We start from the raw sequence: 56,020 nt of genomic DNA, 5'->3' as shown, positions 1-56,020 counted from the left end.
GGAGCTGCAGTGAAAAAGCGTACTGACACTCATAAGATGGCAGAAGCAAATAAAGCATTCTCACACTTCAGATTTTAATAGAAATGGCTAGAGATTTAAGATATACAAGAAATATTGGTATTGCAGCACATATTGATGCTGGTAAAACCACAACAACAGAACGTGTATTGTATTATACAGGTGTTTCTCATAAAATTGGAGAAGTACATGATGGCGCAGCTACAATGGACTGGATGGAGCAAGAGCAAGAAAGAGGTATTACAATTACTTCTGCTGCTACTACTTGTACATGGCAGTTTCCAACGGAGAATAATGCTCCTGTAGATGATACAAAAGACTACCATTTTAATATTATTGATACGCCTGGTCACGTAGATTTTACTGTAGAAGTAAATAGATCTTTACGTGTATTAGATGGTTTAGTTTTCTTATTTAGTGCAGTTGATGGTGTTGAGCCTCAATCTGAAACTAACTGGAGACTTGCTGATAATTATAAAGTGCCAAGAATTGGTTTCGTTAATAAAATGGACCGCCAAGGATCTGATTTTATGATGGTTTGTGACCAAGTAAAAACAATGTTAGGTTCTAATGCAGTGCCAATTGTTTTAAATATTGGTGATGAAGAGAACTTTAAGGGTATTGTAGATCTAGTTAAAAATAGAGCTATTATATGGCATGAAGAAGGAATGGGGGCAACATTTGATATTGTTGATATTCCTGAAGAATTAAAAGAAGAAGCTAAATTATTACGTGCTAACCTTATTGAGGAAGTAGCTAGTTATGATGAGAACTTACTGGAAAAATTCATGGAAGATGAAGATTCTATAACAGAAGAAGAAGTGCACAATGCATTGAGATCTGCTGTAATGGATATGGCTATCATTCCTATGATTTGTGGTTCAGCTTTTAAAAATAAAGGTGTTCAGTTTCTTTTAGATGCTGTATGTCGTTATTTACCTTCTCCTATGGATAAAGAAGGTATTGTTGGAATGAATCCAGATACTGAACAAGAAGAGATTCGTAAGCCAGATGTAAAAGAGCCTTTTGCTGCTTTAGCATTTAAAATTGCTACAGATCCTTTTGTAGGACGTTTAGCATTCTTTAGAGTATATTCTGGACGTTTAGATGCAGGTTCATATGTTTTAAATAACCGTTCTGGTAAAAAAGAACGTATTTCTCGTATTTACCAAATGCATGCTAATAAACAAAACGCTATCGATTATATCGAGGCTGGAGATATTGGTGCGGCAGTAGGTTTTAAATCGATTAAAACAGGAGATACTTTAACAGCAGAGAAATTTCCATTAGTATTGGAATCTATGGATTTTCCAGACCCAGTAATTGGTATCGCTGTTGAACCAAAAACAAAAGCGGATGTAGATAAGTTAGGTATTGGACTTGCTAAGTTAGCAGAGGAAGATCCTACTTTTACAGTGCGTTCAGACGAAGCTTCAGGACAGACTATTATTTCTGGAATGGGTGAGTTGCATTTAGATGTACTTGTAGATCGTTTAAGACGTGAGTTTAATGTTGAAGTAAATCAAGGTCAACCTCAAGTAGAGTATAAAGAAGCGATTACTGCTGAAACAAATCATAGAGAAGTTTACAAAAAACAATCCGGTGGTCGTGGTAAATTTGCAGATATTGCATTTACTATAGGACCTGCTGATGAAGGTGTTCAGGGATTACAGTTCGCATCTGTTATTAAAGGTGGTAATGTTCCTAGAGAATTTGTTCCTTCTGTAGAGAAAGGTTTCAAAGAAGCTATGAAGAACGGTCCTTTAGCAGGTTATGAAATGGATTCAATGAAAGTTACTTTAAGAGATGGGTCTTTCCACGCGGTGGATTCTGATGCATTGTCTTTTGAATTAGCTGCAAGAATGGGGTATAAAGCTTCTGCAAAATCTGCAAAAGCAAAAATCATGGAACCTTTAATGAAGGTAGAAGTGTTAACTCCTGAAGCTAACATGGGTGATATCGTTGGAGATTTAAATAGAAGAAGAGGTCAAGTTAACGACATGAGTGATCGTGCTGGGTCTAAAGTTGTAAAAGCTATTGTTCCATTATCTGAAATGTTCGGATACGTAACAGCTTTAAGAACTATGTCTTCTGGTAGAGCAACTTCTACTATGGAATTTTCACATTATGCAGAAACTCCTTCAAATGTATCTGAAGAAGTAATAGCAAAATCTAAAGGTTAATCTACTTAATAATTAAAAGATGAGTCAAAAAATTAGAATAAAATTAAAGTCTTACGATTACAATTTAGTAGATAAATCTGCTGAAAAAATAGTAAAGACGGTAAAAAGTACTGGTGCTGTAGTTAACGGACCTATACCTTTACCAACACATAAAAAGATTTTTACAGTATTACGTTCACCACACGTAAACAAAAAATCTAGAGAGCAGTTTCAATTAGCTTCTTACAAAAGATTATTAGATATTTATAGTTCTTCTTCGAAAACTATTGATGCTTTAATGAAATTGGAGTTGCCAAGTGGAGTTGAAGTTGAGATTAAAGTTTAGTAAAACTTTAATCAAACATTCTGAACTTGTTTCAGAATCTCAACAATAAAGTGAAAGTGAATATTAACTTTCGGTTTAATTTTGTTAAACCGAAAGTTTTTTATATTTTTGCAACCCGAATTAGAGTAGGGTGATGCTGTTTTTTGATAAAAATTGAATAATAGTAACATGTCCGGAGCGTTTCGCGAAGGAAAAACGGAAAAACAAAATCAGCGTTGAATTTGTTTTGCGCTGTTTTTTTTGGATGAAACTTAAAGGATTGATATGAAACAATAGTTTCAAACAAATAATTATTAATAGACGCGCTGGATAATTAAATCTATCGTCTAAAATTTTAACTAAATGTCTGGGTTAATAGGAAGAAAGATTGGAATGACCAGCTTATTCGACGAAAACGGGAAGAACATTCCTTGTACAGTAATCGAAGCAGGTCCTTGCGTTGTCACTCAGGTCAGAACCGAAGAGGTTGACGGCTATAGTGCGTTGCAGCTTGGTTTCGATGACAAAAAAGCAAAGAGTTCTAACAAAGCGTTAGATGGTCACTTTAAAAAGGCCGGCTCTACAGCTAAAAAGAAAGTCGTTGAATTTCAAGGATTTGAAGGAGAGTTTAAATTAGGAGATTCTATCTCTGTAGATCACTTTGAAGAAGGTGAATTTGTAGATGTATCGGGTGTTTCTAAAGGTAAAGGTTTTCAGGGTGTTGTAAAACGTCATGGATTTGCCGGTGTTGGTCAAGCAACTCACGGTCAACATAACCGTTTAAGAGCTCCAGGGTCAATTGGTGCTGCATCTTACCCTGCTAGAGTATTCAAAGGAATGCGAATGGGAGGCCGTATGGGTGGAGATAAAGTGAAAGTTCAAAACTTAAAAGTATTAAAAGTAGTTGCTGAAAAGAACTTACTTGTTGTTAAAGGAGCAGTTCCTGGACACAAAAATGCTTTTGTAACTATTCAGAAATAATGAAAGTAGCAGTTTTAGATATTACAGGAAAAGATACAGGTAGAAAGGTTGAGCTTTCTAAAGATGTATTCGGTATAGAGCCTAATGACCACGCTATTTATTTAGATGTTAAGCAATACTTGGCAAATCAACGTCACGGAACGCATAAAGCTAAAGAGAGAGCTGAAATAGCGGGATCTACAAGAAAGATAAAAAAACAAAAAGGAACTGGTACTGCAAGAGCAGGTTCTATCAAGTCTGGTGTTTTTAGAGGTGGTGGACGTATGTTCGGACCAAGACCAAGAGATTATTCTTTTAAATTGAATAAAAACTTAAAGCGTTTAGCACGTAAGTCAGCTTTAAGTATTCAAGCAACAGATAATAATTTAGTAGTTGTTGAAGATTTTGACTTTGATAGTCCAAAGACAAAAAACTTTACAAATCTATTAGATGCATTAGCTTTAGACGCTAGGAGATCTTTATTTGTTTTAAATGGATTAAATACTAATGTGTATTTATCTTCTCGAAACTTAAAAGGTTCTACAGTAATAAATGCTTCAGATTTAAATACTTATGGTATTTTAAATGCAAGTAAAATAGTGATTACTGAAGGTTCTTTAGAAGGAATTAATACAAACTTAAGCAAATAGGGAATCAAAATGAGTATTTTAATAAAACCTATTATCACGGAAAAAGCAACAAACGATAGCGAATTATTTAATCGTTTTACATTTGTTGTAGATAAAAAAGCTAACAAATTAGAAATTAAAAATGCTGTTGAAACAGCATATGGAGTTTCTATCTTAAGCGTTAAGACTTTAAATTACCCAATTCAAAGAAATACTAAATTTACTAAAAAAGGTTTAGTAACAGGTATTAAGAGTGGGTACAAAAAAGCTGTCGTTCAAGTAGCGGAAGGAGAAAGCATTGATTTTTATAACAATCTTTAAGAAAGACAAAAATGTCAGTTAGAAAATTAAAACCAATAACACCAGGTCAGCGTTTTAGAGTTGTAAATGGGTTCGACACCATAACAACTGATAAGCCGGAGAAAAGTTTACTTGCTCCGAAAAAACGATCTGGAGGTCGAAACAGTCAGGGTAGAATGACAACACGTAATATAGGTGGTGGTCATAAACAAAGATATCGTATTATCGATTTTAAAAGAGATAAAGCAGGTATTCCCGCAACAGTTAAAACTATAGAGTACGATCCAAATCGTACAGCATTTATTGCACTATTAAGTTATGCTGATGGAGAAAAACGTTATGTAATTGCACAAAACGGTTTACAAGTAGGTCAAACTATTATTAGAGGAGAAGGAGTAGCACCAGAAATTGGTAATGCTATGACTTTAAACGAAATTCCTTTAGGAACTACAATTTCTTGTATAGAATTACGTCCAGGTCAAGGTGCTGTTATGGCTCGTTCTGCTGGTTCTTTTGCTCAATTAATGGCAAGAGACGGTAAGTATGCAACTGTAAAGTTACCTTCTGGTGAAACAAGATTAATCTTGTTAACGTGTTTAGCTACTATTGGAGTGGTTTCAAATTCTGATCATCAATTACTAGTATCTGGTAAAGCAGGTAGAAGAAGATGGTTAGGTAGAAGACCTAGAGTTAACGCTGTAAGAATGAATCCAGTTGATCACCCAATGGGTGGTGGAGAAGGACGTGCTTCAGGTGGACATCCAAGATCTAGAAATGGTATTCCTGCTAAAGGATTTAAGACAAGGTCTAAAACCAAAGCTAGTAATAAGTATATTATAGAACGTAGAAAGAAATAATAAGTTATGGCAAGATCATTAAAAAAAGGACCTTACGTTCACTATAAATTAGAGAAAAAAGTGTTAGCTAATGTAGACGCTGGAAACAAAACTGTAATCAAAACTTGGTCTAGAGCAAGTATGATTACTCCAGATTTTGTTGGACAAACAATTGCTGTTCATAATGGACGTCAGTTTGTACCAGTTTATGTTACAGAAAACATGGTAGGGCATAAGTTAGGCGAATTTTCACCAACTCGTTCTTTTAGAGGACACGCTGGTGCAAAAAATAAAGGAAAAAAATAGTAGGATATGGGAGTTCGTAAAAAAAACATGGCAGATCAGTTAAAAGCAGATAGAAAGCAACGTGCTTTCGCGAAGCTTACTAACTGTCCTACATCACCGAGAAAAATGCGTTTAGTAGCAGATCAGGTAAGAGGAGTAGAAGTTGAAAAAGCTTTACAAATCTTAAAGTTCAGTCCTAAAGAAGCATCTATCAATTTAGAGAAATTGTTATTGTCTGCAATTGCAAACTGGCAAGCTAAAAATGAAGATGCATCTATAGAAGAAGCTGGTTTATTTGTGAAAACTATCTATGTAGATAGCGCAGGAATGTTAAAAAGATTAAGACCAGCTCCACAAGGGCGTGCTCATAGAATTCGTAAGCGTTCTAATCACGTTACTTTAGAGTTAGGTGCTAAAAATTTAAGTAATTAATCAAAGTAGAAATGGGACAAAAAACAAATCCAATAGGAAATCGTTTAGGAATCATCAGAGGTTGGGAATCTAACTGGTACGGTGGTAATGACTACGGAGATAAAATTGCTGAAGATTATAAGATAAGAGAGTATATTCATGCTCGTTTATCTAAAGCAAGTGTTTCTCGTGTAATCATTGAGCGTACTTTAAAACTTGTAACCGTTACTATCACTACTGCTAGACCTGGTATTATTATCGGAAAAGGTGGGCAAGAGGTAGACAAGTTAAAAGAAGAGCTTAAGAAAATTACAGGAAAAGAAGTTCAAATTAATATTTTCGAAATTAAACGTCCAGAATTAGATTCTAGATTAGTAGCAACTAGTGTTGCTCGTCAAATTGAAAATAGAATTTCTTACAAGAGAGCTATTAAAATGGCTATTCAAGCTACAATGCGTATGAATGCAGAAGGGATTAAAATCCAAATTTCTGGTCGTTTAAACGGAGCTGAAATGGCACGTTCAGAGCATTTTAAAGAAGGAAGAATTCCTCTTTCTACTTTTAGAGCAGATATAGATTATTCACTTGTTGAAGCTCATACTACATACGGAAGATTAGGTATTAAAGTATGGATTATGAAAGGTGAGGTTTATGGTAAAAGAGAATTATCTCCATTAGTTGGTTTGTCTAAAAAACAATCTGGTAATAAAGGTGGTGGTGATAGATCTAAACGTCAACAACCTCGTAGAAGAAAATAATTTTTAAAATTAGAAATTAAAAATGTTACAGCCAAAAAGAGTAAAATACCGTAAGGTACAGAAGGCGAAAGGGAATATGACAGGTATTTCTGGTAGAGGAGCCCAACTTTCTAATGGAATGTTTGGTATCAAATCTTTAGACCAGAACTTGTTAACTTCTCGTCAAATAGAAGCAGCTCGTATCGCGGCAACTCGTCATATGAAAAGAGAAGGTCAGTTATGGATTAAGATATTTCCAGACAAGCCTATCACGAAGAAGCCCCTAGAAGTACGTATGGGTAAGGGTAAAGGAGCACCAGATCATTTTGTTGCAGTTATTAAACCAGGTAGAATTTTGTTTGAAATTGGTGGAGTACCAATGGATGTAGCAAAAGAAGCTTTACGTTTAGCAGCTCAGAAACTTCCAGTAAAAACGAAGTTTGTAATAGCAAGAGATTTTGATATTAACGCTTAATTCTAAATAGAATGAAACAATCAGAAATAAAAGAATTATCCATAGCAGATCTTAATGAAAAGCTTGGAGCGTTGCAAAAGAATTATACTGATCTTAAGATGGCACACGCCATAACTCCAATGGAAAATCCATTGCAGTTAAGAAGCTTAAGAAGAACTGTAGCAAGAATTGCAACAGAATTAACAAAAAGAGAATTACAATAATTCTATAGTCAATTTTAAAGATGGAAAAAAGAAATCTTAGAAAAGAGAGAATTGGTGTTGTATCTAGTAACAAAATGGAGAAATCTATTGTAGTTGCAGAAACTAAAAGAGTAAAGCACCCAATGTACGGAAAGTTCGTATTAAAAACGAAAAAGTACGTTGCACACGACGAACAGAATGATTGCAACGAAGGAGATACTGTTAGAATCATGGAAACAAGACCTATGAGTAAATCTAAACGTTGGAGATTAGTAGAAATCCTAGAAAGAGCTAAATAATATGTTACAGACAGAATCAAGATTAAAAGTCGCAGATAACACTGGAGCAAAAGAAGTTTTAGTGATAAGAGTTTTAGGAGGAACAAGAAAACGTTACGCAAGTATTGGAGACAAAATTGTTGTATCTGTTAAATCTGCAACTCCTAACGGAACTGTAAAAAAAGGTCAAGTATCTAGAGCAGTTGTTGTAAGAACGAAAAAAGAAATAAGACGTAAAGACGGATCTTATATAAGATTTGATGATAATGCTTGTGTTCTTTTAAACCCAACAGAGGAAATGAGAGGAACTCGTGTTTTCGGACCTGTTGCCCGTGAGCTTCGTGAGAAACAATTCATGAAAATAGTATCATTAGCACCTGAAGTGCTTTAACATTATAATAAAATGAAGAAGTTTAAATTAAAATCAGGTGATACTGTAAAAGTAATTGCAGGAGATCATAAAGGATCAGAAGGTAAAATTTTACAAATCATCAAAGATAAGGATAGAGTATTAGTTGAAGGTGTGAATTTAGTTTCTAAACACACTAAACCAAGTGCTCAAAACCCTCAAGGTGGAATTGTAAAAAAAGAAGCATCATTACACATTTCTAACGTTTTGTTAGTAGAAGATGGTGTTGCTGTAAGAGTAGGTTATAAAGTTGATGGAGATACTAAAACTAGAGTCTCTAAAAAAACTAAAAAATAAGAATAATCATGAGTTACGTACCAAGATTAAAAGCAGAATACAAAGAAAGAGTTATAAGTGCTCTTACTGAAGAATTCAGTTATAAAAATGTAATGCAGGTGCCTAAATTAGAAAAAATAGTTGTTTCTAAAGGTGTTGGTGCTGCAATTGCAGATAAGAAATTAATAGATTATGCCGTAGAAGAGTTGACTAAAATTACTGGTCAAAAAGCTGTTTCTACATTATCTAAAAAAGATATTGCTGCATTTAAATTACGTAAAGGAATGCCTATTGGTGTTAAAGTTACTTTACGTGGAGATAAAATGTACGAATTTTTAGACAGATTAGTTACTGCTTCTTTACCACGTGTAAGAGACTTTAACGGTATAAAAGCTAATGGTTTTGATGGAAGAGGTAATTACAATTTAGGTATTACTGAACAAATCATCTACCCAGAAATCAATATTGATCAAGTGAAAAAAATCAATGGAATGGATATTACTTTCGTAACATCTGCTGACACTGATAAAGAAGCAAAATCATTATTAGGAGAATTAGGTTTACCATTCAAAAAAAATTAAGAAATGGCTAAAGAATCAATGAAAGCGCGCGAACGTAAGAGAGCCGCAACAGTTGCAAAATACGCAGAAAAGAGAAAAGCTTTAAAAGAAGCTGGAGACTATGAAGGTTTGCAAAAATTACCAAAAAACGCTTCACCAGTTAGAATGCACAATAGATGTAAATTAACAGGTCGTCCAAAAGGATATATGCGTCAATTTGGTTTGTCTCGTGTTACTTTTAGGGAAATGGCAAATCAAGGATTAATACCAGGTGTTAAAAAAGCAAGTTGGTAGTAATCTAAAATAAATCTTAAAATTAAAAATAGAATGTGTATATTTGCGCGCTCTATTTTTTTTGAGTATAAGAATTTTAACTGATTATAGGTTCATTTATCACAGAGAAATCTGTAGTATAAATAGAGGTATTTGAAAACCGTAATCGCAATTTTAAATAAATATGTATACAGATCCAATCGCGGATTTTCTTACTAGAGTAAGAAATGCAATCGCAGCAGGACACAGAGTAGTGGAAATTCCAGCTTCAAACTTGAAGAAGGAAATGACTAAAATTTTGTTTGATCAAGGGTATATTTTAAGCTACCAGTTCAATGACGATAAAGTTCAGGGGACTATTAAGATCGCTTTAAAGTACGAAAGAGATACAAAAGAGTCAGTAATTAGAAAAATTCAACGTATCAGTACACCAGGTTTACGTAAATATGTTGGCTCTACAGAGATGCCAAGAGTATTGAACGGACTTGGAATTGCTATTGTTTCTACATCTAAAGGTGTTATGACAAACAAAAAAGCACGTCAAGAGAATGTTGGAGGAGAAGTTTTATGTTACGTTTATTAATCTAAGGAAATGAGTAGAATAGGAAAAAATCCCGTTAGCATTTCACAAGGTGTAGATGTAAACATAAAAGACAATGTTATTACCGTTAAAGGAAAATTAGGTGAGTTAACTCAAACTATTTCTAATGGTATTACAATAAAAATTGAAGATGGTACTATCACTTTAGATAGAGCATCAGAAAGTAAAGACCATAAAGCACAACATGGTTTAATGAGAGCTTTAATTGCTAACATGATTGAAGGTGTAAGCAAAGGTTATACTAAAGATTTAGAATTGGTTGGTGTCGGTTATAGAGCCTCTAATCAAGGTCAAAAATTAGAATTAGCTTTAGGTTTCTCTCATAATATTATTTTAGAATTAGCTCCTGAAGTTAAAATTGAAACAATATCTGAGAAAGGGAAAAACCCAATCATTAAATTATCTTCGTTTGACAAGCAATTAGTTGGTCAAATAGCTGCAAAGATTCGTTCTTTCAGAGCACCAGAGCCTTACAAAGGTAAAGGAGTTAAGTTTGTAGGTGAAATATTAAGAAGAAAAGCAGGTAAATCTGCATAATATATAGCATTATGGCATTATCAAAGCTACAAAGAAGAACTAGAATTAAGCGTAGAATTAGAAAAATTATTTCTGGAACTGCTACAAAACCAAGATTATCGGTTTATAGAAGTAACAAAGAAATATACGCTCAATTAATAGACGACGTAAACGGAGTAACAATAGCTTCAGTTTCATCTAGAGATAAAGATATAAAAGCAGATACTAAAGTAGAAGCGGCAGCAGCAGTTGGGAAATCAATAGCTGAAAAAGCAACTAAAGCTGGTGTCGAAATAATTGCTTTTGATAGAAACGGATATTTATATCACGGTAGAGTTAAAGTATTAGCTGACGCTGCAAGAGAAGCTGGTTTAAAATTTTAAGAAATTATGCAAGGATATAAAAACGTAGAAAGAGTAAAACCAAGCGGGTTAGAGCTTGTAGATAGATTAGTAGGAGTACAACGTGTTACTAAAGTAACTAAAGGTGGTAGAGCTTTTGGTTTTTCTGCAATCGTAGTGGTTGGAGATAGTAATGGTGTTGTAGGCCATGGGTTAGGGAAATCTAAAGATGTTGCATCTGCAATTGCTAAAGCAATTGAAGACGCAAAGAAAAATTTAGTAAGAATTCCTATTTTAGACGCAACTTTACCTCATGAACAAAAAGGTAAATTTGGTGGAGCAAAAGTGTTTTTAAAGCCTGCATCTCATGGTACAGGAGTTATAGCCGGTGGTGCTGTAAGACACGTACTAGAGTCAGTAGGGATACACGATGTATTATCTAAATCTCAAGGGTCTTCAAATCCTCACAACGTAGTTAAAGCAACTTTTGATGCTTTATTACAATTACGTAGTGCAGCTTCTATAGCTAAACAAAGAGGGGTTTCTTTAGAAAAAGTATTTAACGGTTAAATCTAGAACGATGGCAAGAATTAAAGTAACACAAGTAAAAAGTCAAATCGGGCGTCTTCAGAATCAAAAAAGAACTTTAGAAGCTTTAGGTTTACGTAAAATGAACCAAACTGTAGAACACGAGGCAACTCCATCTATAGTAGGTATGGTAAATACAGTTAAACACTTAGTTTCTTTCGAAGAAATTAAATAAGATATATAGAAAAATGAGTTTACATAATTTAACACCAGCAGAAGGTTCCATTAAAAAAGGAAAGAGAATTGCAAGAGGTGAAGGTTCTGGGAAAGGTGGTACCGCTACAAGAGGTCACAATGGTCAGAAATCTCGTTCAGGTTATTCTAAAAAGATTGGTTTTGAAGGTGGGCAAATGCCACTTCAGAGACGTGTACCTAAATTTGGATTCACTAACATAAACCGTAAGGAATATCAAGGGATCAATTTAGATAAGTTACAATCTTTAGTAGATAGCGGAAAAATAACAGATACAGTTGATTTAGATATTTTAATTGCTAATAGATTAGCAGGTAAAAACGACCTAATAAAAATATTAGGAAACGGAGAATTAAAAGCTAAATTAAATATCACTGTACATAAATACACTGCAACTGCAAAAGCGGCTATTGAAGCTGCTGGTGGAGAAGCTGGTATTTTATAAGAAACGTAAATATGAATTTTATTAATACGCTAAAAGACATTTTTAAGATTGAAGAATTAAAGAACAAAATTCTTCTTACTATCGGTTTGATTGCTGTGTACCGTTTTATGGCATCTGTTCCATTACCAGGAATAGATCCATTACAATTATCAGCGTTAAAAGAAAGTACTTCAGGTGGACTTTTAGGATTATTGAATGCATTTACAGGAGGAGCATTTGCTAGAGCGTCAGTAATGGCACTTGGTATTATGCCTTATATTTCTGCATCTATTGTAGTTCAGTTAATGGGAATTGCGGTTCCTTATTTACAGAAATTACAAAAAGATGGAGAAAGTGGAAGAAAGAAAATTACACAAATAACAAGATGGTTAACTATTGGTATTACTTTGGTACAAGCACCAACGTATATTACAGCTATTAAAACTCAATTTGGTTTAGGACCAGAAGCTTTTTTAGTACCAGGTTTAACTTTTTGGATTTCATCAATCATTATCTTAACTGCAGGAACAATTTTTGCAATGTGGTTAGGAGAGCGTATTACAGACAAAGGAGTTGGTAATGGTATTTCATTATTAATTACTGTTGGTATTATCGCTAATTTTCCAGCTGCATTCTTGCAAGAATTTGTTTCAAAAACAACGAATGCAGGTGCTGGTGGAATTATGATGGTTCTTATTGAAATCATTGTATGGTTTGTTGTAATTTTATTAACTGTTTTATTAGTTACTGCTGTTCGTAAAATTGCAGTACAGTATGCTAGAAGAACGGTTGCAGGTAATATACAGAGTGTTGCAGGTTCTAGGGATTATATTCCTTTAAAATTAAATGCAGCAGGAGTTATGCCAATTATATTTGCACAAGCAATTATGTTTTTACCCGTTGCTTTAGCTCAAAGGTTTCCTTTTATGGCAAGCTTGCAAGATATTAATGGTTTAGGATACAATGTTATTTTTGCATTGTTAATTATCATCTTTAGTTTTTTCTATACAGCAATTACTATTCCTACGAATAAAATGGCTGAAGATTTAAAAAGAAGTGGTGGTTTTATTCCAGGAATCAGACCAGGAAAAGATACAGCAGATAGATTAGATAGTGTATTGTCTAGAATCACTTTCCCAGGATCGTTATTTTTAGCAGCATTATCAATTTTACCAGCAATTGTAGTTCAGTTTGGAGTACAACAAAGTTGGGCGATGTTTTATGGTGGAACATCATTAATAATCATGGTAGGAGTTGCAATTGATACCATGCAGCAAATAAATTCGTATTTATTGAATCGTCATTATGATGGTTTAATGAAAGCGGGTAATAGCAATAGAAAATCGAACAACAAATAATATGGCTAAACAATCAGCAATTCAACAAGACGGAACTATTACAGAAGCATTATCTAATGCTATGTTTCGTGTAGAATTAGAAAACGGACATATTGTTACGGCACACATTTCTGGTAAAATGCGTATGCATTATATCAAACTTTTACCTGGAGACAAGGTGAAATTAGAAATGAGCCCATACGATTTAACAAAGGCAAGAATTACTTACAGGTATTAATGAATTAATAATTAAAAGATTAAAAGATTGTAATTTAAATTTTTAAATCTTTTAGTTTTAAATAAAACTAGAAACGATGAAAGTTAGAGCATCAGTTAAAAAAAGAAGTGCCGACTGCAAGATAGTGCGCAGAAAAGGTAGATTATATGTGATTAATAAACAAAATCCTAGATTTAAACAAAGACAAGGGTAATGGCAAGAATAGCAGGTATTGATATTCCAAAGAATAAAAGAGGTGTTATCGCATTAACTTACATCTTTGGTATAGGAAGCAGCAGATCTAAAAAAGTTTTAGCTGAAGCAAAAGTAGACGAAAGTATTAAAGTTCAAGATTGGACTGATGATCAAATCGCAGCAATTAGAGAACAGGTTGGTTTTTTTACAATTGAAGGAGAATTACGTTCAGAAGTTCAGATAAACATCAAGCGTTTGATGGATATCGGTTGTCAAAGAGGGATCCGTCATAGACTTGGTCTTCCTTTAAGAGGACAAAGAACTAAAAACAACTCTCGTACTAGAAAAGGTAAGAGAAAAACTGTAGCTAACAAGAAAAAATAAGTTAGATAAGTAATAAAGATCTAATAATAGTTCTACTATAAAATTAGAAAACTAAATTACTAAAACTGAATAATTATGGCAAAAGCAAGTTCAAAAAAACGTAAAGTAATAATTGATGCAGTAGGAGAAGCGCATGTAACAGCATCTTTTAATAACATCATTATTTCTTTAACAAATAAAAAAGGTGACGTTATTTCATGGTCATCTGCAGGTAAAATGGGTTTTAGAGGTTCTAAAAAGAATACTCCATATGCAGCTCAATTAGCAGCAGAAGATTGTTCTAATGTAGCAAAAGAAGCAGGTTTACGTAAAGTAAAAGTTTATGTAAAAGGACCAGGTAATGGTAGAGAATCTGCTATTAGATCTATCCACAATTCAGGTATTGAAGTAACGGAAATTATTGATGTTACACCAATTCCTCATAATGGATGTCGTCCACCAAAGAGAAGAAGAGTATAATTAAATATTTTAACTTGATGGGAATCAGATTATCGAAGGAGAAAGCCTTAATTCATAATCCCTATCTATAACAACAAAGAAATGGCAAGATATACAGGACCAAAAACTAAAATTGCTCGTAAATTTGGCGAAGCAATCTTTGGAGAAGACAAAAACTTCGAAAAAAGAAACTACCCACCAGGACAGCATGGAAATGCAAGAAGAAGAGGTAAAAAATCTGAATATGCAACTCAATTAATGGAGAAGCAAAAAGCAAAATACACTTATGGTATTTTAGAGCGTCAATTCAGTAACTTATTCAAGAAAGCACAATCTGCATCTGGAATTACTGGTGAAATTTTATTACAATTATGTGAATCTCGTTTAGATAATGTAGTTTACAGAATGGGTGTTTCTAACTCTAGAAGTGGAGCACGTCAATTAGTTTCTCACAGACATATTACAGTGAATGGAGAAATTGTTAACATACCATCTTATAGTTTACAAGAAGGAGACGTTGTTGCAGTAAGAGAAAAATCTAAATCATTAGTAGCTATTGAAGATGCATTAGCGTCTAATAGTAATGTTTTTGAATGGTTGACTTGGAATAATGATACTAAAACTGGAACTTTTGTGAAAGTACCAGAAAGATTACAGATTCCAGAAAACTTTAAAGAACAATTAATAGTAGAATTATATTCTAAATAATAATTTAATCACATTGAGATTTAGCCAAAGGGTTTGTAAGTATTTCTTCACATTTATAAACCGAGCAACTAATTTTCAATTAAAAAGAAGAAAATGGCAATTTTAAATTTTCAAAAACCTGATAAAGTAATAATGATTGAATCTACAGATTTTTCTGGTAGATTTGAGTTTAGACCTTTAGAACCAGGTTTCGGTTTAACAGTTGGTAATGCTTTAAGAAGAGTTCTTTTATCTTCATTAGAAGGTTTTGCAATTACATCATTAAGAGTAGATGGTGTTGAGCATGAATTCTCTACAGTTCCTGGAGTTGTAGAAGACGTTACAGAAATTATTTTAAACTTAAAACAAGTGCGTTTTAAGAAACAAATAGAAGATACTGATAGAGAAACAGTTTCTATTTCAGTATCTGGTCAAGAGCAGTTTACTGCTGGAGATCTACAGAAATTTATTTCTGGTTTTCAAGTATTGAATCCAGATTTAGTAATCTGTAATATGGAGAAATCTGTTAAGTTAAATGCTGAAATTACTATAGAAAAAGGTAGAGGATTTGTACCTGCTGAAGAAAATAAAAAAGCTTCTGCACCAATAGGAACAATCTTTACAGATTCTATTTACACGCCAATTAAGAATGTAAAGTATGCAATCGAAAATTTTCGTGTTGAGCAAAAAACGGATTATGAAAAATTAGTTTTCGATATCGATACTGATGGATCAATCAATCCTAAAGATGCATTAACTGAAGCTGCAAAAATACTAATTCACCACTTTATGTTATTCTCTGATGAGCGTATCACTTTAGAGGCAGATGAAATTGCACAAACAGAAACGTATGATGAAGAATCATTACACATGCGTCAGTTATTAAAAACTAGATTAATCGATATGGATTTATCTGTAAGAGCTTTAAATTGTTTAAAAGCTGCAGAAGTAGATACATTAGGAGATTTAGTTTCTTTTAATAAAAGCGATTTAATGAAGTTCCGTAACTTCGGTAAAAAATCATTAACAGAACTAGAAGAACTAGTGATTGTTAAAGGTTTAAATTTCGGAATGGATTTAACAAAATACAAATTAGATAAAGATTAATTTTTTCATATTTTGCTCCTCATAATGAGTTGATGCAAGATGAAAATATAAAACAAGCGTCATGAGACACGGAAAGAAACACAACCATTTAGGAAGAACAACATCGCACAGAAAGGCAATGTTAGCTAATATGACATGTTCATTAATTGAACATAAACGTATTAACACAACAGTGGCAAAAGCAAAAGCATTAAGAGTTTTCGCTGAACCATTAATTACAAAGTCTAAAACTGATACAACTCACAACAGACGTATTGTTTTTTCTTATTTACGTGATAAATTTGCAGTTACAGAATTATTCAAAGAAGTTTCTGTAAAAGTTGCAGACAGACCAGGTGGTTATTTACGTATTATTAAATTAGGAAACCGTCAAGGGGATAATGCTCCTATGGCAATGGTAGAATTAGTTGATTACAACGAAATCTATAATCCTAATAGTAAAAAAGTAAAGAAAACTACTCGTAGAGGAAGAAGCAAAAAGGCTGATTCTGCTCAAGTAGAAGAAACTACAACAGAAGAAAAATCTGAAGAATAAAAAATGAAAATTTTTTAAATTATATAAAAGGGATAAACGTTTACGTTTATCCCTTTTTTTATATTTTTGCAAGAACAACAACAATTACTATTAATGAAATATCAAACACGCAAAAAGGCTTTAGTTTTATTAGCAGATGGAACCATTTTTTACGGTAAGTCTGTTGGTATCGAAGGAACATCAACAGGAGAAATTTGTTTTAATACAGGTATGACAGGTTACCAAGAAATATTTACAGACCCATCTTATTTTGGTCAGTTAATGGTAACAACAAACGCACATATTGGTAATTACGGAATAAATAATGAGGAAGTAGAGTCAGATGGGATTAAAATATCTGGTTTAATTTGTAGAAATTTCAGTTTTACACATTCTCGTGTAGATTCTGATGGAAATTTATTCGACTGGTTTAAAGTACACAATTTAGTTGCAATTTCAGATGTAGATACAAGAGCGTTGGTAGCATACATTAGAGATAACGGAGCTATGAATGCTATTATTTCTACAGATGTTGATAATATTGGTGCACTAAAAAAACAATTAGCAGAAGTGCCTAGTATGGAAGGTTTAGAATTAGCATCTAAAGTTTCTACAAAAGAACCGTATTTTGTTGGTGATGAAAATTCTGAAATTAAAATTTCTGCCCTAGATATTGGTATCAAAAAGAACATTTTAAGACATTTTGTAAAAAGAGGAGCTTATATAAAAGTATTCCCTTATAATGCTTCTTTCGAAGATTTAGCATCTTTTAAACCAGATGGATATTTCATTTCTAATGGACCTGGAGACCCAGAACCATTAGTAGATGCTCAAAAAGTAGCTAAAGAAATTATTGAAAAAGATTTACCTTTATTTGGTATCTGTTTAGGACACCAAGTTATTGCTTTGGCAAACGGAATTTCTACCTATAAAATGCATAATGGACATAGAGGAATTAATCATCCTGTTAAAAATCTTCTTACTGGTAAAGGAGAAATAACTTCTCAAAATCATGGTTTTGCCATTAATAGAGAAGAAACAGAAGCAAATGATAATGTAGAAATTACACATGTTCATTTAAATGATCATACAGTTGCAGGAATAAGAATGAAAAATAAGAATGTATTTTCTGTTCAGTACCATCCAGAAGCAAGTCCTGGACCACATGATGCAGAATACTTATTCGATCAATTTATTGAAAACATTCAAAATAATAAATAATTATCAGTTTGTAAACGTTTTTATGTTTTGCTGAAAACGTTTTCGTAAGTAACTATTTATAACCACTCTCAAAAGAGTGGTTATTTGTAAATTAGCAACTGTAAGTAAAGACATACATAAATTAAAAAATAAATAAAATGAGCATTATAATTAGCGTTCACGCACGTCAAATTTTTGATTCAAGAGGTAATCCAACAGTAGAAGTAGATGTAACTACAGAAAACGGAATTTTAGGAAGAGCAGCAGTGCCTTCTGGAGCTTCAACAGGAGAACATGAAGCAGTAGAATTACGTGATGGTGGTAAAGATTACATGGGTAAAGGTGTTTTAAAGGCCGTTAAAAATGTAAATGAAATTATAGCACAAGAATTATTAGGAGTTCCTGTTTTTGAACAAAATTCTATAGATCAATTAATGATAGATTTAGATGGTACGCTAAATAAATCTAAATTGGGTGCAAACGCAATTTTAGGAGTTTCATTAGCAGTTGCAAAAGCAGCAGCTAATGAATTAGGAATGCCTTTATATAGATATGTAGGTGGTGTTTCTGCTAATACTTTACCATTACCAATGATGAATATCATTAATGGTGGTTCTCATTCAGATGCTCCAATCGCATTTCAAGAATTTATGGTAATGCCAGTTAAAGCTAAAACTTTTTCTGAAGCTATGAAAATGGGTTCTGAAATTTTTCATAACTTAAAGAAGGTATTGCATGATAGAGGTTTATCTACAGCAGTAGGTGATGAAGGTGGATTTGCACCTAATTTAGCTGGTGGAACAGAAGATGCTTTAGAAACAATTGAATTAGCAGTTAAAAATGCTGGTTATTCTTTTGGAGATGAAATTATGATAGCTTTAGATTGTGCTGCTGCAGAATTTTTTGTGGATGGAAAATATGATTATTCTAAATTTGAAGGACCAACAGGGAAAATACGTTCTTCTAGAGAACAAGCAGATTATTTAGCAGAATTAGTAGCTAAATACCCTATTCTTTCTATTGAAGATGGTATGGATGAAAATGATTGGGATGGTTGGAAATATTTGACTGAAAAAATCGGAGATAAAGTTCAATTAGTTGGAGATGATTTATTTGTAACAAATGTAGAACGTTTATCAAGAGGAATTGAAAACGGAATCGCAAATTCTATTTTAATTAAAGTAAACCAAATTGGAAGTTTAACAGAAACTATTGCAGCTGTAAACATGGCTAAAAATGCAGGTTTTACTTCTGTAATGTCTCATAGATCTGGTGAAACAGAAGACAATACAATTGCAGATTTAGCAGTTGCGTTAAATTGCGGACAAATTAAAACTGGTTCTGCATCTCGTTCTGATAGAATGGCGAAATACAATCAATTATTAAGAATTGAAGAAGAATTAGGTTCGGTGGCTTATTTTCCTGGACAGAATGCTTTTAAAATATAGTTTATAAAACTTTAAATTTGAAAGCCTCACAATTTTAATTGTGAGGCTTTTTTTATGGAATAAACTTATAAAAAAATGTTATTTAAAATTTTTAAAAATCTATTATAAGATAATTCAAAATTCTTTTAAAATTGGTATCTTCGTGGCATTAAGAAAATATACAAAAACTATTATAAATGTCAGATATAGCTAAATTACAAATTGGAGAAAATTCTTATGAATTTCCTCTTGTAAAAGGAACAGAAAATGAAGTTGCAATAGATATAAAATCTTTGCGTGGAGCTACTAATGGTGTTATTACAATAGATGCTGGTTTTAAAAATACTGGCTCTTGTGAAAGCGCTATTACATTTTTAGATGGTGAAAAAGGAATTTTAAGATATAGAGGTTATTCTATAGAAGAATTAGCAGACAAAGCAGATTTTTTAGAGGTTGCTTATGCTTTAATTTTTGGAGATTTACCAACAACAGCTCAATTAGAAAAATTTCATACAGATATAAAATTAAAATCTGTTGTAGATGATGATATTAAGAAAATTGTAGATGCATTTCCAAAGACTGCACATCCAATGGGTGTTTTATCTTCTTTAACAAGTGCATTAACAGCATTTAATCCTACTTCTGTAAATGTAGATTCAGAAGAAGAAATGTACAATTCAATCGTTAAAATTATGGGAAAATTCCCAGTTTTAGTTGCTTGGACTTTACGTAAAAAACAAGGCTTACCTTTAAATTATGGTTCAACATCTTTAGGATATGTAGAGAACATCTTACAAATGATGTTTGAGCAACCTAACGAAGAGTATAAGATTAATCCAATTATAAAAGATGCATTAGATAAACTTTTAATCTTACATGCAGATCACGAACAAAACTGTTCTACTTCTACGGTAAGAGTTGTAGGTTCATCTCATGCTGGTTTATTTGCTTCTTTATCTGCAGGGATTTCTGCACTTTGGGGACCACTTCATGGTGGAGCAAACCAAGCAGTTTTAGAAATGCTTGAAGCTATAAAGCAAGATGGTGGAGATACCAAAAAATATATGGCTAAAGCTAAAGATAAAAGCGATCCTTTTAGATTAATGGGCTTCGGACATAGAGTTTATAAAAACTTTGATCCTAGAGCTACAATTATTAAAAAAGCGGCAGATGAAGTATTAAATGAATTAGGTGTAGAAGACCCAATTTTAGATATTGCAAGAGCTTTAGAACAAGAAGCTTTAAGTGATCCTTATTTTGTAGATAGAAAATTATATCCAAACGTAGATTTCTATTCGGGTATTATTTATAGAGCAATGGGTATTCCTGTAGAAATGTTTACTGTTATGTTTGCTTTAGGTCGTTTACCAGGTTGGATTGCACAATGGAAGGAAATGAGATTAAACAAAGAACCAATAGGTAGACCTCGTCAAATCTATACTGGTGAAAATTTAAGACCTTTTCAAGAAATAGAAAAAAGATAAATTTAATTATTACATTTATACAAAATAAAAGCTTCATATATTATGAAGCTTTTTTTATCCCTTTTTTATGTTAGAACTCAATATTAAAAACGAAACTTCTCGATTAAGAGCAGTTGTTTTAGGTACCGCAAAAAGTAATGGAGGAACACCAAAGGTAGAAGATTGCTACGATCCTAAAAGTGTAATACATGTTTTGGCAGGTACATATCCAAAAGAAGAAGATATGATTCTAGAAATGGATGCAGTTGCAACTATTTTAAAGAAATATAATGTTACTGTTTATAGGCCAAATGAAATAGAAAATTACAATCAAATATTCTCTAGAGACATCGCTTTTGTTATTGATGATAAGTTTATAAAAGCAAACATTCTACCAGATAGAGATCAAGAAATTGATGCAGTTTCTGATGTTATTTATAATATAAACCCAGATAATATTATAAAGTTACCAGAAGAATGTCATGTTGAAGGTGGAGATGTAATGCCTTGGAATGATTATATTTTTGTTGGAACTTATTCAGGAGAAGATTATTCTGAATACATAACTGCTCGTACAAATATAGATGCAGTTATAGCATTACAAGAACTGTTTCCAGAGAAGATAGTGAAGTCTTTTGAGTTGAGAAAATCGAATACAGAAGCAAAAGAAAACGCGTTACATTTAGATTGTTGTTTTCAACCGATAGGAAAAAACAAAGCCATATTGCATAAAAAAGGTTTTTTAGTTGAAAAAGAATACGAATGGTTAGTTGATTTCTTCGGAAAAGAAAATATTTTTGAAATTACCAAGGAAGAAATGTATAACATGAATAGTAATATTTTTTCTATTTCAGAGGATGTTATAATTTCTGAAAAAAACTTTACACGTTTAAATACTTGGTTAAGAGAAAATGGTTTTACTGTTGAAGAAGTTCCTTATGCAGAAATTGCAAAACAAGAAGGTTTATTACGTTGTTCTACAATGCCTTTGATTAGAGATTAAATTATACATGGTGTTGTAAAACGTTTTTTATTCCGCTTTCAAATTCCATTTTTAGTTTATTTAATTTTCTTTTACTCGCAAACCAATGAAAAGGTGATGGCATTGAATGTAATCCGAAAGAAATACAATTAACTAAAATATCATTTCCATCAAAAAGTATTGTCAATTGTTTACCCCAATTTGTTCCAAAATCTTGCCAAGAAAAATTAATTATTAATATTTGTTGATTAATATCTGAAATATTCCACTTATTCTTTTCAGCAATCTTTTTTAGCAAACTTGAGTTTTTTCCTCTCGATATTCCTTTAATTCGATTTAATTTATACATATTAAAAATTGAATAAATCATAATTCCGCTTATTATATAAGTGAAAATTAGTAACAAAATTGAAAGTCCAATCGGTTCTTTTTTATTTAAATTTGAAAACAATTTCATTGTAGTCATAAATGGAAATATGCTTACAAGAGTTAAAGGAAGTAGGTATTCAAATAATTTTTCAATAAACCATTGTCTAGTTATTAACTTTTCAGCTTTTTTAGATATATTAAATGGAATTCTGTTCATTCAAATGTTTTATAACTTATTATGATATAAAATCGTTTTAATGTTTTATTTAAAGCGATAACGAAGTTAGTATTTTTTAAATATAGAAACAAACCAAATTAAGTTCACTAAAGTATATTATCATCAAAAAAAGAGCTAATTTTGTAGCTTATTTATATAATAAATGCAACAAACTACTAATACCATATTAATGATTCGTCCTATAAATTTTAGGATGAATGAACAAACTGCAGTAAATAATTACTTTCAAGAAGAAATTGATTTAAAAAATGCAGAAATTAATAAGAAAGCACAAGAAGAATTTGATGCATATGTATTTAAGCTGAAAAGTTTTGGTGTAAATGTTGTTGTAATTTCTGATACGGATAAATTTGATTCTCCGGATTCTATTTTCCCTAACAATTGGGTTTCTTTTCATGCTGATGGTACAGTAGCTTTGTACCCAATGTTTGCAGAAAACAGACGTTTAGAACGTAGAGAAGATATTCTAGAGGAATTAGAAAAGCAAAACTTTGTAATAGAAAATGTTGTAGATTATACTTCTGCTGAAGATGAAGGAGTCTATTTAGAAGGAACCGGAAGTATTCTTTTAGACAGAGTTAACAGAAAAGCTTATTGTGCATTATCAGCTAGAGCAGATGAAGAATTGTTTATAGAATTCTGCGAAGATTTTGAATATACGCCAGTAGTTTTTATTGCAAACCAAACTGTAAATGAAAAAAGAGTTGCTATTTATCACACTAATGTAATGATGTGTGTGGCAGAAACATTTGCTGTAATTTGTTTAGAAACCATAGATGATAAATCCGAAAGAAAAAATGTATTAAAACATTTAAAAGAAGACGGTAAACAAATAATTGATATTACTGAAAAACAAATGCACAGTTTTGCCGGGAATATGTTGCAAGTTCGTGGAGAGAATGATGAATTATTGTTAATAATGAGTAAAGCTGCTCATGACTCTTTAACTCAAAGTCAAGTTTCAAAAATAAGTAACCATTGTAAAATAGTTTCTAGTTCTTTAGAAACAATAGAAACTTGTGGTGGTGGAAGTGCACGTTGTATGATGGCGGAAGTTTTTTTACCAAAATCTTAATTTTCAATTTTTAAAAATAAAAAAGTTCTTTTTTTGATATATTTACAAAATGAACTTACTACTATTAGCTATTGCACCCATAACAATTGTAATTCTTTATATTTATTTTAAGGATAAATTTGAGAAAGAACCAATTCAATTTTTATTCAAAAATTTTTTATTAGGTGCAACTGCAAGTATTTTACTTACTTTTATTTTAGGTTATTTTGCAAGCAGGTTAATTCCGTTAGTTGATACTAAAAGTATTTTTCAGCAATTTCTACAAGCTTTTATTGTAGTAGCTTTGGTAGAAGAATTCTCTAAATACGTAATTGTAAAATATTATGCTCAAAGAAATAAAGAATTCAACGAACCTTTTGATGGTATTGTATATGCTGTAATGGTTTCTATGGGTTTTGCAGCTTTAGAAAACGTATTGTATGTTTTTCAACATGGTGTTGAAACCGGGATATTGAGAGCCTTTACAGCTGTTCCTGCACATGCAACTTTTGCAATTTTAATGGGTTATTTTATGGGGAAAGCAAAGTTTTCTAAAAATAGAGCTGCTTTAAACCTAACAGGGCTTTTATCTGCAACGTTGTTTCATGGAGCTTATGACTTTTTCTTGTTTATTGATTTTATTCCAGGAATTTCTATTGGTGCATTTGTGTCTTTAATTATTGGAATTGTTCTTTCTAACAAGGCGATTAAGAAACACCAAAATAGTTCTGTTTTTAAAGTTTAGTTTACTTTTTTAAAGCTTCTTCAATTACTTTTCCAGAAGTACCATTTGGCGCTTCAATTTGTAATAAATTTGAAATGGTTGGTGCAATATCAATAATTTCATATTTATTTGAAGAACGACCTTTTTTAATTCCGTTTCCATAGAAAATTATTGGAACGTGTGTGTCATAAGAGTATCCAGAACCGTGGCTTGTACCTTTTCTACCAGAAATTAAAGTAGCAGGATATGGCACCATAAAAACATCTCCAGAAAATTTTTGATTGTATCCATTTTGAAGAGAATTCATAATTCCGTCTGTAAAAGTTGTTGTTTGTAATGTTCTTGCTGTAACTGCTTTGTATACTCCATTAAAATTCATTACTTCATCTGCTAATTTTTGGGCAACATTATTAAGATTTAATCCTAAAGATTCTATTTTATCTTTATCAAGAAATATTTGATAGTTAGAAACGTTTTCAATCAATTCAGTAGAATTATAATATTTTTTAGTGGTTTCTAAAATAAAGGCTCTAAACTTTTTTATGTCTAAATAATGTGCCGGAATTTTTAAAGACTGTAAATATGATGGTGCATGAACCGCAGCATGATCTGCAGTTAAAAATAAAGTGTAATTGTCTTTACCTACTTGTGTGTCTAAAAACTGAAAGAAACCTGCTAAATCTTTGTCTAAACGTAAGTAAGTATCTTCAGTTTCTATAGCTGCAACGCCATATCTATGACCTATATAATCTGTAGAAGAAAAACTAACGGTTAATAAATCTGTGTATTCAGATTTACCTAAATTTTCACCAATAATAGTCGCTTTTGCAAAATCTGCTGTAAATGTATTTCCAGCAGGAATTGTTTTTATCAAAGAAAAATTTCCGTTTTTCTCACGTAAATTTTTAATGTCTTTTGGGAATGTTGGTGATTCTTGACCTCTAATTTTTCCTTCAAAAATATTGTTATCAGACCTGCTTTGGGTATAGGTTTTAATATCGTACAAAGTTTCCCAAGGCTGATTTAAATATTCGTCAGCTTTATTATTCTCGTTGAAGTCTTTTACCCATTTCGGAAGATTTTTCATGTAAAAAGTACTAGAAACAAATGTGTTATAATCATCTCCATCATACCAATACGCTGCATTTGCAGTATGACCAACTGGTAATATTGCAGAACGATCTTTTATAGAAATACCAATAGTTTTTCCTTGCATATTTTGCGACAAGTGTAGCTGATCTGCTATAGTCGTTGTGTATAACCTAGAAGGAGATTTTTGTCCGTAAACACCTTTGTTTCCAACAGTTTTATAATTGTTGTCATCTACACAATAAATTGATTTTTTTAAAAGTTTATCATACCAATTGTTAGAAATAATTCCATGATTACTGGGAGTTGTACCTGTAAAAATAGAAGCATGTCCAACTGCGGTATAAGTTGGTATGTAATTATAATGTGCATTTTCTAATGAGAACCCGTTGTTTAAGATTCTATTAAAACCATCTTTTCCATACCTATCTGCATAACGAGTTAAATAATCATACCTCATTTGGTCAATAACAATTCCTACAACCAATTTTGGCTTTTTATTAATTGTTTCTTTTGGTTTACATTCAAAAAGTGTTAGTAAAGTAATTATTGAAAGAAAGAATATTTTTTTCATTTTGAATAGAATGAGTTATTATCTATCAAAAGTAATTATTTTTTATTTTGATACCTATAAGTTTACCTTCAATTAATGATATTTTAATACTTTAGCATAAAATTAGATTGAATGAAATACCTTGAAGATATTGGTAAATATTTTGTGATGCTTGGGCAGGTTTTTAAAAAACCGCAAAAGGGTAAGGTTTTTTATGAAACTTTGGTGAAAGAAATAGAAGAGCTTGGTGTTAAATCTCTAGGTATAGTAATGTTTATTTCTTTTTTTATTGGCGGCGTAATTGCATTACAAACAGCTTTAAATTTAGAAAGCCCTTTTATTCCTAAATCCTTAATTGGTTTTGCAGCAAAACGCTCAATTATTTTGGAGTTTGCGCCAACTTTTTGTTCTATTATTTTAGCAGGAAAAGTTGGTTCTTATATAACTTCTAGTATTGGTACTATGCGAGTTACAGAACAGATAGATGCTTTAGAAGTTATGGGTATAAATTCATTGAATTTTCTTGTGCTTCCTAAAGTAATAGCAACAGTATTTTTCTATCCTTTTTTAATTGCTTTAGCAATGATTTTAGGAATTTTTGGAGGCTGGCTTGCAGGAGTTTTATCAGGTTTATTTACGGCTACTGATTATGTGGTAGGAATTCAAACTACATTTGATCCTTTTTTAATTAAGTATGCTATGATTAAGACATTGGTTTTTGCGTTTTTAATTGCAACGGTTCCTTCTTTTCATGGTTATTATGTAAAAGGTGGTTCTATTGCGGTTGGTAAGGCAAGTACACAAGCAGTAGTTTGGACAACCGTTTTAATAGTTATATTTAATTATATTTTAACAGAAATGCTACTAACATAAATGATAGAAGTTAAAAATTTACATAAAGGTTTTGGAGATGTTAAAGTATTAAAAGGTATTTCAACTTCATTTCATCCTGGAAAAACAAGTTTAATTATTGGACAAAGTGGATCAGGAAAAACAGTTTTTTTAAAATCTCTTATTGGATTACATACTCCAGAGGATGGTACTATTTCTTTTGATGGAAAGGTAAATACTAAATTCACTAATGAAGAAAAAAGACAATGGAGGCAAGAAATTGGTATGGTTTTTCAAGGAAGTGCTTTGTTTGATTCTCAAACAGTAGAAGAAAATGTAATGTTTCCTTTAAAAATGTTTAAAAACCAATCTCAAAAAGAAATGTCAGAACGTGTAAATTTTGTTTTAGATAGAGTTAATTTACAGAATTCGAATAAGAAATTTCCAGCAGAACTATCTGGTGGAATGCAAAAAAGAGTTGCAATAGCTAGAGCAATTGTAATGAAACCAAAATATTTGTTTTGTGATGAGCCAAACTCTGGTTTAGATCCTCAAACAGCAATAGTAATTGATAATTTAATTCAAGAAATAACAGACGAATACAAAATTACAACAGTAATTAATACGCATGATATGAACTCTGTTATGGAAATTGGAGAAAAAATTGTCTTTTTAAAAAACGGCAAAAAAGCATGGGAAGGTAGCAGTAATGAAATATTTAAAACTGATAATGAAGCCGTTGTAGATTTTGTATATTCTTCTAATTTATTTAAGAAAGTTAGAGAAGCATATTTAAATGAAAAAAAATAAAAATAAATTTGTTTTATCTAAAATAAGATATATATTTGCAGCCGCTTAAAACGCAATATTGACCTGGTAGCTCAGTTGGTAGAGCATCTCCCTTTTAAGGAGAGGGTCCTGGGTTCGAGCCCCAGCCCGGTCACAAAAAGCTTCACAATTCTGTGAAGCTTTTTTCTTTTTTAGAGATGTCATTTTTTAGAATTTAATTTTTATAGCCAGTTTTAATTTTTTGTATCTTTCCAACGATTTTTTAGTAATAATATAGAATGGAAGAAAACAAAATAAAGGAAGAAGCTGTAGAGCAATCTAAAATAGAAATGAAAGAGGGTGCTAAAGGCCTATTTGCAAGTATTAAAAGATATTTAAAAGAACTTTTAGATTTTAGACACGATACAGATCACGAGGCAACAATAGAAGCTATAAAGGCAGATATTCCATTTAAAGGAGCAACTGCATGGATTCTTATTTTTGCTGTCTTTGTGGCTTCTATAGGTTTAAATGCAAATTCAACAGCTGTTGTTATTGGAGCCATGTTAATATCTCCACTAATGGGGCCAATTTTAGGTATTGGGAGTGCATTTGCTATTAATGATATAGAAGTTTTTAAAAAGTCTTTAGTAAGTTTAGCAACAATGATTGTTTTAAGTTTGTTAGCTTCTTTTATATTTTTTTATTTTTTTCCATTAAGTGAAGATACTTCAGAGTTACTGGGTAGAACAAAACCAGATATTAGAGATGTGTTAATTGCATTCTTTGGTGGTCTTGCACTTATGGTTGCTAGAACAAAAAAAGGAACTGTGGCTTCGGTAATTTTTGGAGTTGCAATTGCAACAGCTTTAATGCCGCCATTATGTACTGCAGGTTATGGTTTAGCAAAAGGTTTTTCAGGTGAATCTATAGGGTTTACATATGCTATTGGCGCAATGTATCTATTTACTATTAATACTATTTTTATTGCATTAGCAACTTTCTTGGTTTTAAAACTGTTAAGTTTTCCGATGCATAAATATGCTAATGCGGCAAAAAGGAAGCGATATGCTACAGTAGCAACTGTTGTAGGTATTTTGGTTATGATTCCTGCAATGTATACTTTTATTAGTGCTTTAAATGAAAGTAGAATGAGTTCAGAATTAAAAAGATTTGTAAAAATTGAAATTAAAACCAATGATAATTTGCAATTAATAGAACATGAATCTTTGATTTCTAACAAGATATTAAAACTAAATTTCTTTAATGAAGTGCCAGAAAGTACAGTGAATGCTTTGTATAATCAATTAAGAAATGATCTTCAATATAAAAATATAAAAGAATTTAAATTAGATATTAAAGGAAGTGATACAAAGAGTTTTGATTTAATTACTATAGCTTATAATGAAAAAAGACAAGAGTTAACAGAAAGCAAAAACATAATCACTGGTTTGCAAAAACAAATTGAAGGTTTACAGGAAACTATAACTTCTTTAAACCAGCGTATAGAACAAGATGCAAGTAATAAATATAAAAAAGTTATTGCCTTTAGTAGAATTGCAAAAGATGCAAAAATAAGATATAGTGATATTGAAGAAATAGGTTTTGCAAGTGTTTTATCATCCAAAGATTTTATTAAAATTGATACAATTCCAGTAGCAACCATAAAATGGAATTTAAAATTACCCGATAGTATTATTTCACCAAAAGAAAGGGAATTAAGAAGTTGGTTACAAAAAGAGATGGAATTAGATACACTGTTTATAAAACGTGATTAGAAAAAACACATAAAAAAAGCTTCCATTTGGAAGCTTTTTTTATGCGTTTTAATTTATTTATAATTAAATGAACAGAACAACATTGCAAGCCATAATAATTGTGTAATAATTTTACTGTTCGTTATAAATTTTCACTTCTATATTTTGATTGAACAAGTATACTTTTTTTGTGCTCATATTCAAACATTCATACCTTGTTCTTCGTTTGTTTCCTCTTTTATAGATTGTGTTTTTAAAAACAAAAAGATTTCCAAACGGAATGTCAAAGATAAAGTTCTTTCCTGATTCTGCTACACTTCCACGTAAAACTAATGATAAGTTAACATCTGAATCTGTACTAGCTTTTGGGTTCTTTAAATAATTAGCTAAATAAGGAAGCATTTCATTTGGATAAATATCAGGATGCAGAAAAGGAAGCATTAAATGTTGAAAAACAGCTTTCCATTCCATTCCATGAGGTTGTACGCGTCCAAATTTTTGATGCGTAACATGATGTGCAATTTCATGCACTAACGTTAATAAAAATTGAAATTTATTAAGGTTATTATTAACAGTAATCTGAAACCGTCCATTTGGTAAGCTCCTAAAATCACCGTGTTTTGAAGCACGTTGATTCACAATTTTTAAACTGAAATTGTGTTCATTTATTAAGAATTCTACAAACGGAATTGCTTTTTTAGGAACAAATGAAGCCCACCCTAACCCTCCCGAAAGGGAACTTTCACTGTTGCTCGAAAATTTATCTTTACTAGAAATAATATGTTTTTTTATTTGTTTTTATTAAGTCTGTTTTCTCTTCTCTTTTGGAAGAATAAGATGTGCTTAAGGATTTGTTGATGAAACTTGCAATACTTTTCCGTTATAAAACTTATTTCCTGTTAAAGAAAAATCAAAAATATAATTAGCCATTTCTTCTGCACTTGTTGGTGCAATATAACCAGGAAAAGCTTCTTCTAACATTTCTGTTTGCACTGCGCCTAAAGCCAAAATATTAAATGCAATTTGTTGTTCTTTATATTCTTCAGCAAGTAATTCCGATAAAGTAATTACGGCACCTTTTGCTGATGAATAAGCGGCTAACCCAGGGAACTTCAGGCTTCCTTGAATTCCACCCATAGAACTTATAGTAACAACATGGCTTCCTTTTTGTAAAAACGGAATTAAATGTTTTGTCAATTCTGCAACTGCAAAAACATTTACTTTATATACTTCTAAAAAATCATCTGAAGTTAATTCTGTAAAAGGTTTGTTTATTAATTTTCCTGCATTATTTATTAAAACATCTACTTGTTTCCAATTAGAATTTATAAATGAAACTGCTTTCTTAATATCATCTGTTTTTGATAAATCTACAGAAAGTGTAGTGATGTTTTTATGATTAAAATTTTCTAAAGGTTTTGTATTACGAGACAACGCTAAAACTCGGTGCCCTTTTTCTGCAAATTGTTTTGCAAGTTCAAAGCCGATACCTCTGCTTGTACCTGTAATAACAATGTTTTTCATATTCTTATATTTAAAGAAGCAATTTACTCAATTTTTCATACATTTAAAGTCAAAATTCTTACAAATGAAAAAATCACTATTTCTTTTTATTGCCATTCTTTTTATACAACCTTTAATGGCTCAAACAACTTATGTTTTATGTGGAAAATTAGTTGACACTAAAACAGGTAAAGTAGAAACAGAAAAAACAATTATTGTTGAAGGAAACAAAATTAAAAATGTGATGGATGGCTATATAATGCCAAGAAGCAAAACTGCAAAAACCATAGATTTAAGAGACAAAGTTGTAATGCCAGGTTTAATTGATTTTCATGTTCATATAGAAATGGAATTTGATGCAAGAACAAGATTAAATAGATATATAAATAATGAAGCAGATGTTGCTTTTAATTCAGTTGGTTTTGCAAAATCTACGTTGTTAAACGGATTTACAACCGTTAGAGATTTAGGAGGAACTGGTGTAAATATTTCAATTAAAAATGCAATAGATACAGGTAAAATTCCTGGACCAAGAGTTTTTACAGCTGGAAAATCTTTAGCAACAACTGGTGGTCATGCAGATCCAACAAACGGAAGTAGTAGAAAGTTAATTGGTAATCCTGGTCCTAAAGAGGGCGTTGTAAATTCTGTTGAAGATGCAAAAAAAGCAGTGAGACAACGATATAAAAACGGAGCAGATTGTATTAAAATTACTGCAACTGGTGGTGTTTTAAGTGTTGCTAAATCTGGTGATAATCCGCAATTTACAATTGAAGAAATAAAAGCAATTTGCGATACTGCAAAAGATTACGGAATGCATGTTGCCGCGCATGCACATGGAGATGAAGGAATGAGAAGAGCAATTATTGGTGGTGTAAAAACGATTGAACACGGAACTTATATGAGTGGTGCAACCATGGAACTCATGAAAAAATATGATGCCTATTTAGTGCCAACAATTACTGCTGGAAAAGAAGTCGAAGAAAAGGCGAAAATAAAAGGGTTTTATCCTGCAATTGTAGTTCCTAAAGCGTTGGCTGTTGGTCCACAAATTCAGGGAACTTTTGCAAAAGCATACAAAAAAGGAGTTGGAATTGCATTTGGAACTGATGCAGGAGTTTTTAAACACGGAAACAACGGAAAAGAATTTGGTTTTATGGTGGAAGCTGGAATGCCAGCAATGGAAACAATACAGTCTGCAACCATTACAAATGCCATGTTGTTAAAAATGGAAAACGAAATCGGACAAATACAAAAAGGTTTTTTTGCAGATATTATAGCTGTTGATGAAGATCCTACAAAAAATATTTCTACAATGGAAAATGTAGTTTTTGTAATGAAAGATGGTGTTGTTTATAAGAAAAATTAGTTGTTAAATAATGTAACAAAACCTTCTAAATAACTACTAATTGATAGAAGTAATTAAAATAGGTTTACGATGTTAAATAAAATTAATTTACAAAGTAGTTTAGCCGTTTTCGGAGTTCCAATATTAATGATTTTGTCTCTGTTTTTATTAACGAAATCAACTTGGTTTTCTAATTACCCAAAAGAACTTTCAATAGGAATTACTTTAGACTTACTATTTACAATTCCGTTAACTTATTTTTTTATTATTCGCAAAAAAGCAGTACCTAAAATTACTATAGTTTCTTTGTTTGTTATAGGTTTGGTGGTCTCAAGTTTTATCTTACCAGAAAGTCAGCAAACTCTTTTAGCGCAAATTAAAACCTATTTTTTTCCAATTGTAGAACTAGGTATTTTAATTTTTCTAATTATTAAAATTAGAAAAATAGTTAAAGAATTTAAAAAGCAAAAAATAACTAATTTAGATTTTTTTGACGCTGTAAATATCGCTTGTAAAGAAAGTTTTCCTAACAAAATAGCTTCACTTTTAGCTACTGAAATAGCAGTAATCTATTATGGTTTTTTTCTTTGGAAGAGAAGAACTCTAAAAGAAAACGAGTTTACAAATTATAAAGAAAGTGGATTAATTTCCATTTTAGTAGGATTGTTATTAGTCATTTTTATTGAAACTTTTGCAATCCATAAGTTTTTAGAAAGTAAGAGTTTTATTGTTGCATGGCTGTTAACAGTAACAAGCATTTATACAGCTTTACAGATAATTGCATTGATAAAGTCATTAACAAGAAGACCATTTATTGTAGATTCTTTAAACAAGCAAATTCTTCTTCATTTTGGTTTTTTTGGTAAAGCAATTATCCCATTTGAGTTAATAGAAAATTTAGTAGTTAGTGCTAAAGATTTACCAGAAGATAAAAGTATTGTTTCTTTTTCTCCTTTAGGTGATTTAGGTGGTCATAACGTAATTATTCATCTAAATAAGGAGATTGAATTTGAGAGTTTTTACGGATTCAAAAAATATGCAAAGTCATTAGCAATTTCTGTAGATGATAAAAATACTTTTATTGAATTAATTAATCAAAAGTAATATGTTGGTAGGCACCAATATCTGGAGATGCACTTCGAGTAATACCTAAAATATCTTCAGAAAAAGAAGTTGAGGTCGCTTTGTTGTTAGCGTCAGAATCATCACCAATAATGAAGTCTTCTTTTTGAGTATCTCTAAAATCTGCGTTACCATTTCTGATAATATTCTGATAATTAGCACTTGTAAAATCCATTTCAGCGTTACCGTCAAAAGAATTGTTAGAATCTGTAAACTGAATCATAGAATTACTAATGTTGTAGTTGAATAAACTTCCATCCACTTTATCGAGTAAAAACTCAATATTGTTGTTTCCATCAAAAATACAATTGGTAAAGTTTGCCGCTTTTAAATCTCTAGTTTCTGTAACTTCTTGTCCGCTTGCGTTTAAATACGTAAAATGATTATTTACTAAAACTGCAGGCAATTGTCTAATTCCGCTATTCCAATAATTTGCAAAAGTACTGTGTGTAAAATTATAAGTTCCGCCAATAGTTGCTGCCAAAGAAGCCTGACCAGCAGAACCAATTACTACGTTATGCGCTTCAATATTTGTTTCTCTAGCTAAAATTCCATAGTTAGAATTGTTGTAAATTTCTGTGTTTTGAAGTTTTAAAGTTGGAGTAGAAGCAGACCCAATACTATCAATTAAAATTCCGATAATACCGTTTTTAATTTGAGTATGATAAATTTCATTGTCTTTACTTCCTGCTCGCATCCAAATAGTTCCCCATTGTCCAGGAATTGTACTAAAAGAATGTTCTAATCGATCACCTTCAAAAATTACTTTTTCGGTTAAAGTTCCGTTTACTTTTAAAGTAGCTTTGTCATCTACAATTAAACCAGAATTATTATGAAAATGTATTTTCGCGCCAGCTTCAATAGTTAAGGTTTTATTTTCTGGTACTGCTGCATAACCATAAATAACTGTTGGTTTTGCATTTGTAAAAGTCAATTCTGTATCTGTTAAAAAACGACCTTTAATAGTAGTTGGTTTTCCATCCAAAGTCAAGCTATCAATCTTCATTGAAATTGCGTCTTTACCAGGGAAAATAAAATTAGCATCTTGCACTAAAGTAACCAAATCTACATCTTGTTGGTTGGTTCCATTGTCAAATAAAATACGATCTGAATATAAAGGATTAGGTATGTTTGCAGCGTTAATTGTAGTTTCAACAAAAACATACATACTGTCTTTTGCTAAAATATCTATGTCATTAAATTCTTTTCCAGGAATACCGTCAACATTTAATCTATAATTAGAAGAAACTCCGTTTTCTAAAGCAATTTTAGGAATTGTAATGCTATTATTTCCTCTATTATAAACTTTTAAATTATAGGTAGCAGAACCAATATTTGTAAAAATGGTGTCTAAAAAAACAGTGTCTTTAGAAAACTCTAAACTTCCAAAACTCGGAATGGTATCAAAGTTTTTTCTACAAGAACTTATAGAAATTATAAGAACACAAACTAGAAAAGTTAATAAGTAACGCATATATTAATTTTGTATAAAAATAGAACTATAATTTTAGAAGTTTATTACTTTTTAATCAATTCAATTTCAAAAAGTTTCCCCCAATGTTTACCCGTTACAAAAAGCCTTTTGTTTTCAGCATCGTAAGCAATCCCGTTTAAAACTTCATCTTGTGCAACTAACTTTTGTGTTTTGCTCATTTCTTTTTCTAAACCAGATAAATTTGCAACCCCCAAAACAACCCCAGAACTTGGGTCAATAATTACCATTGCATTTTTTTGGTATTTATTAGCGTAAATTTCACCTTCAACTAATTCTAATTCGTTTAGATTATCCAGCGCATATTTATTTGTATATACTTGAATAGAACGTTTCTCTTTTTTAGTTTTTGGATCTAAAAACCAAATTTTATTAGTTCCATCAGATTTTATCAATTCAGTTTCGTTGTGTGTTAAACCCCAACCTTCTTTACTTTTATTGTATGCAAATTCCTTTTCTTGTTTAAAGGTTTCTAAATCGTAGACAAAACCTTTTTTGCCTTGCCAAGTTAACCAAATGATTTTATTGTTTAAAATGGTCATTCCTTCACCAAAATATTTTTTGTCTAAATCTATTTTTTGTAAAACTTTTCCTGTCTTTATTTCTACTTTTCTTAAAGTAGATTGACCTCTATGACCTGTAGTTTCATAAAGAAAACCATCATGATATTCTAAACCTTGCGTATAAGCTTTTGTGTCATGCGGATATTCATTAACAATTTTATAACCATATACAACAGGCGCTTTATCTGCTAAAACTTCAAAAGAATTGTTTTCTTTTTTTGAACTTTCAGGATAAAAGACCAAAGCAGAAACAGCATGTTTACCAATTCCATAATCTACGGTATTTAAAGTTACAGAATTTCCTTCCGAAGAAATTTCTTTTCCGTTTACAAAAAACTGAACCTTATTTATAAGTAAATTATTTTTCTCCTTTAAAGTAATGGTAATCGTTTTGTTTAAAGTTGTCTTTTTAGGAGTTTCTAAAGTGAACTTGTAATCGTCTGAACAAGACGTCATCAAAAACAAAAAAGCGAAAAAGGAAATTAAAATTGTATTATTCTTCATTATCTGTATAAATTTCAGTGTTTTAAAAAGTAAATATTCAAAAAAAAAGTGGCAAAAAACAATTTTTAAAGCCTAAAAGAACCTTAATTCTGCATAAAGTGTGTTTTAGAGTAAATAAAAACAATATATTTATTTGTTAATTAAAAAATATGATTAAATTTGCATCCTCAAAATAGTAAACAACAACTATTTAGAGAACCGAGTAAGCTTTACCAACTTTACTCATGCAAACATAACATTAAAGTATTAAAATATAATAAAATGAGAAAAGGAATTCATCCAGAAAATTACAGAATGGTAGCTTTTAAAGACATGTCTAATGAAGACGTATTTTTAACTCGTTCTACTGTAGACACTAAAGAAACGTTAGAAGTTGATGGTGTTGAGTATCCTTTAGTAAAATTAGAGATTTCAAGAACATCTCACCCATTTTACACTGGTAAATCTAAACTTATCGATGCTGCAGGACGTATTGACAAGTTCAAAAACAAATACGCAAAATTCAAAAAAGAGTAATTTTTTTAGAATTTTAAAGATATTAAAAACTCCAACATTTATTTGTTGGAGTTTTTTTTGTTCAGAACCTACTAGCTTCTGTATCTTTTTTCTTTGGGCGTTTCCTTTCAGGTCGGGTTTTACACTATATCTTTTTGCGAAAAGCAAAAAGGATGTCGTTTCAACCCCTAACGCAAAACTATTTGTAAGACTATTGCAAAATATCGCACTAAATGATTATTTTTAACTTCTATAAAATGATACAGTAATAATGAGAAATACCATACTTACAATTTTTATTGGAATCACCATTGCGTTTGGTGTACTTGTCTATTTTATTCCACAAATAGGTACTATTATTTTGTTATCCATTTCAGGATTATTATCAATAATAGCCATTTATGATAGTATACAAACACAGCACTCCTTATTAAGAGCATTTCCATTAGTAGCTCGTTTGCGTTGGTTGTTTGAAGAAGAAAGAGATAAAATTCAACAATATTTTATAGAAGACAATTTAAACGGTACGCCAATCAATAGAGAAAAAAGAAGTGTGGTGTATCAACGCGCAAAATTAGAAAAAGATACGGTTCCTTTTGGTACACAACATAATGTATATGCTAAAGGATATGAGTTTGTAAAACATTCTTTATTTCCTAAAGATCATCATCATATAGAAGGAGAAAAAGTTGTTTTTGGTTCAGATAAATGTGCACAAAAATACGAAAGCTCTATCATTAATATTTCTGCAATGTCTTTTGGTTCTTTGAGTAAAAATGCAATTATGGCATTAAACCAAGGTGCAAAAATGGATAATTTTGCACACAATACAGGTGAAGGCGGAATTTCTCCATATCATTTACAAGGTGGAGATTTAATTTTTCAAGTAGGAACAGGTTATTTTGGAGCGGGAAAATCTGTAAACGGACAACGTGTTTTTGATGATGCAATTTTTAAAGAAAATGCAATCAGACCAGAAGTAAAAATGATTGAAATTAAGTTTTCTCAAGGAGCAAAACCTGGTCATGGTGGAATTTTACCAGCAAAGAAAAATACCGAAGAAATTGCAAAAATTAGAGCAGTTGAACCTTTTACTCAAGTAGATTCGCCACCAAGTCATTCTGCTTTTTCAGACTTTGAAGGCATGATTACTTTCATTCAAAAAGTGAGAGAATTGTCTGGCGGTAAACCTGTAGGAATTAAGTTTTGTGTAGGTAATAATGAAGAAATTGAGGAAATGTTTAAAGCATTTTCAGACACTAATAACTATCCAGATTTTGTTTCTATAGATGGTGGAGAAGGTGGTACAGGCGCTGCGCCACTAGAATTCACCAATTATATTGGTACACCATTAGTAGAAGGTTTGGTTTTTGTAAATAAGTTATTGGTAAAATATAAGTTGAAAAATCAGATTAAAATTATTGCAAGTGGAAAAGCAGTTGATGCTTTCGATATTATTAGGTATGTTGCTTTGGGTGCAGATGCAATTGGTATGGCAAGAAGCTTTATGTTAAGTTTAGGTTGTATACAAGCAAGAGAATGTAATTTAGATACTTGCCCAGTTGGTGTTGCTACACAAGATAATGATTTGGTAAAAGCATTAGTAGTCGAAAAGAAAAATGTACGAGTAAAAAACTACCATAGCAAAACAATTACTGCGGTAAAAGAAATTACTGCTGCAATGGGTGTTGCATCTATTGCTGATATTAAACCAGATGATGTTTTTAGACGTAGAAAAGATGAAGAAATTGTAAGTCTTAAAGAAGTGTATTATAATTAATCTTCTGTTGTCATTCCTGTGAAAATAGGAATCTAATTTTTTATGAATAACAAAGAAACTAAAGCAATTAAAAAACCATGGCCAACTAAAGCTGCTATGGAGCAGGTTTATGAATTAAAACTTTGGGGAGATAATGCAACTAATTTTTATTCTGGAGCAGGATCTCATCAACAAGAAATTATAGTACCTTATATAAATGCAGTAACAACTTTTTTAACTTCTTTTAAAAACCCGTTGGTAGTTTGCGATTTAGGTTGCGGAGATTTCAACATCGGTAAACAACTTGTAGAACATTCAAAAAAGTACATTGCTGTTGATATTGTAACAAATTTAATAGACTATAACAAAAAGAACTTTCAAGAAGAAAATCTTGAATTCCATTGTTTAGACATTGCAAAAGACCAATTGCCTTCTGCAGATTGTGTATTATTAAGACAGGTTTTACAACATCTTTCAAATGCGGAAGTGCAAAGTATTGTTGGTAAATTAAAAGACTTTAAATATGTTATTTTAACAGAGCATTTACCAGCAGGAAATTTTATACCTAATAAAGATATTATATCCGGACAAGGAATACGGATTAAAAAGAAAAGCGGTATTAATTTATTAGTCGCGCCTTTTAACTTTAAAGTAATTGAAGAAACACAATTGTTTACTGTAGCATTAAATGATAATAAAGGTGTTATTGTAACAACACTATATCAAACTTTTTAAGAAGTTTATTCCCTGCTTTTTGTGACATACATTTCTATTTAACTGACATAGTTACCGATTAATTTACCTTTTACCTTTTGGCTTGGTTTTGGCAATTATAAAAACTGTAAAACGGAAGCAAAATAGGTGCCGCATAAGAATTGTGCAAAGCGTATTTTTAAAAATTAATAATAGAGTATGAGTCAAGTAAAAGAGAACAACACGGTAAAAGTAAATTACACAGGTAAATTATCTAATGGGGAGGTTTTTGATACTTCTGAAGGAAAAGAACCAATTGAATTTAAATTAGGAGAAGGAAGATTAATTCCTGGTTTTGAGAAAGGTTTAATTGATATGAAATTGAATGAAAAGAAAACGATAGAAATTGCCAAAGCAGATGCTTATGGTGATGTAAACCAAGATTTAATTCAAGAAATTAAGAAAGCACAATTGCCACAAGATATGGCACCAGAAGTTGGTATGGGTTTAATTTCTAAAACACCAGACGGGCAAGAAATAAATTTAGTAGTTGTTGAGGTAAAAGAAGATAGTGTTATTATAGATGGTAACCACCCTTTAGCAGGTAGAGATCTTGTTTTTGACCTTGAAGTTGTTGAAATAAAATAAGTAACATACCTTATTTATAATAAAAAACCTGATATCATTTGTTTTACAAATGGTATCAGGTTTTTTTGTTTTTTGGCGTTAAATAAACTTATAAAATATTTATTTTAGGAAATTATTTTTCACATTCGCTAACGTGTTTGTGTATGATTTGTGGCGTGTTCTAGCACCTAATTTAGTAAATAATAACCGAATAGAAAATCCGCGAGGATTTTCGTAAGTAGGCGAGAACTAGCCATTAATTATACACGGTGTTGTGTGCAGTAATTTTAAATGTTTATTTTTAATTCAATTTCATAATCTTTTTCATTCATTGTAAATTTAATTATTTCATTTGAATGTTCGTTGATTTTTAAATCTCCTAAATCAAATTCCTTATGATGATTTGGACAAAGTAGAATTATATTTTCAAGACTTTCATTTCCTTTTTCTCTTTTTGCTTTTATGTGACAAGCTTCAATGTATTTCGTTCCGTCTTTTTTTCTTATAAATTCTCCACATATTTGACATTCATTTTTTCTCAAAATTTTTATTAAAGCGATTGCTTTGTTGTCTCTCTTGTATTTCTTTTGATTAATAATGATTTCCTCTGTTTCAAATTTAGGAAGATTATCTAATTCAATTTTTATTTCTCGTCTTGATTTTTCTTTAAAAGATTCAATAATTTCATTCTGTTCAATTTCATTTCTTTCAAATTCAGAAATATCTTTTTTATAGAGTTCTAAATATTCAGCATAAATTTTCCTTAAAGTCACTTTTGAGTCTTTATTTGCAATTTTTATATAATCAATATGCTGTTTTAAACTATTTAGTGCTTTAAATAAATTTTCATTTCCATAATCCCTTTTTATAAATTCTAAAAAGTTCCTAAAAATTACATTTGATGTAGTTCTTTTAATTACTTCTCCTTCAAAAAGTTTTGGATAAATAGATGTTACTATTATATTCGAATAACTCTCGCTTAAATCTGTTTCTTGTGTAAGTCGTAAAATTCCATCTTTTTTAGTAATTTTCCCTTCATATATTCTTTTTGAAATGGAATAAATTATTTCTTCTCTTTTCATAAATAACTTTCAATTCTGGAATTTCGTTCTTTATTGCACACAACGTTAACACGAATATGACGTCGTTTTAATGACTTATATTCGTAGTTAGCGAAGTTCGGTATTTTTAAATAGAAAATCAAGAGGGAAAACACCTGTTTGTTCAAAAATAAAAACCCCACTAAAAGTGAGGTTTTAAAATACTTAAAAACACTGCGTGTTTACATATAATCTTCTATTGGGTTACAAGAACAAATTAAGTTTCTGTCTCCAAAAGCATCATCTACTCTTCTAACAGAAGGCCAAAATTTGTTATCGGCAATGTATTCTAAAGGAAAAGCAGCTTGCTTACGTGTGTATGGTAAAGTCCAATCATCCGCAGTTAACATTTCTTGTGTATGCGGTGCATTTTTTAAAGGATTGTTTTCGTTTTCTTTTGTAGCTTCAGAAATCTCTTTTCTAATAGAAATCATGGCATCACAAAAACGATCTAATTCCGCAATAGATTCAGATTCTGTTGGTTCTATCATCATGGTTCCACCTACAGGAAAAGAAACGGTTGGAGCATGAAAACCATAATCCATTAAACGTTTTGCAATGTCTACAACTTCAATTCCGTTTTGTTTAAAACCACGGCAATCAATAATCATTTCGTGCGCCGCTCTGTTCTTTTCACCAGTATATAAAGTTGGGTAATGTCCGTTTAAACGCTCTTTAATATAGTTAGCATTCAAGATGGCATTCTTTGTAGAATTTGTCAACCCGTCTGCACCTAACATAGTAATATATCCGTAAGAAATTAAGCAAGCCAAAGCAGAACCCCAAGGCGCTGCAGAAATTGCTGTAATCGCTTTTTCGCCACCAGTTGCTACTAAAGGGTTTGTAGGTAAAAACGGTACTAATTGCGGAGCCACACAAATTGGGCCAACTCCAGGACCACCACCACCATGTGGAATTGCAAATGTTTTGTGCAAGTTTAAGTGACAAACATCTGCACCAATAGTTGCAGGATTTGTTAAACCAACTTGTGCGTTCATGTTTGCGCCATCCATATAAACTTGTCCGCCATTATCATGAATAATCTGTGTAATTTCCATAATTGCTTTTTCATAAACTCCGTGTGTAGAAGGATAGGTAACCATTAAAGCAGATAAGTTGTCTTTGTGTAAAATTGCTTTTGCACGTAAATCTTCAACATCAATATTCCCTTTTTCATCTGTTTTGGTAACTACCACTTTCATACCTGCCATTACAGCAGAAGCAGGGTTTGTACCGTGTGCAGAAGCAGGAATTAAACAAATATTTCTGTTGGTATCTCCATTAGATTCATGATAGGCTCTAATAGTCATTAAACCAGTAAATTCACCTTGTGCACCAGAATTTGGTTGTAAAGATGTACCCGCAAAACCAGTAATAATATTTAATTGATGTTCTAATTTCTTTAAAACTTCTTGATATCCTTCCGCCTGATTTAAAGGCACAAATGGGTGAATGTTTCCCCATTGAGGATTGCTTAAAGGCAACATTTCTGAAGCTGCATTTAATTTCATGGTACAAGATCCTAAAGAGATCATAGAATGATTTAATGCTAAATCTTTACGTTCTAATTTCTTTATATAACGCATCATGTCAGTTTCTGACTGATACGTGTTAAATATTTCGTTCTCTAAAAACGGCGTATTTCTTAAAACGGAATCTATAATTTTTACATCAGAAGTAAATTCAGTAACTGTAATGTCTTTTACGTTGAAAGCTTGCTCAAAACAATCTATAATTGCGTTTAATTCATTTAAACTAACGGTTTCATTTACAGAAATTGAAACATGGTTGTCATCAATATAGTTAAAGTTAATTCCGTTAGCTTCAGCTACAGGTTTTAATATGTTTGCTTCAACTTCAATTAAAAGAGTGTCAAAAAACGAAGTGTTTTTTTGAGTAAAACCTAAATTAGATAAAGAATTTGCTAATGTATTTGTTGCACTGTGAACTCTATTCGCAATATATTTTAAACCATCTTTTCCATGGTAAACAGCATACATACCAGCCATAACTGCTAATAAAACTTGGGCAGTACAAATGTTAGAAGTCGCTTTTTCTCTTTTAATATGTTGCTCTCTGGTTTGCAAAGCCATTCTTAAAGCACGCTTTCCGTTTTTGTCTTTGGTAACACCAATAATACGCCCAGGAATACTTCTTTTATATGCTTCTTTGGTTGCAAAATATCCTGCATGAGGACCACCATAACCTAACGGAATTCCAAAACGTTGTGTAGTTCCTACAACTACATCAACACCAAATTCTGCAGGCGTTTTTAATTTTACCAATGATAAAATATCTGCAGCAACGGCTACTTTTATATTGTTCTCGTTTGCTTTTGCAACGAAGCTTTCATAATCATAAACCTGACCATGTTTTCCTGGATATTGTAAGATTGCACCAAAAAAGTCATCAGCAAAATCGAATTCTTCATGATTACCAATTACTAATTCTATACCAATAGGATTAGAACGTGTTTGTAAAACAGATAAAGTCTGCGGTAAAATTTCTTCGGAAACAAAGAATTTATTCGCTCCTGCTTTTTTCTTTGCTCTTTCTCTAACATTAAATAATAATGCCATTGCTTCTGCAGCAGCAGTACTTTCGTCTAAAAGAGATGCATTTGCAAGTTCCATTCCTGTTAAATCGCAAACCATAGTTTGGTAATTTAACAACGCTTCTAATCTACCTTGTGCAATTTCTGCTTGGTAAGGTGTATAAGCGGTATACCAACCCGGATTTTCTAAAATATTACGTTGAATAACACTTGGCACAATTGCTTCATGATACCCAAGACCAATATAACTTTTAAACACTGAATTTTTTTCAGACAATTCTTTAATATGCGCTAAATACTCATATTCGCTCATTGCTGGCTCTAAATTTAATTCGCCTTTTAAACGAATGTCATCAGGTACAGTTTCGAAAATTAGTTGATCTAAATCATTGGCATTAATAGTTGCCAACATTTTTTCTTGTTCTTTTTGGTTAGGACCAATATGTCTTAATTGAAACGAATTTGTATTCATTTTTTAGTTGTTAATTGTTGCTAATTTCAATCGATTTAGTAATGCTTTTTAATGCGTTTCAAAAGTAGGAATTTTAATAGATTATTTATTGCCCAAAATGAGATAAAAAACAATTAATTATTAACTAAAAACAAAGGTTATGAACAGAAAGTTTATTTTTGTAAAATGAGGTTTTTAAAATTGATATTAGATTTTTACTTAAATGCGAGTATACACGTAGCTTTTTCTGTGTTTGCTTTGGTAAGAATTACCGAATTTTATTTTGATTTGCCTTTTAATGCAAATCGAGATTATTTTATTTTCTTTAGCACAATTACAGGTTACAATTTTGTAAAATTTGCAGGTGTAGCAAAATTGCATCACAGAAGTTTAACAAACGGATTAAAAACTATTCAAATATTTTCTTTTTTATGCTTTTTGGCAATGTGTTATTTTGCTTATCAAATTTCCCTTAAAACATTGTTGTATTGTATCCCTTTAGAAATGTTAACCTTGTTATATGCAATTCCTTTTTTAAGTGGATTTCATAAAAATTTAAGAGAAGTTAGCTTTCTAAAAATAGTAGTTGTAGCTTTAGTTTGGGCTGGTTTTACGGTGTTGATACCTGTTTTAGATTCCGGTGCTAAAATTACTTTAAATGTTGTTTTTTTAGCGATTCAACGTTTTTTAATTGTAGTTGTTTTAATACTTCCTTTTGATATTAGAGATGTAAAGTACGATGCGATTTTTCTACAAACAATTCCTAAAAAAATAGGAGTAGAAAAAACCAAAAAATTAGGTTTAACCTTAATGATTTTTGCACTCGTTTTAGAGTATATATTTTCTCCTTTGACTATTATAAAAACACCTTTTATGATTTTCTTTTTTATAGTAATTATTTTACTAATGAGAGCAAAAATTGAGCAACCTAAATACTATAGTTCTTTCTTGGTTGAAGCATTGCCAATTGTTTGGTTGTTACTTCTTTTAGGATTTCATAATTTTTAAGTAGAAAATATTTTGTTTTGGTAATGTTTTTTAATAATAATACTAAATAAAACAGATATCGTAAAACTATAAAATAGCTTCTTAATTCCCTACTATATTTGTAGATTTACAGTCTATAAATCAACCAATATTTTAAAAAATGATTACCACAAAAAGAAATTATATTTTTGATTTTGATAGCACACTAACTCGCGTAGAAGCATTAGATGTTTTAGCAGAAATTACTTTGCAAGGCAATCCTAAAAAGGATGAAATTATTCAAGAAATAATTGACATTACTAATTTAGGAATTGATGGTGAAATTTCTTTTACAGAGTCTTTAGAGAAAAGAATTAAATTATTAAACGCTAATAAGTCTGATTTAGATGGTTTAATAGCAGCTTTAAAAAAGCAAGTTTCAAAATCCATAGAAAGCAATAAAGAATTTTTTGAAGAATTTGCAGAAAATATTTATGTAATTTCTTGTGGATTTAAAGAGTTTATAGACCCTATTGTTGCAGCATACAACATTCCTTCAGAAAGAGTGTTTGCAAATACTTTTGAGTTTGATAACGTCGGAAAAATTGTTAGCTTTGATGCTAATAACCCGCTTTCTCAACACAACGGAAAAATTCAATGTTTAAAAGACATGAATTTAGAAGGAGAAATACAAGTTATTGGAGATGGTTATAGCGATTATGTAACTCGTGAAGCTGGTGTAGCAGATAAGTTTTTTGCATACACTGAAAATGTTTCAAGAATAAAAACAACAGAAAACGCAGACCATATTGCACCTAATTTAGATGAATTTTTATACGTAAACGATTTGCCAAGAAATATCTCATACCCAAAAAACAGAATTAAAATATTATTATTAGAAAACGTACATGCAGATGCTTTTAAGAAGTTGTCTAAAGACGGTTTTACGGTAGAAACAGTTTCTAAAAGTTTGTCTGAAGACGAATTAATAGAAAAAATAAAAGATGTACATGTTTTAGGAATTCGTTCTAAAACGCGTGTAACTCAAAAAGTTGTTGATGCTGCAGAGAAATTAATGGTAGTTAGTGCTTTTTGTATCGGTACCAAACAAATCGATTTAGAAGCGTGTAAGGAAAACGGAATTGTTGTTTTTAATGCACCATATAGCAACACACGTTCTGTGGTTGAATTAGCCATCGGAGAAATTATTATGTTAATGCGTTCTGTTTTTCAAAGAAGTACAGAAATTCATAACGGTCAATGGAATAAAACAGCTGAAGGTTCTAGAGAAGTTCGTGGTAAAAAACTTGGTATTGTTGGTTATGGAAATATTGGTAAACAATTATCAATTTTAGCAGAAGCTTTAGGAATGGACGTTTATTATTATGATGTTGAAGATAAATTAGCTTTAGGAAACGCAACCAAAGTAGATCAATTATCAGATTTATTAGCGCTTTCAGATGTTGTTACTTTACATGTAGATGATAATGCTGCAAATAAAAATTTCTTTGGAGAAAAAGAAATTTCACAAATGAAAGATGGCACACATTTAGTAAATCTATCACGTGGTTTTGTAGTTGATATTAAAGCGTTAGCAGCTGCTTTAAAAAGCGGTAAATTAGCAGGAGCTGCAGTAGATGTATATCCTGAAGAGCCAAGAAAAAATGGAGAATTCTTAACAGAATTAAAAGGATTGCCAAACGTAATTTTAACGCCACACGTTGGTGGAAGTACAGAAGAAGCGCAAAGAGATATTGCAGATTTTGTGCCAAGTAAAATTATGGCATATATTAATTCTGGTAATACAGTAGATGCAGTAAACTTCCCAAATATTCGTTTGCCTAGACAAACAAAAGCGCACAGATTTTTACACATTCATAAAAATGTACCTGGCGTTATGGCAAAAATCAATAAGGTTTTAGCAGAGTACAATTTGAATATTACTGGTCAATATTTATCAACAGATCCTAAAGTTGGATATGTAATTACAGATTTAGACAAAGAATATAATACAGAAGTTATAGACGAATTAATAAAAATACAAGGAACAATTAAGTTTAGAGTTTTGTATTAATCTAATTTCAATCTTAAAATATAAAATACCCTTCAGTTTTTAAATTGAAAGGTGTTTTTTTTTGAAGCTATTTCCAGCTTTTCACTATATCTTTTTCCTGAAAAAGAAAAAAGGATGTCGTTTCAATCTGGGCTAAACTTGTTTGCTAACGCTATGTCATTGCGAGGAGCGAAGTAATCTTTTTATTAAATATTTTTGTATTTTGTCATTCCTGCGAAAGCAGGAATCTATAAAAAAAGCTAGTTTGGATTCCTGCCTTCGCAGGAATGACAAATTACAATTGTAGAACAAACAGAAACCATCAATTTCCTTCATAAAACTCTGTGAAAATATTCAGTGAATCTCAATGTAATAACTAAAGTTTAATTTTATCTTTCAAGTCAATAATATTCTTGTCCTTAACATTCAAATAACGTTTACTACCTAAATATCTATTTTTATTAAAAGCATCATAATTAGGTTGTTCAGAATCCATTGAACTCAGATGTACATTTCCAGAAGCATGAATAAATTCCATTTTATTATTACCTAGCCAAATACCAACATGAACAACACGCTGTTTCTTTTCTGTTGTAGCTTTTCTTCCGAAGAATAATAAATCTCCTTTTTCTAGATCTTTAAAATTTAAACCTTCATCTACAATCTTACCAGCATTAATTTGTTGCGATGCATCTCTTGGAATTACAAAGCCGTTCATTAAATACACCATTTTTGTAAATCCGCTACAATCGATTCCTTTAGAAGAAGTTCCACCCCATAAATAAGGGAAACCTTCCATTTTTTTTGCAATTGTTTCAATGTTTTCTTGCGATGGATTTAATTTCTGTAACCAATGTTCATAAATAACAGCTTCTTTTTTCTTTATAAAACCAGTTCTATTATCAGGGTATCTTACTTCGTAAAAAGTAGCATCTTCAGACAAATACTTTAAAATTCCACCTAAAGTTATATCGGAAACTAATTGAGTCTTTTCTGATTTATTAACATACACATAACCAAAGGTTTTTGTAAAAATTACTTTTTTAGAAGCATTCCAATTATCAAACTGACTTTTATTCATCCTAGTTATTCCGCCTTTATCAACCCAAGAAATGTAACTGTCTGGAGTCTGAATTCTATAAAAATCTCCTTTTTTATCTAATACTTTTAAAGACATTCCTAACAAACCCTGTGTTCCTAATTCTGCAGAATGTTTTGGTTTAGAGCGAATATTAATAACAGAATTTCTAGCAACTGCAAATTGTTGATTTCCAACAGCAGAATCTGGTAAAATTCGTACATTATTTACGAACTTTAACGCTCTATTATTCAAGCTATCTAAAAGAATGTCAAATTCTTTTTTAGAAGTAGTTTCTCCTTCTAAAATAAGCTGATTGTCAACTTGTTCAAAATTAATATCAAATAACTCAACTCTTTTATCTGGTGCGAAATCTGTTTTTATAGATCTGTGAATGTTCTCTAATTCTGAAGTTATTGTACTGTTATTTTTACAAGAAAATAAAACGACTAGTAATAAAAAAGAAAAGTATTTAATTAATTTCATTAGAACTGTTTTTTGCTAAAATACAAAACTTAATCTTTTTTAATTTATGAACAAGTACTAAAAGAGCATGATTATTCTGTTAAATATGCTTCTTAAAATTGAAATCTAAAAAGGAATGTTTTATATTTGAAGGCAATCATTTTTTATTTAATGAACTACCAAAACACTTTAGCGTACGCGCAACAGCAAGATAAAGAGGATAAGATTTCTTATTTACGAAATCGATTTCATATTCCTAAAGACAAAAATGGGAATAACTGGTTATATTTTACAGGAAACTCTTTGGGTTTACAACCAAAAGCAACCAAAGAATATATCAATCAGGAATTAGAAGATTGGGCGAATCTTGGCGTAGAAGGTCATTTTGAGGCAAAGAATCCTTGGTTAAATTACCATGAATTCTTAACGGATAAAATGGCGAAAACTGTAGGAGCAAAACCAATTGAAGTTGTGGTTATGAATACACTTACAACAAATCTTCATTTGTTAATGGTGTCTTTTTATAGACCTACAAAAATAAAATATAAAATTGTTATTGAGTCGGATGCTTTTCCTTCAGATAGATATGCAGTACAAAGTCAATTAAAATATCATGGTTTTTCGGATGATGATGTAATTGAATGGAAACCAAGAAAAGGAGAAGAGTTATTAAATATTAAAGATTTAGAAACTATTGTTTCTGAACAAGGAGATGAAATTGCACTTCTATTAATTGGCGGCGTAAATTATTATACAGGTCAGTTTTTAGATTTAAAAAGAATTGCAGAAATTGGGCATTCAAAAGAGTGTATTGTTGGAATTGATTTAGCGCACGGAGCAGGAAACATTTCGCCAGAATTGCACAATTCAGGAGTCGATTTTGCAGCTTGGTGTACCTATAAATATTTAAATTCTGGACCAGGAAGCCTAGGTGGATTATTTGTGCACGAAAAACACGCTAAAAATAAAGATTTACCACGTTTTGCTGGTTGGTGGAATCACAACAAAGACACACGTTTTAATATGCGACAACCTTTTGATGTTATGGAAGGTGCAGAAGGTTGGCAATTAAGCAATCCGCCAATATTATCAATGGCAGCAATTAAGGCTTCGTTAGATTTATTTGATGAAGTTGGAATGGAAGCATTACGTGACAAATCAGAAAAATTAACAGGTTATTTCGAGTATTTAATCAATCAAATAGGTTCAAAAGATATTAAGATAATTACACCAAGCAACCCAAAAGAAAGAGGATGTCAATTATCTATTCAAGTAAAAAACGCCGATAAAAGGTTGCATAAAAAGCTAACAGAAAATAATATTATTACAGATTGGCGAGAACCAGATGTTATACGTTGTGCACCAGTACCAATGTATACTTCTTTTGAAGATGTGTATAGAATGGTTTCAATTTTAAAAGGGTTGTTATAATGAGAAAATATTTACTTATTGCTTTTTTAGCCTTAATTATTTGTTGTAAAAAAACATCCGAGAAAAACTATTTAGGGACGGAAGATCATGAGCTTGTAAAGGAAGGAATTAATGTTTTTGAAGATATGCTAAATGCTTACTATCCCGAAAAAACATTAGAATTAAGTTATGAAACTTATTTTAAGAGCTTAGTTGCTTCTTTAAGTAGAGTTTCGAATAATAAATTAGATTCTATACATAAATTTAAGAAAGCTATATTATTTTTAGAAAAATTGAAAAAGAAAGAAAAAATAAATATTTTTTGGAAAATAGATACTATTGAACACCTAAATTTTATTAAAGGTATTGGTTATGAAAATGAATTAAGACCTCACATTTTTATGAATACTAAACAATATTTAGAGTATTTGAAAAGTATTTCTAAAACAGAAGAATTTAGAACTTTCTTAATTGATTATACTGAAAAATTTAAAGATATCAGTTTTGGTGTAATTGTAAATGGGTTTTTAGATTCAGAGAGAAAAAAAGTATTTAAAAAAGATAAAGAAGTTTTTAAAATTTTTGTGGCTTTTCATGTTTATTATGAAACAATCTTAATTCAAAATCTTTAAATGAACAAAAAAGATAACATATTAATAATTGGAGCTGGACTTTGCGGAAGTTTACTAGCGTTAAGATTAGCCCAAAGAGGTTACAAAGTTGAGGTGTATGAAAGTAGACCAGATCTAAGAATTACAGATATTTCTGCAGGAAGATCAATCAATTTAGCATTGTCAGATCGTGGATTTAAAGCGCTACGTTTGTGTGGTGTTGAAGAGAAAACAAAAGAAATTTGCATTCCTATGTATGGTAGATTAATGCACGACAAAGAAGGGGATACATTTGCGTCTAATTATTCTGGAAGAGAAGGAGAGTACATAAACTCAATTTCTCGTGGCGATTTAAATGGATTGTTATTAACGGAAGCTGATAAACATGAAAACGTAAATATTCATTTTAATAAAAAGTGCACTTCTATAGATATAGAAAATACGGTTGCTCATTTTAAAGATTACAAAACCAAAGAGGAAATTTCTATTGATGCTGATGTTGTTTTTGGAACAGATGGAGCAGGTTCAATCTTACGTAAAAGTTATTATTTAGAGCGTAAGTTTTTATTCAGTTATTCACAGAATTATTTATCTCATGGATATAAAGAATTAGAAATACCAGCAGATAAAGCTGGAAATCATCAAATAAGTGATGGTCATTTACACATATGGCCACGTGGAGACTATATGTTAATCGCACTGCCTAATATGGATGGGAGTTTCACCGTAACACTCTTTTTAAGTTATGAAGAAGGTAAATATAATTTCAGTAATTTAACGTCAGAAGAAAAAATAACCACATTTTTTGAGAATGAATTTCCAGATGCATTGGCGTTAATTCCAAATATAAAAGAGGAATTTTTAAACAACCCAACAGGAGCTTTAGGAACCGTAAAGTGCTCGCCTTGGTCTTACCAAAATAAAACAATTCTACTAGGAGATTCCGCACACGCAATTGTTCCGTTTTACGGACAGGGAATGAATGCTTCATTTGAAGATGTTACGGTGTTTGATGAAATTTTAAATCAAAATTTAGGTGATTGGAAAACAGTTTTCAAGACCTATGAAAAAGCAAGAAAAGAAAATACAGATGCTATTGCTGATTTAGCGTTAGATAATTTCCATGAAATGAAAGCTCATGTTGCAAATCCTTTATTTAAAGAGAAAAGAAAGATAGAAATGGATTTAGAAAAAACGTTTCCAACAGAATATTTCTCTAAATACTCTATGGTAACTTTTAATGAAAATATTAGTTATAATGATGCTATGAAACACGGAAGAGCACAAGATAAAGCGTTACTTAATTTAATTGTAGATGATGCCGTTCACACACATTTAAACATGACAAAAGATGAATTAAAAGTTATTTTAGAAAAAGTGAAAATTGAGACGAATGAAATTTTAGCGGCAAATAAAATAGCAGGATTATAATGAAAACGTATATCATTTTATTACGCGGAATTAATGTGTCAGGAAAAAATAAACTTCCAATGGCAGAACTATGTGAATTATTAAAAGAATTACAGTTTCAAAACGTGCAAACGTATATTCAAAGTGGGAATATAATTTTAGATACAGAAGAATCTAAATCAGAAATTTGTAAAATAATAAAAGATGGAATTTTCTCTAAATTTGGATATGATGTTCCAGTAATTGCTAGAACAGTTCCCGAATGGAAAAAAGCAATTGTTAATTATCCATTTCCAATTGAGAATTCAAAAATAGTTGCTTTTGTTTTTTTAAACAAAAAAGTATATGAAACTAAAATAGAAGTAAATGGAGTAAATGACGATGAATATCTAATTGATAATGATATGATTTATATTTATTGCCCATCAACATTTGCTAAAACAAAACTTTCTAATAATTTGTTTGAAAGAAAATTGAATGTGACAGCAACAACTAGAAATTATAATACAACTTTAAAATTATTAGAGTTAGCAACAAAATAATTATGTCAGATAAAAAAGTAACACCAAGAGGCGCATATCCACATGTTAAAGTTGTGGGAGATTTTATTTTTGTATCAGGAACAAGTTCAAGAAGAGCAGATAATACCATTGCAGGAGTAGATATTATTGATGAAATGGGAACTAAATATCTAAATGCAGAAACCCAAACAAGAGAGGTTTTAAAAAACATTGATAAAACGCTACAAACAGTTGGAGCAAGTATAAAAGATGTAGTTGATGTTTCTTCTTTTTTAGTAAATATGAATGATTTTGCAGGTTATAATAAAGCGTACGCAGAGTTTTTTGAGAAAGAAACTGGGCCAACAAGAACAACAGTTGCAGTGCATCAATTACCACATCCAGATTTGGTGGTGGAAATTAGGGTTACTGCTTATAAGAAGCAATAGATGTTTAAATTAATTGGAAGTATCAGTATAGAAAAGTTGATTTTTTATTTTTTAATAATTGGTATATGTTCTTGTAAATCTAAAACGACACTTCCTGATCCTTTTGAAGCTGGCTGGAAAGGAAAAAAGGTTTGTGAAGTATTACAAGATAATACTGAATTAAGAGTTTTAAAATGTACTTTTCCTCCTGGAATTGGCCATGAGAAACATTATCATAACAAGCATTTTGGCTATACACTTGCCGGAAGTAGATTTAAAATTAAAGACACAGCTGGTACTAGAGAAGTTAATGTGCCAACTGGATATAGTTTTTCAAATGATGAAACGACGTCGCATGAAGTATTAAATATTGGTGATGAAACAGCAGTTTTTTTGATTATTGAACCTAAATAGATTTTAAAAAAAAAATATTGAAAATAAAAAACTACATCAACGGAGAATTTGTAAGCCCAATTCAAGATAATTGGATTGAAAACTATAATCCATCAATAGGAGAAGTTTACGGGGAAATTCCTGATTCAACAAAAGAAGATGTAGAAAAAGCAGTTGAAGCTGCTGAAAAAGCTTTTCCAAGTTGGTCGAATTCAACATTAGCAACAAGAAGTAAAATTTTGTCTAAAATTGCCGATTTAATAAAAGAGAAATTAACTTTTTTAGCAGAAGCAGAATCTAAAGACAACGGAAAACCGGTAAGTTTAGCAACACAAATTGATATTCCAAGAGCAGCAGCAAACTTTCAATTTTTTGCAAATGCAATTACACAGTTTTCTTCAGAAGCACATGAAAGTATTGGTTTAAACGCAGTTAACTTTACATTACGTCAACCAATTGGTGTTGTAGGTTGTATTTCTCCTTGGAATTTACCTTTGTATTTGTTTACATGGAAAATTGCCCCAGCAATCGCTGCTGGAAATTGCATTATTGCAAAACCAAGTGAAGTTACACCAATGACAGCGTATTTATTAGGAGAAATTTGCACAGAAGCTGGTTTGCCTAAAGGAGTGCTGAATATTGTTCATGGATTAGGAACATCAACAGGGAAAGCAATAGTAGAACATAAAAATATTAAAGCAATTTCGTTCACAGGCGGAACAACAACAGGCGCACATATTGCGCGAGTTGCAGCCCCAATGTTCAAGAAATTATCGTTAGAATTAGGAGGTAAAAACCCAAATATCATTTTTGCAGATTGCGATTATGATAAGATGTTAGCAACTACAGTTCGTTCTTCATTTGCAAATCAAGGTCAGATTTGTTTATGTGGAAGTAGAATTTTTATTGAAGAGAAAATCTATGATAAATTCAAGAAAGATTTTATAAAAAAAGTATCAGAATTAAAAGTAGGAAACCCATCAGAAGAAAGTACAAATATTGGTGCATTGGTTTCTAAACAACATTTAGAAAAAGTAAAATCTTATATTGATATAGCAGAACAAGAAGGAGGGAAAATCCTTTTTGGAGGTAATAAAGTTAAAGTAAAAGGAAGTGAAAATGGTTATTATTTACAACCAACAATAATAGAAATAGAAAGTAATCAATGTAGATTGAATCAAGAAGAGGTTTTTGGACCTGTTGTAACTATAATGCCATTTAAAACAGATGACGAAGCTTTACAGTTAGCAAATGATGTAAAGTACGGGCTATCAGCTACTTTATGGACGAATGATTTAAACAGAACCATGCAGTTTTCTAAACAATTACACGTTGGTATTGTTTGGGTTAATACATGGATGATTAGAGATTTACGAACACCGTTTGGTGGGCAGAAAGAAAGTGGAGTAGGACGTGAAGGCGGTTTTGAAGCATTACGTTTTTTTACTGAACCAAAGAATATTTGTATTAGTTATGAATAAAGAATTAAAAGAAAAAATCATCCAAATTTGTGATGATAAAATTGAAAAAAAAGGAACCAATGTTGGTTTGTCTTTTTACGCTTTTTTCAAAAATAAAAATGACAATCCAAAGTTATTAATGGAAGCAGCAACTTGGTGGATTGAAACCCATAAATTAGATCATTTTGAGAAAGCAGTAAAGATTAAAGAAATGGTATTAGAAAATAAAAGCCCATCTTAATCTTCCCAAAGAGAAGAAACTGTTGAGGTTAAAAAAAAGAAATGAATTTTAATTGTCAAAATAAAATAGAATTACTAACACGTATTAAATTTCCTTCCCTTTTGGAAGGGTTAGAGATGGGCTTATGAATTTAGAACTAAAAAATAAAAACGCTTTAGTTTGCGGAAGCACGCAAGGAATAGGAAAAGCAACTGCAATTTTATTAGCAGAAGAAGGAGTAAACGTAACTTTAATTGCTAGAAATGAAGAAAAACTAAAGGCAGTTTTAGCTGAATTACCAAACGCCAATCAAAACCATAATTATTTAGTTGCAGATTTTTCGAAACCAAATGAATTGAAACAAGTTTTGGAAGCTTCAGACTTACAATTTCATATTTTGATAAATAATACTGGAGGTCCTGCTGGAGGCCCAATATTTAATGCTAAAATAGAAGAATTTGAAAGTGCTTTTACACTACATTTAAAATGTAATCATGTATTGGTGCAAGCCTTGGTTCCGTTTATGAAAAAACAATATTTTGGTAGAATTGTGAATGTAATTTCAACCTCTGTAAAACAACCTTTAGATGGTTTAGGTGTTTCGAATACAATTCGAGGTGCAGTTGCAAGCTGGTCTAAAACCTTAGCAAATGAGTTAGGACAATTCGGAATTACAGTTAATAATGTCTTACCAGGAGCAACAGGAACAGGGCGTTTAAATGAAATTATAAATAACAAAGCTAACAAAACAGGAAAGTCTTTTGAAGAGGTTGCAGAAGCTATGAAAAATGCTTCACCTGCAAAACGTTTTGCAAAACCAGAAGAAGTTGCTGCAGCAATTGTATTTTTAACAAGTGAACAAGCAAGTTTTATCAATGGAATTAATGTTCCTGTAGATGGAGGAAGAACAAAATCTTTGTAGTTTTATATAACCAAAAAATTAATAATCATGAGCAATTTAGTACACCCTTTAAATTTTAAAAAGTGGATTGATGAAAATCGTCATTTACTAAAACCACCAGTTGGGAACAAGCAAGTTTGGGACAATGGTGAATATATTGTTATGGTTGTTGGTGGACCAAATAACAGAAAAGATTACCATTATAATGAAACACCAGAATTTTTCTACCAAGTTGAAGGAGACATGATTTTGAAAATTATAGATAATAAAGGCAAAATGATTGATGTCGAAATAAACGAAGGTGATATTTATCTATTACCAGCAAAAGTGCCACATTCACCACAAAGAAAAGAGAATACTATTGGTTTGGTAATCGAATATCCACGAGGAGAAGGAGTGTTAGACGCCTTAGAATGGTATTGTGAAAACTGCAGCAATCCATTGTATAGAGAAGAATTTGCATTAGACAATATAGAAACAGACATGCCAATTATTTTTGATAAGTATTATTCAGACAAAGAAAAATGTACTTGTAATAATTGCGGAACTAAAATGGAAGCACCAAAGAAAATTAAATAAATGAAACGCAAACTACGTATAAACGGACATTCACATTTATTACCATATCCAGAAGAAATTCCTAAATTTATGAAGGACAAAGAAATCTTTTGGGTAGATAATGAGCGTAAACACATGTTGCAAAAAGGATGGAAACGACCTGTAACAGATTCTAGTTTTTTTCTTGATGAGAAGTTAATTTGGATGGAAAAAAACAAAATAGATCATGCAGTTGTTTTAAAT

General features: G+C 31.1%; 68 protein-coding genes and 1 tRNA gene (2 of these 69 only partly in view). 60 read left to right on the top strand and 9 right to left on the bottom strand.

Features of this window, described 5'->3' with window-relative positions; all coding sequences use genetic code 11:
* The 35 genes from rpsG to V3V28_RS11630 all read left to right on the top strand — a co-directional run.
* On the top strand, positions 1-78 hold the 3' end of the coding sequence (rpsG, locus tag V3V28_RS11800) for a 30S ribosomal protein S7 (protein WP_331365213.1). 402 nt of this gene lie to the left of the window's left edge; 78 of the gene's 480 nt are visible here — the last part of the coding sequence; the start codon falls outside the window, past its left edge; its stop codon occupies positions 76-78.
* 5 nt (positions 79-83) lie between these two features.
* Complete coding sequence (gene fusA, locus V3V28_RS11795) at positions 84-2,201, top strand: elongation factor G (protein ID WP_331365212.1); 2,118 nt, start codon at positions 84-86, stop codon at positions 2,199-2,201.
* A 19-nt stretch (positions 2,202-2,220) separates the two neighbouring features.
* Positions 2,221-2,526, top strand: coding sequence for a 30S ribosomal protein S10 (gene rpsJ / locus V3V28_RS11790; RefSeq protein ID WP_004568745.1), 306 nt, complete (start codon positions 2,221-2,223; stop codon positions 2,524-2,526).
* Positions 2,527-2,868: 342 nt separating this feature from the next.
* Positions 2,869-3,486, top strand: a complete 618-nt coding sequence (gene rplC / locus V3V28_RS11785) for a 50S ribosomal protein L3 (protein WP_331365211.1) — start codon at positions 2,869-2,871, stop codon at positions 3,484-3,486.
* The gene (gene rplD / locus V3V28_RS11780; RefSeq protein WP_331365210.1) at positions 3,486-4,115 is read left to right on the top strand and encodes a 50S ribosomal protein L4; all 630 of its coding nucleotides are present in this window, start codon (positions 3,486-3,488) and stop codon (positions 4,113-4,115) included. The genes rplC and rplD overlap by 1 nt, the downstream gene beginning before the upstream one ends.
* A gap of 9 nt (positions 4,116-4,124) precedes the next feature.
* Complete coding sequence (gene rplW, locus V3V28_RS11775) at positions 4,125-4,415, top strand: 50S ribosomal protein L23 (RefSeq protein WP_331365209.1); 291 nt, start codon at positions 4,125-4,127, stop codon at positions 4,413-4,415.
* 11 nt (positions 4,416-4,426) lie between these two features.
* The gene (gene rplB, locus V3V28_RS11770) at positions 4,427-5,251 is read left to right on the top strand and encodes a 50S ribosomal protein L2 (RefSeq protein ID WP_331365208.1); all 825 of its coding nucleotides are present in this window, start codon (positions 4,427-4,429) and stop codon (positions 5,249-5,251) included.
* 6 nt (positions 5,252-5,257) lie between these two features.
* A complete protein-coding gene (gene rpsS / locus V3V28_RS11765) occupies positions 5,258-5,536 on the top strand; it encodes a 30S ribosomal protein S19 (RefSeq protein ID WP_018943594.1) in 279 nt (92 codons plus the stop codon).
* Between the two features lie 6 nt (positions 5,537-5,542).
* Entirely contained in the window at positions 5,543-5,947 is a 405-nt protein-coding gene (gene rplV / locus V3V28_RS11760) for a 50S ribosomal protein L22 (protein WP_331365207.1), read from the top strand.
* An 11-nt stretch (positions 5,948-5,958) separates the two neighbouring features.
* Complete coding sequence (gene rpsC / locus V3V28_RS11755; protein WP_331365206.1) at positions 5,959-6,684, top strand: 30S ribosomal protein S3; 726 nt, start codon at positions 5,959-5,961, stop codon at positions 6,682-6,684.
* Positions 6,685-6,706: 22 nt separating this feature from the next.
* Entirely contained in the window at positions 6,707-7,138 is a 432-nt protein-coding gene (gene rplP / locus V3V28_RS11750) for a 50S ribosomal protein L16 (RefSeq protein WP_331365205.1), read from the top strand.
* A gap of 11 nt (positions 7,139-7,149) precedes the next feature.
* The gene (gene rpmC / locus V3V28_RS11745; RefSeq protein ID WP_087565044.1) at positions 7,150-7,341 is read left to right on the top strand and encodes a 50S ribosomal protein L29; all 192 of its coding nucleotides are present in this window, start codon (positions 7,150-7,152) and stop codon (positions 7,339-7,341) included.
* A gap of 20 nt (positions 7,342-7,361) precedes the next feature.
* Entirely contained in the window at positions 7,362-7,619 is a 258-nt protein-coding gene (gene rpsQ / locus V3V28_RS11740; RefSeq protein ID WP_065320234.1) for a 30S ribosomal protein S17, read from the top strand.
* Position 7,620: 1 nt separating this feature from the next.
* Positions 7,621-7,989, top strand: coding sequence for a 50S ribosomal protein L14 (gene rplN, locus V3V28_RS11735; RefSeq protein ID WP_331365204.1), 369 nt, complete (start codon positions 7,621-7,623; stop codon positions 7,987-7,989).
* Between the two features lie 12 nt (positions 7,990-8,001).
* Positions 8,002-8,304: a 50S ribosomal protein L24 gene (rplX, locus tag V3V28_RS11730; RefSeq protein ID WP_331365203.1), complete on the top strand. Its 303-nt coding sequence runs from the start codon at positions 8,002-8,004 to the stop codon at positions 8,302-8,304.
* 8 nt (positions 8,305-8,312) lie between these two features.
* Positions 8,313-8,864, top strand: coding sequence for a 50S ribosomal protein L5 (rplE, locus tag V3V28_RS11725; protein ID WP_331365202.1), 552 nt, complete (start codon positions 8,313-8,315; stop codon positions 8,862-8,864).
* A gap of 3 nt (positions 8,865-8,867) precedes the next feature.
* On the top strand, positions 8,868-9,137 hold the full coding sequence (gene rpsN, locus V3V28_RS11720) for a 30S ribosomal protein S14 (protein WP_331365201.1): 270 nt from the start codon (positions 8,868-8,870) through the stop codon (positions 9,135-9,137).
* A gap of 163 nt (positions 9,138-9,300) precedes the next feature.
* A complete protein-coding gene (rpsH, locus tag V3V28_RS11715; protein ID WP_087522449.1) occupies positions 9,301-9,699 on the top strand; it encodes a 30S ribosomal protein S8 in 399 nt (132 codons plus the stop codon).
* 9 nt (positions 9,700-9,708) lie between these two features.
* Positions 9,709-10,254, top strand: coding sequence for a 50S ribosomal protein L6 (gene rplF, locus V3V28_RS11710; RefSeq protein ID WP_331365200.1), 546 nt, complete (start codon positions 9,709-9,711; stop codon positions 10,252-10,254).
* A gap of 11 nt (positions 10,255-10,265) precedes the next feature.
* On the top strand, positions 10,266-10,616 hold the full coding sequence (gene rplR / locus V3V28_RS11705; RefSeq protein WP_331365199.1) for a 50S ribosomal protein L18: 351 nt from the start codon (positions 10,266-10,268) through the stop codon (positions 10,614-10,616).
* A gap of 3 nt (positions 10,617-10,619) precedes the next feature.
* Complete coding sequence (gene rpsE / locus V3V28_RS11700) at positions 10,620-11,144, top strand: 30S ribosomal protein S5 (protein ID WP_331365243.1); 525 nt, start codon at positions 10,620-10,622, stop codon at positions 11,142-11,144.
* A gap of 10 nt (positions 11,145-11,154) precedes the next feature.
* Positions 11,155-11,337 (top strand): 50S ribosomal protein L30, encoded by a 183-nt coding sequence (gene rpmD / locus V3V28_RS11695; protein WP_331365198.1) that lies wholly within the window; start codon positions 11,155-11,157, stop codon positions 11,335-11,337.
* Positions 11,338-11,350: 13 nt separating this feature from the next.
* Positions 11,351-11,800 (top strand): 50S ribosomal protein L15, encoded by a 450-nt coding sequence (gene rplO / locus V3V28_RS11690; protein WP_331365197.1) that lies wholly within the window; start codon positions 11,351-11,353, stop codon positions 11,798-11,800.
* A gap of 11 nt (positions 11,801-11,811) precedes the next feature.
* Positions 11,812-13,137 carry a preprotein translocase subunit SecY gene (gene secY, locus V3V28_RS11685; protein ID WP_331365196.1) on the top strand — a complete coding sequence of 442 codons (1,326 nt, stop codon included), beginning with the start codon at positions 11,812-11,814 and terminating at the stop codon, positions 13,135-13,137.
* Between the two features lies 1 nt (position 13,138).
* Positions 13,139-13,354: a translation initiation factor IF-1 gene (gene infA / locus V3V28_RS11680; protein ID WP_015482241.1), complete on the top strand. Its 216-nt coding sequence runs from the start codon at positions 13,139-13,141 to the stop codon at positions 13,352-13,354.
* 76 nt (positions 13,355-13,430) lie between these two features.
* Positions 13,431-13,547, top strand: a complete 117-nt coding sequence (ykgO, locus tag V3V28_RS11675; protein ID WP_004568720.1) for a type B 50S ribosomal protein L36 — start codon at positions 13,431-13,433, stop codon at positions 13,545-13,547.
* Entirely contained in the window at positions 13,547-13,912 is a 366-nt protein-coding gene (gene rpsM / locus V3V28_RS11670) for a 30S ribosomal protein S13 (protein ID WP_331365195.1), read from the top strand. Before ykgO ends, rpsM begins: the two co-directional genes overlap by 1 nt.
* A gap of 75 nt (positions 13,913-13,987) precedes the next feature.
* Positions 13,988-14,371 carry a 30S ribosomal protein S11 gene (gene rpsK / locus V3V28_RS11665; protein WP_331365194.1) on the top strand — a complete coding sequence of 128 codons (384 nt, stop codon included), beginning with the start codon at positions 13,988-13,990 and terminating at the stop codon, positions 14,369-14,371.
* 81 nt (positions 14,372-14,452) lie between these two features.
* The gene (gene rpsD / locus V3V28_RS11660; RefSeq protein ID WP_331365193.1) at positions 14,453-15,058 is read left to right on the top strand and encodes a 30S ribosomal protein S4; all 606 of its coding nucleotides are present in this window, start codon (positions 14,453-14,455) and stop codon (positions 15,056-15,058) included.
* Between the two features lie 93 nt (positions 15,059-15,151).
* Entirely contained in the window at positions 15,152-16,144 is a 993-nt protein-coding gene (locus tag V3V28_RS11655; RefSeq protein ID WP_331365192.1) for a DNA-directed RNA polymerase subunit alpha, read from the top strand.
* A 61-nt stretch (positions 16,145-16,205) separates the two neighbouring features.
* On the top strand, positions 16,206-16,679 hold the full coding sequence (gene rplQ, locus V3V28_RS11650) for a 50S ribosomal protein L17 (RefSeq protein WP_331365191.1): 474 nt from the start codon (positions 16,206-16,208) through the stop codon (positions 16,677-16,679).
* Positions 16,680-16,772: 93 nt separating this feature from the next.
* Complete coding sequence (gene carA / locus V3V28_RS11645) at positions 16,773-17,879, top strand: glutamine-hydrolyzing carbamoyl-phosphate synthase small subunit (protein ID WP_331365190.1); 1,107 nt, start codon at positions 16,773-16,775, stop codon at positions 17,877-17,879.
* Between the two features lie 137 nt (positions 17,880-18,016).
* A complete protein-coding gene (gene eno, locus V3V28_RS11640; RefSeq protein WP_331365189.1) occupies positions 18,017-19,306 on the top strand; it encodes a phosphopyruvate hydratase in 1,290 nt (429 codons plus the stop codon).
* A 176-nt stretch (positions 19,307-19,482) separates the two neighbouring features.
* Entirely contained in the window at positions 19,483-20,769 is a 1,287-nt protein-coding gene (locus V3V28_RS11635; RefSeq protein ID WP_331365188.1) for a citrate synthase, read from the top strand.
* A gap of 67 nt (positions 20,770-20,836) precedes the next feature.
* Positions 20,837-21,751, top strand: a complete 915-nt coding sequence (locus V3V28_RS11630) for a dimethylarginine dimethylaminohydrolase family protein (protein WP_331365187.1) — start codon at positions 20,837-20,839, stop codon at positions 21,749-21,751.
* A 1-nt stretch (position 21,752) separates the two neighbouring features.
* On the opposite strand, the gene V3V28_RS11625 is transcribed toward V3V28_RS11630, so the two are convergent.
* The gene (locus V3V28_RS11625; protein ID WP_331365186.1) at positions 21,753-22,316 is read right to left on the bottom strand and encodes a hypothetical protein; all 564 of its coding nucleotides are present in this window, start codon (positions 22,314-22,316) and stop codon (positions 21,753-21,755) included.
* 163 nt (positions 22,317-22,479) lie between these two features.
* Between V3V28_RS11625 and ctlX the strand changes: the two genes are divergently transcribed.
* Together ctlX and V3V28_RS11615 are read left to right on the top strand one after the other, a co-directional pair.
* Positions 22,480-23,412, top strand: a complete 933-nt coding sequence (gene ctlX, locus V3V28_RS11620) for a citrulline utilization hydrolase CtlX (protein ID WP_331365185.1) — start codon at positions 22,480-22,482, stop codon at positions 23,410-23,412.
* Positions 23,413-23,461: 49 nt separating this feature from the next.
* A complete protein-coding gene (locus tag V3V28_RS11615; protein WP_331365184.1) occupies positions 23,462-24,136 on the top strand; it encodes a PrsW family intramembrane metalloprotease in 675 nt (224 codons plus the stop codon).
* A 1-nt stretch (position 24,137) separates the two neighbouring features.
* Here the strand turns inward: V3V28_RS11615 and pafA are convergent, their stop codons facing one another.
* Positions 24,138-25,778 carry an alkaline phosphatase PafA gene (gene pafA, locus V3V28_RS11610; protein WP_331365183.1) on the bottom strand — a complete coding sequence of 547 codons (1,641 nt, stop codon included), beginning with the start codon at positions 25,776-25,778 and terminating at the stop codon, positions 24,138-24,140.
* 111 nt (positions 25,779-25,889) lie between these two features.
* Here pafA and V3V28_RS11605 point away from each other — a divergent pair, with 111 nt between their 5' ends.
* The 4 genes from V3V28_RS11605 (at position 25,890) to V3V28_RS11590 (ending at position 29,134) form a co-directional block, all read left to right on the top strand.
* The gene (locus V3V28_RS11605) at positions 25,890-26,630 is read left to right on the top strand and encodes an MlaE family ABC transporter permease (protein WP_331365182.1); all 741 of its coding nucleotides are present in this window, start codon (positions 25,890-25,892) and stop codon (positions 26,628-26,630) included.
* Positions 26,631-27,398 carry an ABC transporter ATP-binding protein gene (locus tag V3V28_RS11600; RefSeq protein WP_331365181.1) on the top strand — a complete coding sequence of 256 codons (768 nt, stop codon included), beginning with the start codon at positions 26,631-26,633 and terminating at the stop codon, positions 27,396-27,398. It abuts the gene before it with no gap.
* A 60-nt stretch (positions 27,399-27,458) separates the two neighbouring features.
* A tRNA-Lys gene (locus V3V28_RS11595) sits at positions 27,459-27,531 on the top strand.
* A gap of 124 nt (positions 27,532-27,655) precedes the next feature.
* Positions 27,656-29,134, top strand: a complete 1,479-nt coding sequence (locus tag V3V28_RS11590; protein ID WP_331365180.1) for a DUF389 domain-containing protein — start codon at positions 27,656-27,658, stop codon at positions 29,132-29,134.
* A gap of 111 nt (positions 29,135-29,245) precedes the next feature.
* Here the strand turns inward: V3V28_RS11590 and V3V28_RS11585 are convergent, their stop codons facing one another.
* Positions 29,246-29,752 (bottom strand): SprT-like domain-containing protein, encoded by a 507-nt coding sequence (locus V3V28_RS11585; RefSeq protein WP_442957530.1) that lies wholly within the window; start codon positions 29,750-29,752, stop codon positions 29,246-29,248.
* A 204-nt stretch (positions 29,753-29,956) separates the two neighbouring features.
* Positions 29,957-30,637, bottom strand: coding sequence for an SDR family NAD(P)-dependent oxidoreductase (locus V3V28_RS11580; protein ID WP_331365179.1), 681 nt, complete (start codon positions 30,635-30,637; stop codon positions 29,957-29,959).
* 64 nt (positions 30,638-30,701) lie between these two features.
* Here V3V28_RS11580 and V3V28_RS11575 point away from each other — a divergent pair, with 64 nt between their 5' ends.
* Both V3V28_RS11575 and V3V28_RS11570 read left to right on the top strand, forming a co-directional pair.
* Positions 30,702-31,985, top strand: a complete 1,284-nt coding sequence (locus V3V28_RS11575; protein WP_331365178.1) for a metal-dependent hydrolase family protein — start codon at positions 30,702-30,704, stop codon at positions 31,983-31,985.
* A gap of 69 nt (positions 31,986-32,054) precedes the next feature.
* The gene (locus V3V28_RS11570) at positions 32,055-33,068 is read left to right on the top strand and encodes a hypothetical protein (protein ID WP_331365177.1); all 1,014 of its coding nucleotides are present in this window, start codon (positions 32,055-32,057) and stop codon (positions 33,066-33,068) included.
* On the opposite strand, the gene V3V28_RS11565 is transcribed toward V3V28_RS11570, so the two are convergent.
* Both V3V28_RS11565 and V3V28_RS11560 read right to left on the bottom strand, forming a co-directional pair.
* A complete protein-coding gene (locus V3V28_RS11565; protein WP_331365176.1) occupies positions 33,055-34,560 on the bottom strand; it encodes a hypothetical protein in 1,506 nt (501 codons plus the stop codon). The genes V3V28_RS11570 and V3V28_RS11565 overlap by 14 nt on opposite strands.
* A gap of 44 nt (positions 34,561-34,604) precedes the next feature.
* On the bottom strand, positions 34,605-35,645 hold the full coding sequence (locus V3V28_RS11560) for a glutaminyl-peptide cyclotransferase (protein WP_331365175.1): 1,041 nt from the start codon (positions 35,643-35,645) through the stop codon (positions 34,605-34,607).
* Between the two features lie 261 nt (positions 35,646-35,906).
* Here V3V28_RS11560 and V3V28_RS11555 point away from each other — a divergent pair, with 261 nt between their 5' ends.
* From V3V28_RS11555 to V3V28_RS11540, 4 genes are all read left to right on the top strand, one after another.
* The gene (locus tag V3V28_RS11555; protein ID WP_331365174.1) at positions 35,907-36,161 is read left to right on the top strand and encodes a type B 50S ribosomal protein L31; all 255 of its coding nucleotides are present in this window, start codon (positions 35,907-35,909) and stop codon (positions 36,159-36,161) included.
* A 250-nt stretch (positions 36,162-36,411) separates the two neighbouring features.
* On the top strand, positions 36,412-37,920 hold the full coding sequence (locus tag V3V28_RS11550; protein ID WP_331365173.1) for an FMN-binding glutamate synthase family protein: 1,509 nt from the start codon (positions 36,412-36,414) through the stop codon (positions 37,918-37,920).
* A 42-nt stretch (positions 37,921-37,962) separates the two neighbouring features.
* The gene (locus V3V28_RS11545; protein ID WP_331365172.1) at positions 37,963-38,634 is read left to right on the top strand and encodes a methyltransferase domain-containing protein; all 672 of its coding nucleotides are present in this window, start codon (positions 37,963-37,965) and stop codon (positions 38,632-38,634) included.
* A 177-nt stretch (positions 38,635-38,811) separates the two neighbouring features.
* Complete coding sequence (locus V3V28_RS11540; protein ID WP_331365171.1) at positions 38,812-39,240, top strand: FKBP-type peptidyl-prolyl cis-trans isomerase; 429 nt, start codon at positions 38,812-38,814, stop codon at positions 39,238-39,240.
* A 266-nt stretch (positions 39,241-39,506) separates the two neighbouring features.
* Here the strand turns inward: V3V28_RS11540 and V3V28_RS11535 are convergent, their stop codons facing one another.
* Complete coding sequence (locus V3V28_RS11535) at positions 39,507-40,301, bottom strand: HNH endonuclease (RefSeq protein WP_331365170.1); 795 nt, start codon at positions 40,299-40,301, stop codon at positions 39,507-39,509.
* A gap of 200 nt (positions 40,302-40,501) precedes the next feature.
* Positions 40,502-43,345, bottom strand: coding sequence for an aminomethyl-transferring glycine dehydrogenase (gene gcvP / locus V3V28_RS11530; protein ID WP_331365169.1), 2,844 nt, complete (start codon positions 43,343-43,345; stop codon positions 40,502-40,504).
* Positions 43,346-43,510: 165 nt separating this feature from the next.
* Here gcvP and V3V28_RS11525 point away from each other — a divergent pair, with 165 nt between their 5' ends.
* Entirely contained in the window at positions 43,511-44,332 is an 822-nt protein-coding gene (locus V3V28_RS11525) for a hypothetical protein (RefSeq protein ID WP_331365168.1), read from the top strand.
* A gap of 139 nt (positions 44,333-44,471) precedes the next feature.
* Positions 44,472-46,364 carry a phosphoglycerate dehydrogenase gene (gene serA, locus V3V28_RS11520; RefSeq protein WP_331365167.1) on the top strand — a complete coding sequence of 631 codons (1,893 nt, stop codon included), beginning with the start codon at positions 44,472-44,474 and terminating at the stop codon, positions 46,362-46,364.
* Between the two features lie 355 nt (positions 46,365-46,719).
* Here the strand turns inward: serA and V3V28_RS11515 are convergent, their stop codons facing one another.
* Entirely contained in the window at positions 46,720-47,907 is a 1,188-nt protein-coding gene (locus tag V3V28_RS11515; protein ID WP_331365166.1) for a C40 family peptidase, read from the bottom strand.
* Between the two features lie 150 nt (positions 47,908-48,057).
* Here V3V28_RS11515 and kynU point away from each other — a divergent pair, with 150 nt between their 5' ends.
* The 11 genes from kynU to V3V28_RS11460 form a co-directional block, all read left to right on the top strand.
* Positions 48,058-49,317, top strand: a complete 1,260-nt coding sequence (gene kynU, locus V3V28_RS11510; RefSeq protein ID WP_331365165.1) for a kynureninase — start codon at positions 48,058-48,060, stop codon at positions 49,315-49,317.
* Complete coding sequence (locus tag V3V28_RS11505; RefSeq protein WP_331365164.1) at positions 49,317-49,928, top strand: hypothetical protein; 612 nt, start codon at positions 49,317-49,319, stop codon at positions 49,926-49,928. Before kynU ends, V3V28_RS11505 begins: the two co-directional genes overlap by 1 nt.
* Positions 49,929-51,338 (top strand): FAD-dependent oxidoreductase, encoded by a 1,410-nt coding sequence (locus V3V28_RS11500; RefSeq protein ID WP_331365163.1) that lies wholly within the window; start codon positions 49,929-49,931, stop codon positions 51,336-51,338.
* Positions 51,338-51,859 (top strand): DUF1697 domain-containing protein, encoded by a 522-nt coding sequence (locus V3V28_RS11495; RefSeq protein ID WP_331365162.1) that lies wholly within the window; start codon positions 51,338-51,340, stop codon positions 51,857-51,859. Before V3V28_RS11500 ends, V3V28_RS11495 begins: the two co-directional genes overlap by 1 nt.
* A 2-nt stretch (positions 51,860-51,861) precedes the next feature.
* Positions 51,862-52,266, top strand: coding sequence for a RidA family protein (locus tag V3V28_RS11490; RefSeq protein WP_331365161.1), 405 nt, complete (start codon positions 51,862-51,864; stop codon positions 52,264-52,266).
* Positions 52,267-52,659, top strand: a complete 393-nt coding sequence (locus V3V28_RS11485) for a cupin domain-containing protein (RefSeq protein ID WP_331365160.1) — start codon at positions 52,267-52,269, stop codon at positions 52,657-52,659.
* 17 nt (positions 52,660-52,676) lie between these two features.
* Positions 52,677-54,119 carry an aldehyde dehydrogenase gene (locus V3V28_RS11480; protein WP_331365159.1) on the top strand — a complete coding sequence of 481 codons (1,443 nt, stop codon included), beginning with the start codon at positions 52,677-52,679 and terminating at the stop codon, positions 54,117-54,119.
* Entirely contained in the window at positions 54,112-54,339 is a 228-nt protein-coding gene (locus tag V3V28_RS11475) for a DUF6500 family protein (protein WP_331365158.1), read from the top strand. The genes V3V28_RS11480 and V3V28_RS11475 overlap by 8 nt, the downstream gene beginning before the upstream one ends.
* A 124-nt stretch (positions 54,340-54,463) precedes the next feature.
* Positions 54,464-55,240 (top strand): SDR family oxidoreductase, encoded by a 777-nt coding sequence (locus tag V3V28_RS11470; RefSeq protein WP_331365157.1) that lies wholly within the window; start codon positions 54,464-54,466, stop codon positions 55,238-55,240.
* 27 nt (positions 55,241-55,267) lie between these two features.
* A complete protein-coding gene (locus V3V28_RS11465; protein WP_331365156.1) occupies positions 55,268-55,798 on the top strand; it encodes a 3-hydroxyanthranilate 3,4-dioxygenase in 531 nt (176 codons plus the stop codon).
* A protein-coding gene (locus tag V3V28_RS11460) for an amidohydrolase family protein (RefSeq protein WP_331365155.1) crosses the window boundary here: on the top strand, positions 55,799-56,020 show its 5' portion. 861 nt of this gene lie beyond the right edge of the window; only the first 222 of its 1,083 coding nucleotides appear in the window; it begins with the start codon at positions 55,799-55,801; its stop codon lies off the right edge, out of view.

Origin of the sequence: Polaribacter sp., assembly GCF_036480315.1 — a bacterium.
In the GTDB taxonomy this organism is placed as follows: Bacteria; Bacteroidota; Bacteroidia; order Flavobacteriales; family Flavobacteriaceae; genus Polaribacter.
This window is presented reverse-complemented; position numbering and strand designations above follow the sequence as displayed.

Excerpts from the sequence above, each read along its gene's own strand:
- V3V28_RS11625 (WP_331365186.1), bottom strand. The coding sequence starts at position 22,316 with ATGAACAGAATTCCATTTAATATATCTAAAAAAGCTGAAAAGTTAATA.
- gcvP (WP_331365169.1), bottom strand. The coding sequence starts at position 43,345 with ATGAATACAAATTCGTTTCAATTAAGACATATTGGTCCTAACCAAAAA.
- V3V28_RS11545 (WP_331365172.1), top strand. The coding sequence starts at position 37,963 with ATGAATAACAAAGAAACTAAAGCAATTAAAAAACCATGGCCAACTAAA.
- rpsC (WP_331365206.1), top strand. The coding sequence starts at position 5,959 with ATGGGACAAAAAACAAATCCAATAGGAAATCGTTTAGGAATCATCAGA.
- secY (WP_331365196.1), top strand. The coding sequence starts at position 11,812 with ATGAATTTTATTAATACGCTAAAAGACATTTTTAAGATTGAAGAATTA.
- rpsJ (WP_004568745.1), top strand. The coding sequence starts at position 2,221 with ATGAGTCAAAAAATTAGAATAAAATTAAAGTCTTACGATTACAATTTA.
- rplO (WP_331365197.1), top strand. The coding sequence starts at position 11,351 with ATGAGTTTACATAATTTAACACCAGCAGAAGGTTCCATTAAAAAAGGA.
- V3V28_RS11580 (WP_331365179.1), bottom strand. The coding sequence starts at position 30,637 with ATGAAAAACATTGTTATTACAGGTACAAGCAGAGGTATCGGCTTTGAA.
- rplQ (WP_331365191.1), top strand. The coding sequence starts at position 16,206 with ATGAGACACGGAAAGAAACACAACCATTTAGGAAGAACAACATCGCAC.
- V3V28_RS11570 (WP_331365177.1), top strand. The coding sequence starts at position 32,055 with ATGTTAAATAAAATTAATTTACAAAGTAGTTTAGCCGTTTTCGGAGTT.
- rplE (WP_331365202.1), top strand. The coding sequence starts at position 8,313 with ATGAGTTACGTACCAAGATTAAAAGCAGAATACAAAGAAAGAGTTATA.
- V3V28_RS11590 (WP_331365180.1), top strand. The coding sequence starts at position 27,656 with ATGGAAGAAAACAAAATAAAGGAAGAAGCTGTAGAGCAATCTAAAATA.
- rpmD (WP_331365198.1), top strand. The coding sequence starts at position 11,155 with ATGGCAAGAATTAAAGTAACACAAGTAAAAAGTCAAATCGGGCGTCTT.
- V3V28_RS11555 (WP_331365174.1), top strand. The coding sequence starts at position 35,907 with ATGAGAAAAGGAATTCATCCAGAAAATTACAGAATGGTAGCTTTTAAA.
- rplC (WP_331365211.1), top strand. The coding sequence starts at position 2,869 with ATGTCTGGGTTAATAGGAAGAAAGATTGGAATGACCAGCTTATTCGAC.
- V3V28_RS11470 (WP_331365157.1), top strand. The coding sequence starts at position 54,464 with ATGAATTTAGAACTAAAAAATAAAAACGCTTTAGTTTGCGGAAGCACG.
- V3V28_RS11540 (WP_331365171.1), top strand. The coding sequence starts at position 38,812 with ATGAGTCAAGTAAAAGAGAACAACACGGTAAAAGTAAATTACACAGGT.
- V3V28_RS11485 (WP_331365160.1), top strand. The coding sequence starts at position 52,267 with ATGTTTAAATTAATTGGAAGTATCAGTATAGAAAAGTTGATTTTTTAT.
- V3V28_RS11535 (WP_331365170.1), bottom strand. The coding sequence starts at position 40,301 with ATGAAAAGAGAAGAAATAATTTATTCCATTTCAAAAAGAATATATGAA.
- V3V28_RS11515 (WP_331365166.1), bottom strand. The coding sequence starts at position 47,907 with ATGAAATTAATTAAATACTTTTCTTTTTTATTACTAGTCGTTTTATTT.
- carA (WP_331365190.1), top strand. The coding sequence starts at position 16,773 with ATGAAATATCAAACACGCAAAAAGGCTTTAGTTTTATTAGCAGATGGA.
- rpsH (WP_087522449.1), top strand. The coding sequence starts at position 9,301 with ATGTATACAGATCCAATCGCGGATTTTCTTACTAGAGTAAGAAATGCA.
- eno (WP_331365189.1), top strand. The coding sequence starts at position 18,017 with ATGAGCATTATAATTAGCGTTCACGCACGTCAAATTTTTGATTCAAGA.
- V3V28_RS11550 (WP_331365173.1), top strand. The coding sequence starts at position 36,412 with ATGAGAAATACCATACTTACAATTTTTATTGGAATCACCATTGCGTTT.
- rpsQ (WP_065320234.1), top strand. The coding sequence starts at position 7,362 with ATGGAAAAAAGAAATCTTAGAAAAGAGAGAATTGGTGTTGTATCTAGT.
- V3V28_RS11505 (WP_331365164.1), top strand. The coding sequence starts at position 49,317 with ATGAGAAAATATTTACTTATTGCTTTTTTAGCCTTAATTATTTGTTGT.
- fusA (WP_331365212.1), top strand. The coding sequence starts at position 84 with ATGGCTAGAGATTTAAGATATACAAGAAATATTGGTATTGCAGCACAT.
- V3V28_RS11490 (WP_331365161.1), top strand. The coding sequence starts at position 51,862 with ATGTCAGATAAAAAAGTAACACCAAGAGGCGCATATCCACATGTTAAA.
- rplX (WP_331365203.1), top strand. The coding sequence starts at position 8,002 with ATGAAGAAGTTTAAATTAAAATCAGGTGATACTGTAAAAGTAATTGCA.
- kynU (WP_331365165.1), top strand. The coding sequence starts at position 48,058 with ATGAACTACCAAAACACTTTAGCGTACGCGCAACAGCAAGATAAAGAG.
- rpsM (WP_331365195.1), top strand. The coding sequence starts at position 13,547 with ATGGCAAGAATAGCAGGTATTGATATTCCAAAGAATAAAAGAGGTGTT.
- serA (WP_331365167.1), top strand. The coding sequence starts at position 44,472 with ATGATTACCACAAAAAGAAATTATATTTTTGATTTTGATAGCACACTA.
- rplB (WP_331365208.1), top strand. The coding sequence starts at position 4,427 with ATGTCAGTTAGAAAATTAAAACCAATAACACCAGGTCAGCGTTTTAGA.
- V3V28_RS11560 (WP_331365175.1), bottom strand. The coding sequence starts at position 35,645 with ATGAAGAATAATACAATTTTAATTTCCTTTTTCGCTTTTTTGTTTTTG.
- V3V28_RS11630 (WP_331365187.1), top strand. The coding sequence starts at position 20,837 with ATGTTAGAACTCAATATTAAAAACGAAACTTCTCGATTAAGAGCAGTT.
- rplF (WP_331365200.1), top strand. The coding sequence starts at position 9,709 with ATGAGTAGAATAGGAAAAAATCCCGTTAGCATTTCACAAGGTGTAGAT.
- V3V28_RS11655 (WP_331365192.1), top strand. The coding sequence starts at position 15,152 with ATGGCAATTTTAAATTTTCAAAAACCTGATAAAGTAATAATGATTGAA.
- rplN (WP_331365204.1), top strand. The coding sequence starts at position 7,621 with ATGTTACAGACAGAATCAAGATTAAAAGTCGCAGATAACACTGGAGCA.
- rplR (WP_331365199.1), top strand. The coding sequence starts at position 10,266 with ATGGCATTATCAAAGCTACAAAGAAGAACTAGAATTAAGCGTAGAATT.
- V3V28_RS11465 (WP_331365156.1), top strand. The coding sequence starts at position 55,268 with ATGAGCAATTTAGTACACCCTTTAAATTTTAAAAAGTGGATTGATGAA.
- V3V28_RS11495 (WP_331365162.1), top strand. The coding sequence starts at position 51,338 with ATGAAAACGTATATCATTTTATTACGCGGAATTAATGTGTCAGGAAAA.
- V3V28_RS11615 (WP_331365184.1), top strand. The coding sequence starts at position 23,462 with ATGAACTTACTACTATTAGCTATTGCACCCATAACAATTGTAATTCTT.
- rplV (WP_331365207.1), top strand. The coding sequence starts at position 5,543 with ATGGGAGTTCGTAAAAAAAACATGGCAGATCAGTTAAAAGCAGATAGA.
- rplW (WP_331365209.1), top strand. The coding sequence starts at position 4,125 with ATGAGTATTTTAATAAAACCTATTATCACGGAAAAAGCAACAAACGAT.
- V3V28_RS11565 (WP_331365176.1), bottom strand. The coding sequence starts at position 34,560 with ATGCGTTACTTATTAACTTTTCTAGTTTGTGTTCTTATAATTTCTATA.
- V3V28_RS11525 (WP_331365168.1), top strand. The coding sequence starts at position 43,511 with ATGAGGTTTTTAAAATTGATATTAGATTTTTACTTAAATGCGAGTATA.
- V3V28_RS11605 (WP_331365182.1), top strand. The coding sequence starts at position 25,890 with ATGAAATACCTTGAAGATATTGGTAAATATTTTGTGATGCTTGGGCAG.
- V3V28_RS11600 (WP_331365181.1), top strand. The coding sequence starts at position 26,631 with ATGATAGAAGTTAAAAATTTACATAAAGGTTTTGGAGATGTTAAAGTA.
- rpsN (WP_331365201.1), top strand. The coding sequence starts at position 8,868 with ATGGCTAAAGAATCAATGAAAGCGCGCGAACGTAAGAGAGCCGCAACA.
- V3V28_RS11635 (WP_331365188.1), top strand. The coding sequence starts at position 19,483 with ATGTCAGATATAGCTAAATTACAAATTGGAGAAAATTCTTATGAATTT.
- rplD (WP_331365210.1), top strand. The coding sequence starts at position 3,486 with ATGAAAGTAGCAGTTTTAGATATTACAGGAAAAGATACAGGTAGAAAG.
- rpsK (WP_331365194.1), top strand. The coding sequence starts at position 13,988 with ATGGCAAAAGCAAGTTCAAAAAAACGTAAAGTAATAATTGATGCAGTA.
- rpmC (WP_087565044.1), top strand. The coding sequence starts at position 7,150 with ATGAAACAATCAGAAATAAAAGAATTATCCATAGCAGATCTTAATGAA.
- rplP (WP_331365205.1), top strand. The coding sequence starts at position 6,707 with ATGTTACAGCCAAAAAGAGTAAAATACCGTAAGGTACAGAAGGCGAAA.
- rpsS (WP_018943594.1), top strand. The coding sequence starts at position 5,258 with ATGGCAAGATCATTAAAAAAAGGACCTTACGTTCACTATAAATTAGAG.
- ctlX (WP_331365185.1), top strand. The coding sequence starts at position 22,480 with ATGCAACAAACTACTAATACCATATTAATGATTCGTCCTATAAATTTT.
- V3V28_RS11475 (WP_331365158.1), top strand. The coding sequence starts at position 54,112 with ATGAATAAAGAATTAAAAGAAAAAATCATCCAAATTTGTGATGATAAA.
- pafA (WP_331365183.1), bottom strand. The coding sequence starts at position 25,778 with ATGAAAAAAATATTCTTTCTTTCAATAATTACTTTACTAACACTTTTT.
- V3V28_RS11575 (WP_331365178.1), top strand. The coding sequence starts at position 30,702 with ATGAAAAAATCACTATTTCTTTTTATTGCCATTCTTTTTATACAACCT.
- rpsD (WP_331365193.1), top strand. The coding sequence starts at position 14,453 with ATGGCAAGATATACAGGACCAAAAACTAAAATTGCTCGTAAATTTGGC.
- ykgO (WP_004568720.1), top strand. The coding sequence starts at position 13,431 with ATGAAAGTTAGAGCATCAGTTAAAAAAAGAAGTGCCGACTGCAAGATA.
- infA (WP_015482241.1), top strand. The coding sequence starts at position 13,139 with ATGGCTAAACAATCAGCAATTCAACAAGACGGAACTATTACAGAAGCA.
- V3V28_RS11500 (WP_331365163.1), top strand. The coding sequence starts at position 49,929 with ATGAACAAAAAAGATAACATATTAATAATTGGAGCTGGACTTTGCGGA.